Source organism: Streptomyces sp. NPDC005374 (assembly GCF_042872225.1).
Taxonomy (GTDB): domain Bacteria; phylum Actinomycetota; class Actinomycetes; order Streptomycetales; family Streptomycetaceae; genus Streptomyces.
The window spans coordinates 1-54444 of the sequence record NZ_JBIAKA010000031.1; the positions used below are offsets into that span (position 1 = coordinate 1).

General features: G+C 70.3%; 57 protein-coding genes (1 of these 57 only partly in view). 25 read left to right on the forward strand and 32 right to left on the reverse strand.

All coding sequences use genetic code 11. The features are described from left to right. Window positions 1-357 precede the first annotated feature (357 nt). On the reverse strand, window positions 358-999 hold the full coding sequence (locus ACFYRX_RS45160; RefSeq protein WP_389113064.1) for a DNA-3-methyladenine glycosylase: 642 nt from the start codon (window positions 997-999) through the stop codon (window positions 358-360). A 139-nt stretch (window positions 1000-1138) separates the two neighbouring features. Between ACFYRX_RS45160 and ACFYRX_RS45165 the strand changes: the two genes are divergently transcribed. From ACFYRX_RS45165 to ACFYRX_RS45175, 3 genes are all read left to right on the forward strand, one after another. Continuing rightward, window positions 1139-1921, forward strand: coding sequence for a sporulation protein (locus ACFYRX_RS45165; protein ID WP_389113065.1), 783 nt, complete (start codon window positions 1139-1141; stop codon window positions 1919-1921). Window positions 1922-1965: 44 nt separating this feature from the next. Continuing rightward, the gene (locus ACFYRX_RS45170) at window positions 1966-2505 is read left to right on the forward strand and encodes a YbhB/YbcL family Raf kinase inhibitor-like protein (protein WP_389113067.1); all 540 of its coding nucleotides are present in this window, start codon (window positions 1966-1968) and stop codon (window positions 2503-2505) included. A 151-nt stretch (window positions 2506-2656) separates the two neighbouring features. Beyond that, window positions 2657-3163, forward strand: coding sequence for an HNH endonuclease (locus ACFYRX_RS45175; RefSeq protein WP_389113069.1), 507 nt, complete (start codon window positions 2657-2659; stop codon window positions 3161-3163). A gap of 133 nt (window positions 3164-3296) precedes the next feature. Here ACFYRX_RS45175 and ACFYRX_RS45180 read toward each other — a convergent pair whose 3' ends face one another. From ACFYRX_RS45180 to ACFYRX_RS45190, 3 genes are all read right to left on the reverse strand, one after another. Continuing rightward, entirely contained in the window at window positions 3297-4235 is a 939-nt protein-coding gene (locus ACFYRX_RS45180; RefSeq protein ID WP_031060384.1) for an SPFH domain-containing protein, read from the reverse strand. A 131-nt stretch (window positions 4236-4366) separates the two neighbouring features. After that, window positions 4367-4798 (reverse strand): NfeD family protein, encoded by a 432-nt coding sequence (locus ACFYRX_RS45185; RefSeq protein ID WP_389113071.1) that lies wholly within the window; start codon window positions 4796-4798, stop codon window positions 4367-4369. 94 nt (window positions 4799-4892) lie between these two features. Beyond that, the gene (locus ACFYRX_RS45190; RefSeq protein ID WP_328746041.1) at window positions 4893-5690 is read right to left on the reverse strand and encodes an ABC transporter ATP-binding protein; all 798 of its coding nucleotides are present in this window, start codon (window positions 5688-5690) and stop codon (window positions 4893-4895) included. A gap of 139 nt (window positions 5691-5829) precedes the next feature. On the opposite strand from ACFYRX_RS45190, the gene ACFYRX_RS45195 reads away from it, so the two are divergent. After that, the gene (locus tag ACFYRX_RS45195) at window positions 5830-6618 is read left to right on the forward strand and encodes a hypothetical protein (RefSeq protein WP_389113073.1); all 789 of its coding nucleotides are present in this window, start codon (window positions 5830-5832) and stop codon (window positions 6616-6618) included. A 132-nt stretch (window positions 6619-6750) separates the two neighbouring features. Here the strand turns inward: ACFYRX_RS45195 and ACFYRX_RS45200 are convergent, their stop codons facing one another. The 4 genes from ACFYRX_RS45200 to ACFYRX_RS45215 form a co-directional block, all read right to left on the reverse strand. Then, on the reverse strand, window positions 6751-6990 hold the full coding sequence (locus ACFYRX_RS45200; RefSeq protein WP_389113075.1) for a chaplin family protein: 240 nt from the start codon (window positions 6988-6990) through the stop codon (window positions 6751-6753). Window positions 6991-7184: 194 nt separating this feature from the next. Continuing rightward, on the reverse strand, window positions 7185-7430 hold the full coding sequence (gene chpE / locus ACFYRX_RS45205; RefSeq protein WP_389113077.1) for a chaplin ChpE: 246 nt from the start codon (window positions 7428-7430) through the stop codon (window positions 7185-7187). Window positions 7431-7586: 156 nt separating this feature from the next. Continuing rightward, window positions 7587-8228: a response regulator gene (locus ACFYRX_RS45210; protein ID WP_389113079.1), complete on the reverse strand. Its 642-nt coding sequence runs from the start codon at window positions 8226-8228 to the stop codon at window positions 7587-7589. Next, the gene (locus ACFYRX_RS45215) at window positions 8221-9366 is read right to left on the reverse strand and encodes a GAF domain-containing sensor histidine kinase (protein WP_389113080.1); all 1146 of its coding nucleotides are present in this window, start codon (window positions 9364-9366) and stop codon (window positions 8221-8223) included. Before ACFYRX_RS45215 ends, ACFYRX_RS45210 begins: the two co-directional genes overlap by 8 nt. 335 nt (window positions 9367-9701) lie before the next feature. Between ACFYRX_RS45215 and ACFYRX_RS45220 the strand changes: the two genes are divergently transcribed. The 3 genes from ACFYRX_RS45220 to ACFYRX_RS45230 all read left to right on the forward strand — a co-directional run bounded on the left by ACFYRX_RS45220 (window position 9702) and on the right by ACFYRX_RS45230 (window position 12545). After that, window positions 9702-10400, forward strand: coding sequence for an SDR family NAD(P)-dependent oxidoreductase (locus ACFYRX_RS45220; protein ID WP_389113082.1), 699 nt, complete (start codon window positions 9702-9704; stop codon window positions 10398-10400). Beyond that, complete coding sequence (locus ACFYRX_RS45225) at window positions 10397-11500, forward strand: S-adenosylmethionine:tRNA ribosyltransferase-isomerase (protein WP_389113083.1); 1104 nt, start codon at window positions 10397-10399, stop codon at window positions 11498-11500. Before ACFYRX_RS45220 ends, ACFYRX_RS45225 begins: the two co-directional genes overlap by 4 nt. A 304-nt stretch (window positions 11501-11804) precedes the next feature. Beyond that, window positions 11805-12545 (forward strand): transglycosylase SLT domain-containing protein, encoded by a 741-nt coding sequence (locus tag ACFYRX_RS45230; protein ID WP_389113085.1) that lies wholly within the window; start codon window positions 11805-11807, stop codon window positions 12543-12545. An 88-nt stretch (window positions 12546-12633) separates the two neighbouring features. On the opposite strand, the gene ACFYRX_RS45235 is transcribed toward ACFYRX_RS45230, so the two are convergent. After that, window positions 12634-15246, reverse strand: a complete 2613-nt coding sequence (locus ACFYRX_RS45235) for an FHA domain-containing protein (protein WP_389113087.1) — start codon at window positions 15244-15246, stop codon at window positions 12634-12636. A 239-nt stretch (window positions 15247-15485) separates the two neighbouring features. On the opposite strand from ACFYRX_RS45235, the gene ACFYRX_RS45240 reads away from it, so the two are divergent. Both ACFYRX_RS45240 and serB read left to right on the forward strand, forming a co-directional pair. After that, a complete protein-coding gene (locus ACFYRX_RS45240) occupies window positions 15486-18101 on the forward strand; it encodes a streptophobe family protein (RefSeq protein ID WP_389113089.1) in 2616 nt (871 codons plus the stop codon). A 131-nt stretch (window positions 18102-18232) separates the two neighbouring features. After that, a complete protein-coding gene (gene serB, locus ACFYRX_RS45245) occupies window positions 18233-19447 on the forward strand; it encodes a phosphoserine phosphatase SerB (RefSeq protein ID WP_389113091.1) in 1215 nt (404 codons plus the stop codon). A gap of 74 nt (window positions 19448-19521) precedes the next feature. On the opposite strand, the gene ACFYRX_RS45250 is transcribed toward serB, so the two are convergent. The 4 genes from ACFYRX_RS45250 to ACFYRX_RS45265 all read right to left on the reverse strand — a co-directional run bounded on the left by ACFYRX_RS45250 (window position 19522) and on the right by ACFYRX_RS45265 (window position 22035). After that, complete coding sequence (locus ACFYRX_RS45250; RefSeq protein ID WP_389113092.1) at window positions 19522-20040, reverse strand: SixA phosphatase family protein; 519 nt, start codon at window positions 20038-20040, stop codon at window positions 19522-19524. Between the two features lie 65 nt (window positions 20041-20105). After that, on the reverse strand, window positions 20106-20312 hold the full coding sequence (locus ACFYRX_RS45255) for a hypothetical protein (RefSeq protein ID WP_389113093.1): 207 nt from the start codon (window positions 20310-20312) through the stop codon (window positions 20106-20108). 182 nt (window positions 20313-20494) lie between these two features. Beyond that, window positions 20495-20611 (reverse strand): SGM_5486 family transporter-associated protein, encoded by a 117-nt coding sequence (locus ACFYRX_RS45260; RefSeq protein WP_123759839.1) that lies wholly within the window; start codon window positions 20609-20611, stop codon window positions 20495-20497. A 71-nt stretch (window positions 20612-20682) separates the two neighbouring features. After that, window positions 20683-22035, reverse strand: coding sequence for a CynX/NimT family MFS transporter (locus ACFYRX_RS45265; protein WP_389113095.1), 1353 nt, complete (start codon window positions 22033-22035; stop codon window positions 20683-20685). Between the two features lie 82 nt (window positions 22036-22117). Between ACFYRX_RS45265 and ACFYRX_RS45270 the strand changes: the two genes are divergently transcribed. After that, window positions 22118-22813: a FadR/GntR family transcriptional regulator gene (locus tag ACFYRX_RS45270; protein ID WP_389113097.1), complete on the forward strand. Its 696-nt coding sequence runs from the start codon at window positions 22118-22120 to the stop codon at window positions 22811-22813. Here ACFYRX_RS45270 and ACFYRX_RS45275 read toward each other — a convergent pair. The 3 genes from ACFYRX_RS45275 to fabG form a co-directional block, all read right to left on the reverse strand. Next, the gene (locus ACFYRX_RS45275; RefSeq protein WP_389113156.1) at window positions 22788-23084 is read right to left on the reverse strand and encodes a hypothetical protein; all 297 of its coding nucleotides are present in this window, start codon (window positions 23082-23084) and stop codon (window positions 22788-22790) included. The two genes, ACFYRX_RS45270 and ACFYRX_RS45275, sit on opposite strands and share 26 nt — an antisense overlap. A gap of 223 nt (window positions 23085-23307) precedes the next feature. Further along, window positions 23308-24075 carry an enoyl-ACP reductase FabI gene (gene fabI / locus ACFYRX_RS45280; protein WP_057618187.1) on the reverse strand — a complete coding sequence of 256 codons (768 nt, stop codon included), beginning with the start codon at window positions 24073-24075 and terminating at the stop codon, window positions 23308-23310. 5 nt (window positions 24076-24080) lie between these two features. Continuing rightward, entirely contained in the window at window positions 24081-24785 is a 705-nt protein-coding gene (fabG, locus tag ACFYRX_RS45285) for a 3-oxoacyl-[acyl-carrier-protein] reductase (protein WP_389113099.1), read from the reverse strand. 251 nt (window positions 24786-25036) lie between these two features. Here fabG and ACFYRX_RS45290 point away from each other — a divergent pair, with 251 nt between their 5' ends. From ACFYRX_RS45290 to tyrS, 3 genes are read left to right on the forward strand one after another with little or no spacing between them, the layout of a single operon-like run. After that, window positions 25037-26560: a TldD/PmbA family protein gene (locus ACFYRX_RS45290; RefSeq protein ID WP_389113101.1), complete on the forward strand. Its 1524-nt coding sequence runs from the start codon at window positions 25037-25039 to the stop codon at window positions 26558-26560. Continuing rightward, window positions 26557-27951: a metallopeptidase TldD-related protein gene (locus ACFYRX_RS45295; protein WP_389113103.1), complete on the forward strand. Its 1395-nt coding sequence runs from the start codon at window positions 26557-26559 to the stop codon at window positions 27949-27951. Before ACFYRX_RS45290 ends, ACFYRX_RS45295 begins: the two co-directional genes overlap by 4 nt. A gap of 57 nt (window positions 27952-28008) precedes the next feature. Further along, the gene (gene tyrS / locus ACFYRX_RS45300) at window positions 28009-29277 is read left to right on the forward strand and encodes a tyrosine--tRNA ligase (protein WP_389113105.1); all 1269 of its coding nucleotides are present in this window, start codon (window positions 28009-28011) and stop codon (window positions 29275-29277) included. A gap of 63 nt (window positions 29278-29340) precedes the next feature. Here tyrS and ACFYRX_RS45305 read toward each other — a convergent pair whose 3' ends face one another. Further along, a complete protein-coding gene (locus ACFYRX_RS45305; protein ID WP_389113107.1) occupies window positions 29341-29619 on the reverse strand; it encodes a GlsB/YeaQ/YmgE family stress response membrane protein in 279 nt (92 codons plus the stop codon). 242 nt (window positions 29620-29861) lie between these two features. Here ACFYRX_RS45305 and ACFYRX_RS45310 point away from each other — a divergent pair, with 242 nt between their 5' ends. Continuing rightward, window positions 29862-30263: a DUF3099 domain-containing protein gene (locus tag ACFYRX_RS45310; RefSeq protein WP_389113109.1), complete on the forward strand. Its 402-nt coding sequence runs from the start codon at window positions 29862-29864 to the stop codon at window positions 30261-30263. 188 nt (window positions 30264-30451) lie between these two features. Beyond that, a complete protein-coding gene (locus ACFYRX_RS45315) occupies window positions 30452-30670 on the forward strand; it encodes a hypothetical protein (protein WP_389113111.1) in 219 nt (72 codons plus the stop codon). Window positions 30671-30692: 22 nt separating this feature from the next. Here the strand turns inward: ACFYRX_RS45315 and moaA are convergent, their stop codons facing one another. The 3 genes from moaA to ACFYRX_RS45330 form a co-directional block, all read right to left on the reverse strand. After that, the gene (gene moaA, locus ACFYRX_RS45320) at window positions 30693-31682 is read right to left on the reverse strand and encodes a GTP 3',8-cyclase MoaA (RefSeq protein WP_389113113.1); all 990 of its coding nucleotides are present in this window, start codon (window positions 31680-31682) and stop codon (window positions 30693-30695) included. 156 nt (window positions 31683-31838) lie between these two features. Further along, a complete protein-coding gene (locus tag ACFYRX_RS45325; protein ID WP_389113115.1) occupies window positions 31839-33458 on the reverse strand; it encodes a cation acetate symporter in 1620 nt (539 codons plus the stop codon). After that, window positions 33455-33811 carry a DUF485 domain-containing protein gene (locus tag ACFYRX_RS45330; protein WP_389113116.1) on the reverse strand — a complete coding sequence of 119 codons (357 nt, stop codon included), beginning with the start codon at window positions 33809-33811 and terminating at the stop codon, window positions 33455-33457. The genes ACFYRX_RS45325 and ACFYRX_RS45330 overlap by 4 nt, the downstream gene beginning before the upstream one ends. Window positions 33812-34063: 252 nt before the next feature. Between ACFYRX_RS45330 and ACFYRX_RS45335 the strand changes: the two genes are divergently transcribed. From ACFYRX_RS45335 to ACFYRX_RS45350, 4 genes are all read left to right on the forward strand, one after another. Continuing rightward, window positions 34064-35611: a S8 family serine peptidase gene (locus ACFYRX_RS45335; RefSeq protein WP_389113118.1), complete on the forward strand. Its 1548-nt coding sequence runs from the start codon at window positions 34064-34066 to the stop codon at window positions 35609-35611. Between the two features lie 73 nt (window positions 35612-35684). Then, the gene (locus tag ACFYRX_RS45340; RefSeq protein WP_389113119.1) at window positions 35685-37250 is read left to right on the forward strand and encodes a S8 family serine peptidase; all 1566 of its coding nucleotides are present in this window, start codon (window positions 35685-35687) and stop codon (window positions 37248-37250) included. Between the two features lie 73 nt (window positions 37251-37323). Continuing rightward, window positions 37324-38664 carry a CoA transferase gene (locus ACFYRX_RS45345; RefSeq protein ID WP_389113120.1) on the forward strand — a complete coding sequence of 447 codons (1341 nt, stop codon included), beginning with the start codon at window positions 37324-37326 and terminating at the stop codon, window positions 38662-38664. A 110-nt stretch (window positions 38665-38774) separates the two neighbouring features. Then, a complete protein-coding gene (locus ACFYRX_RS45350; protein ID WP_389113122.1) occupies window positions 38775-39860 on the forward strand; it encodes a CopD family protein in 1086 nt (361 codons plus the stop codon). 240 nt (window positions 39861-40100) lie between these two features. Here the strand turns inward: ACFYRX_RS45350 and ACFYRX_RS45355 are convergent, their stop codons facing one another. The 3 genes from ACFYRX_RS45355 to ACFYRX_RS45365 form a co-directional block, all read right to left on the reverse strand. Beyond that, on the reverse strand, window positions 40101-40793 hold the full coding sequence (locus tag ACFYRX_RS45355; protein ID WP_389113124.1) for a lysoplasmalogenase: 693 nt from the start codon (window positions 40791-40793) through the stop codon (window positions 40101-40103). Next, complete coding sequence (locus ACFYRX_RS45360) at window positions 40790-41662, reverse strand: sterol desaturase family protein (protein ID WP_389113126.1); 873 nt, start codon at window positions 41660-41662, stop codon at window positions 40790-40792. Before ACFYRX_RS45360 ends, ACFYRX_RS45355 begins: the two co-directional genes overlap by 4 nt. 102 nt (window positions 41663-41764) lie before the next feature. Continuing rightward, complete coding sequence (locus ACFYRX_RS45365; protein ID WP_389113157.1) at window positions 41765-42478, reverse strand: VIT family protein; 714 nt, start codon at window positions 42476-42478, stop codon at window positions 41765-41767. Between the two features lie 103 nt (window positions 42479-42581). On the opposite strand from ACFYRX_RS45365, the gene ACFYRX_RS45370 reads away from it, so the two are divergent. Continuing rightward, on the forward strand, window positions 42582-43565 hold the full coding sequence (locus ACFYRX_RS45370) for a DEDDh family exonuclease (RefSeq protein ID WP_389113128.1): 984 nt from the start codon (window positions 42582-42584) through the stop codon (window positions 43563-43565). Window positions 43566-43709: 144 nt separating this feature from the next. Here the strand turns inward: ACFYRX_RS45370 and ACFYRX_RS45375 are convergent, their stop codons facing one another. Continuing rightward, entirely contained in the window at window positions 43710-43958 is a 249-nt protein-coding gene (locus ACFYRX_RS45375; protein ID WP_031046215.1) for a hypothetical protein, read from the reverse strand. 111 nt (window positions 43959-44069) lie between these two features. Between ACFYRX_RS45375 and ACFYRX_RS45380 the strand changes: the two genes are divergently transcribed. The 3 genes from ACFYRX_RS45380 (at window position 44070) to ACFYRX_RS45390 (ending at window position 47632) form a co-directional block, all read left to right on the forward strand. Next, complete coding sequence (locus ACFYRX_RS45380; protein ID WP_389113130.1) at window positions 44070-44867, forward strand: SURF1 family protein; 798 nt, start codon at window positions 44070-44072, stop codon at window positions 44865-44867. 219 nt (window positions 44868-45086) lie between these two features. Further along, window positions 45087-46871, forward strand: coding sequence for a glycoside hydrolase family 15 protein (locus ACFYRX_RS45385; protein WP_389113132.1), 1785 nt, complete (start codon window positions 45087-45089; stop codon window positions 46869-46871). Between the two features lie 5 nt (window positions 46872-46876). Further along, window positions 46877-47632: an SDR family oxidoreductase gene (locus ACFYRX_RS45390; RefSeq protein WP_389113134.1), complete on the forward strand. Its 756-nt coding sequence runs from the start codon at window positions 46877-46879 to the stop codon at window positions 47630-47632. 33 nt (window positions 47633-47665) lie between these two features. Here ACFYRX_RS45390 and amaP read toward each other — a convergent pair whose 3' ends face one another. The 5 genes from amaP to ACFYRX_RS45415 are packed head-to-tail and all read right to left on the reverse strand — an operon-like array spanning window position 47666 to window position 50019. Further along, entirely contained in the window at window positions 47666-48244 is a 579-nt protein-coding gene (gene amaP / locus ACFYRX_RS45395; RefSeq protein ID WP_389113135.1) for an alkaline shock response membrane anchor protein AmaP, read from the reverse strand. Between the two features lie 5 nt (window positions 48245-48249). Next, window positions 48250-48930 (reverse strand): DUF6286 domain-containing protein, encoded by a 681-nt coding sequence (locus ACFYRX_RS45400; RefSeq protein WP_389113137.1) that lies wholly within the window; start codon window positions 48928-48930, stop codon window positions 48250-48252. Further along, the gene (locus ACFYRX_RS45405) at window positions 48927-49325 is read right to left on the reverse strand and encodes a hypothetical protein (protein ID WP_389113139.1); all 399 of its coding nucleotides are present in this window, start codon (window positions 49323-49325) and stop codon (window positions 48927-48929) included. Before ACFYRX_RS45405 ends, ACFYRX_RS45400 begins: the two co-directional genes overlap by 4 nt. After that, window positions 49322-49516, reverse strand: coding sequence for a hypothetical protein (locus ACFYRX_RS45410; RefSeq protein ID WP_389113141.1), 195 nt, complete (start codon window positions 49514-49516; stop codon window positions 49322-49324). Before ACFYRX_RS45410 ends, ACFYRX_RS45405 begins: the two co-directional genes overlap by 4 nt. A gap of 38 nt (window positions 49517-49554) precedes the next feature. Then, window positions 49555-50019: an Asp23/Gls24 family envelope stress response protein gene (locus ACFYRX_RS45415; protein WP_389113143.1), complete on the reverse strand. Its 465-nt coding sequence runs from the start codon at window positions 50017-50019 to the stop codon at window positions 49555-49557. A gap of 87 nt (window positions 50020-50106) precedes the next feature. Here ACFYRX_RS45415 and ACFYRX_RS45420 point away from each other — a divergent pair, with 87 nt between their 5' ends. Further along, the gene (locus tag ACFYRX_RS45420) at window positions 50107-50823 is read left to right on the forward strand and encodes a nucleopolyhedrovirus P10 family protein (RefSeq protein WP_389113144.1); all 717 of its coding nucleotides are present in this window, start codon (window positions 50107-50109) and stop codon (window positions 50821-50823) included. Window positions 50824-50827: 4 nt separating this feature from the next. On the opposite strand, the gene ACFYRX_RS45425 is transcribed toward ACFYRX_RS45420, so the two are convergent. From ACFYRX_RS45425 to ACFYRX_RS45435, 3 genes are all read right to left on the reverse strand, one after another. Next, window positions 50828-51640 carry an enoyl-CoA hydratase/isomerase family protein gene (locus tag ACFYRX_RS45425; protein ID WP_389113146.1) on the reverse strand — a complete coding sequence of 271 codons (813 nt, stop codon included), beginning with the start codon at window positions 51638-51640 and terminating at the stop codon, window positions 50828-50830. Window positions 51641-51756: 116 nt separating this feature from the next. Beyond that, window positions 51757-51978 (reverse strand): helix-turn-helix domain-containing protein, encoded by a 222-nt coding sequence (locus tag ACFYRX_RS45430; protein ID WP_004002281.1) that lies wholly within the window; start codon window positions 51976-51978, stop codon window positions 51757-51759. Between the two features lie 382 nt (window positions 51979-52360). Further along, window positions 52361-53959 (reverse strand): ABC-F family ATP-binding cassette domain-containing protein, encoded by a 1599-nt coding sequence (locus tag ACFYRX_RS45435; protein WP_389113148.1) that lies wholly within the window; start codon window positions 53957-53959, stop codon window positions 52361-52363. Window positions 53960-54225: 266 nt separating this feature from the next. Between ACFYRX_RS45435 and ACFYRX_RS45440 the strand changes: the two genes are divergently transcribed. After that, on the forward strand, window positions 54226-54444 hold the beginning of the coding sequence (locus ACFYRX_RS45440) for a neutral zinc metallopeptidase (RefSeq protein WP_389113150.1). The gene runs 672 nt beyond the window's last position; 219 of the gene's 891 nt are visible here — the first part of the coding sequence; it begins with the start codon at window positions 54226-54228; its stop codon lies beyond the right edge, outside the window.

The window sequence follows — 54444 nt, forward strand, 5'->3', positions numbered from 1 at the left end:
TGAGTTCTCAAGGAACGGACGCTTCCTTTGTACTCACCCTCTCGGGCTTTCCTCCGGGCTTTTCCCTTCGGTCTTGCGTTTCCGACTCTATCAGATCCTTTCGGGCCTGATTCCCTCAGATCCTTTCGGAACTGATTCCCCGTCGGCGGGGGCGCCTTTCGACATTCACTACGTTAGCCGATCCCCTCTGCAACTCATAATCGAGTTCCGCGAGTTCGAATTCAGACATGCAGGCACGCCGAAATCGCCCCCGCTGAGGGGAAGTCGTAGGTAGTGGTTTGGCCGCTTCCGGCTGCAGGCGATTGCCGTACCCGGGTCAAGCGGCTCGGGCCACGTTACGCATCTTCCAAGAGCGAGTCAACTTGAGCGACGCCTCGGGACATGGGCCCGATAGGGGCTCACCGTCGGGTCGTTGGCGGCCCAGAACCGCCAGGGGTGCACGCCCCCGTCGCCGGCCACTCCGGTCCGTGGACCGTTGAGTACCTGGTCGGAGGGAACCGGGGTGCCGGCGAGCACCCTCAGCGGGGTCTCCCCCGCCCCACACGCGTCCGTGCCGTTCAAGGCCCGGTCCACACCCAGGGCCGTAGCGAGCCGAGCCGGTCCTTTGGCCAGTTCTTTGTCATTTCGGGCTGAGAGTCGACGTTTGCGCGCCAGATCCGCGCCTTCGAGGACCTCGCCGGCGCGGAGCAGGACCGCACTCGCCCGGCCCTCCGGTCCACACACCAGGTTCATGCAGAACCACATGCCGTAGGTGAAGTAGACGTACACGTACCCGGGCGGACCGAACATCACGCTGTTGCGGGGCGTCTGGCCGCGATAGGCGTGGGAGCCCGGGTCGTTCGGGCCGTCGTACGCCTCGACCTCCGTGAGGCGCACCGCGATCGGGCCGTCCGGAGTCGTACGGACGAGGGTGCGGCCTACGAGGTCGGGGGCCACTTCCAGTACAGGGCGGTCAAAGAAGTCCCGTGAGAGAGGGGTACGGTCCGGGGGCGTGATCATGGCGTCCGAGCGTAGTCCAGACGGGTGTGTGCCAAGGGGTGGTCAAGGGTTCGTCCGCTTGCCAGGGTGAGGGCGCGGAACCGACCACGGCCGGATCGCGTTTGTAGGGATCAGGAATCCGCGCGTTGTAAGGAGAGACATGGCGTTCAAGAAGCTGCTCGCGAGCCTGGGTGCCGGTGGGGCTTCGGTGGAGACGGTGCTGACCGAGGTCAACGTCGTCCCGGGTGGTGTCGTCCAGGGTGAGGTGCGGATCCAGGGCGGGTCCGTCGACCAGCGGATCGAGGGGTTGTCGGTCGGGCTGCAGGCCAAGGTCGAGGTCGAGAGCGGTGACCAGGAGTACAAGCAGGACATCGAGTTCACGAAGGTGTCGCTCGGCGGGGCCTTCGAGCTGCAGCCGAACGCGGTGCACTCGGTACCGTTCGGCCTGGAGATCCCGTGGGAGACGCCGATCACGATGATCGACGGGCAGGCGCTGCGCGGCATGAACATCGGTGTGACGACCGAGCTGGCGATCGCGCGTGCCGTGGACTCCGGAGACCTCGACCCGGTCAACGTGCACCCGCTGCCGGCGCAGAAGGCGATCCTGGACGCGTTCATGCACCTGGGCTTCCGCTTCAAGAACGCGGACCTGGAGCGCGGTCACATCCGCGGGACGCGGCAGCAGCTGCCGTTCTACCAGGAGATCGAGTTCTTCCCGCCGCAGCAGTACCGCGGTCTCAACCAGGTCGAGTTGAGCTTCGTCGCGGACGGGAACGCGATGGACGTCATCCTGGAGATGGACAAGAAGCCGGGGCTGTTCAGCGAGGGCAGCGACACCTTCCGGTCCTTCCAGGTGGGTCTGCACGACTTCCATGGCACCGACTGGGCCGGGTACCTCAACCAGTGGCTGTCCGAGGTCGGCAGCAAGCGCAACTGGTTCTAGGCTCGGGAACCGCTGATTCCGGCGATTGATCAGGAGGTACCGAGGTGACCGAGTTCAAGCGGCGGCCGCTCCCCCATGACTTCCATCCGCCCGTGCCGTCGTTCACGGTGACGAGCGAGGACGTGGCGGAGGGTGCATTCCTCAAGGACGCTCAGGTCTACGCGGCCGGCAACACCTCTCCGCAGCTGCGCTGGGAGGGCTTCCCGGCCGGGACCAAGAGCTTCGCCGTGACCTGCTACGACCCCGACGCCCCTACGGGCAGCGGGTTCTGGCACTGGGTGGTGTTCGACATCCCGGCCTCGGTGACCGAGTTGCCGGCGGGTGCGGGGAGCGGGAAGTTCGAGGGGCTGCCGGAGGGCGCCGTACAGGCGCGGAACGACTACGGGTCGAAGGACTTCGGTGGGGCCGCTCCGCCGGCCGGGGACGGGCCGCATCGGTACGTCTTCACGGTGTACGCCGTGGACCAGGAGAAGCTCGGGCCGGATTCCGCTGCCTCTCCCGCTTTTGTGGGCTTCAACCTGCGGTTCCACGCGATCGCGCGTGCCCAGTTGATCGGTGAGTACGAGGTGCCTGCCGAAGCCTGACGTTCATGGGACGTTTGCCCGCCTCTGGTCTTGGAATTGATCAGGGGCGGGCATTTTTATTGCGTTGTCCATCTCGGCGTGCCCGGCCAGAGTTGATCCAAGCCCAAGCCCGCCAGGGGGTGGGCCGGTGCGCACGGGAGGTGGGCTGGTCATGCGGGACACGCTGGTACTGAACGCGAGCTTCGAGCCGCTGTCGACGGTGACGTTGAACCGCGCCGTCGTTCTGGTGCTTCAGGACAAGGCCGTCGTCGAGCAGTCCCATCCCGAACTGCGCATGCGCGGAGCCGCGGTCGACATACCGGCGCCCCGGGTGATCAGACTGTGCAGGTATGTGCGGGTGCCGTTCCGAAGACAAGCCCCGTGGTCTCGGCGGGGTGTTCTGGTGCGTGACCGGCACAGGTGCGCGTACTGCGGGCGGCGGGCGACGACGGTGGACCACGTGGTGCCGCGGTCCAAGGGTGGTCAGGACAGTTGGCTGAACACGGTGGCCTCCTGCGCGGAGGACAACCACCGTAAGGCGAACCGGACTCCGGCCGAGGCGGGGATGCCGTTGCTGCGGCAGCCGTTCGAGCCGACGCCGGCCGACGCGATGCTACTGTCCCTGGGCCATGAGGACTTCTCCGCGCTGCCGGATTGGCTGGCTGGAGAGGCCGCCTAGTCAGCTGCCGGATCGGTTGGGTTGCGGCTGCGGGTTCGTCGTGGCTTGTCGCGCAGTTCCCCGCGCCCCTGGGTACGTCGAGGCCCGCCTTCGCTGAGAAGGCGGGCCTCGTTGTCGTACGGAAATGCCCGCGTCAGTCGATCTTCGGGGTCTCCCGGCGTTCCGAGCCGCCGTTGCCTCCGCCCGAACCGCCGCCGAAGTTGCCGAAGTTGCCCATCGCTCCGGACAGGCCCTTGAGGGCGTCGCCGATTTCGCTGGGGACGATCCAGAGCTTGTTGGCGTCGCCCTCGGCGATCTTGGGGAGCATCTGGAGGTACTGGTAGGAGAGGAGCTTCTGGTCCGGGTCGCCTGCGTGGATGGCCTCGAAGACCGTGCGGACCGCCTGGGCCTCACCTTCCGCGCGCAGGGCCGCTGCCTTCGCCTCACCCTCGGCGCGCAGGATCTGGGACTGCTTCTCGCCCTCGGCGGTGAGGATGGCGGCCTGGCGGGTACCTTCGGCCGTCAGGATCGCGGCGCGCTTGTCACGGTCGGCGCGCATCTGCTTCTCCATCGAGTCCTGGATGGAGGTCGGGGGCTCGATCGCCTTCAGCTCGACGCGGTTGACGCGGATGCCCCACTTGCCGGTGGCCTCGTCGAGGACGCCGCGCAGGGCCGCGTTGATCTCCTCACGGGAGGTCAGGGTCCGCTCCAGGTCCATGCCGCCGATGATGTTGCGGAGCGTGGTGACGGTGAGCTGCTCGATCGCCTGGATGTAGCTGGCGACCTCGTAGGTGGCGGCTCGCGCGTCGGTCACCTGGTAGTAGATGACGGTGTCGATGTTGACGACCAGGTTGTCCTGGGTGATCACCGGCTGCGGCGGGAACGGCACGACCTGTTCACGCAGGTCGATGCGGTTGCGGATGGTGTCTATGAACGGGACGACGATGTTCAGTCCCGCGTTGAGTGTCCGCGTGTAGCGGCCGAAGCGCTCCACAATGGCCGCACTGGCCTGTGGGATGACTTGGATCGTCTTGATCAGGGCGATGAAGACCAACACCACCAGGATGATCAAGACGATGATGACCGGTTCCATCGTGCTCCCCGTGCCCTTCTCCGCCTCGGTGTTCTTCGGAAGATCTTATGGTTGTTGAAGATCTTGCTGGTCGAGTCTGACAGACCGTCGTGTGACGCGTGGTGCGTTCGGTTCAGTTGCATCGTGCGAGGTCACATGATGATCGCCGTGGCTCCCTCGATGTCCACGACATCCACTTCCTGGCCTACGTCGTAGGCCCGGCCGGTGTCGAGAGCGCGTGCCGACCAGACCTCTCCGGCGAGCTTGATCCGGCCACCCGCGCTGTCGACGCGCTCCAGGACGACGGCCTGCTTGCCCTTCAACGCGTCGATTCCCGTGACGAGTTGGGGTCGCTGCGAGCGATGCCGGTTGGCGATGGGCCGTACGACGGCTATGAGGGCCACCGAGACGACGACGAAGACGAGCACCTGGACGACGGCGTCACCGCCGAGTCCGGCCGAGACCGCCGCGGCGACGGCGCCCACCGCGAACATGCCGAACTCCGGCATCGCGGTCACTACGAGCGGGATTCCGAGGGCTGCCGCTGCGACGAGCCACCACACCCATGCGTCGATGTCGTTCACGTGGTCATGGTAGGTCCGGGGGTGCCCCCTCGGACAGGGCGCGATTCAGCGGGGACAGGCTTCTTACCCGTGTTTTTGCGGGTACTTCACTTGATCACGACAGAGGCAGGCCGTGCGCGGTCCAGCGGTCGCCGACCTGTTCGACGACGAGGGGGAGGCCGAAGCAGAGGGACAGGTTGCGCGAGGTGAGTTCGAGTTCCAGCGGACCTGCGGCGAGGACCTTGCCCTGGCGGATCATGAGGACGTGGGTGAAACCGGGGGCGATCTCCTCGACATGGTGGGTGACCATGAGCATCGAGGGGGCGATCGGGTCGCGGGCGAGCCGGCCGAGGCGGCGGACCAGGTCCTCGCGGCCGCCGAGGTCGAGGCCCGCGGCCGGCTCGTCGAGGAGGAGGAGCTCGGGGTCGGTCATCAGGGCGCGGGCGATGAGGGTGCGCTTGCGCTCGCCCTCGGAGAGGGTGCCGAACTTGCGGTCCAGGTAGTCGCTCATCCCGAGGCGGTCGAGGAAGGCGCGGGCGCGCTGTTCGTCGATGTCCTCGTACTCCTCCTGCCAGCCGGCGGTCATGCCGTACGCGGCTGTCAGCACGGTCTCCAGGACGGTCTGGCGCTTGGGGAGCTTGTCGGCCATGGCGATGCCCGCCATGCCGATGCGGGGGCGCAGTTCGAAGACGTCGGTGCCGGGCCTGCCGAGGGTCTCGCCGAGGATGGTGGCGGTGCCCTTGCTGGGGTAGAGGTAGCTGGAGGCGAGGTTCAGGAGCGTGGTCTTGCCGGCGCCGTTGGGGCCGAGGATGACCCAGCGTTCGCCCTCCTTGACCGACCAGGAGACCTGGTCCACCAGAGCCCGGTCCTCACGGACCACGGATACGTCCTGAAGCTCCAGAACATCGCTCATGAGCGCGTTGTCTCCCCTTGCTGTGTGACCGGTGTCGGCGTCTCGGCTGTCGCGTGCGCGCAATCGGCGCAGCCCTCGATGAAATCTACGCCACTGGTCGGCCGCTCCCTTCCATCGGTCCGGTCCTTAGGGTGGGGGCATGCTCTCGGAACCACGCTCTGGACGCCTTGCCGCTTGGGGAAACGGTCTTTTGGCCGGACTTGTCTCACCGGACGACGCCGTACTGGCGATCGTCGGTGACGATGCCGTGCACCGGGTCGAAGGGCTGCCGGGTGAGACGGCGGCCGTCGGTCTGACGCTGGCGCTCGGGCGACTGCGGTCGCTCGGGGTCACCGGCCTGCGGGTCGCCCTGCCCGCTCCCGGGCATCCGCTCGGACTGAGCGGGCCGCCGGAGTTCAACGCGCGGGCGCTGGAGGCGGAGGAGGCGGTGATCTGTCGCGGCCTCGCGCTGGGTCTGGTGCCGGAGGTGTACGAGGCCGGACCCTCGGGTGACGTGCATGTCGAGGTGGTGTGGCATGTGCTGCCGGTGCGGGAGGCACCGCCCGCCGATGTGCCGTCGCTGGGCGAGGCCGAGCGGGAGCTGGCGGAGGCCCTGCGGGAGGCGACCGAAGTGCTGTCGCGGCTGGATGTGGCCGGGTCGGGGCCGGTGGCGGAGGCGGCGCTGAATGCGTACCGGGCTCGGGCCGAGCGGGGGCGGGAGGTGCTGGCTCCGGGGTATCCGCCTCGGGCGGTACGGGTGCTGGAACTCGCCCAGCGGGTGGGGTTGTTGGTGTCGCTCGCTCAGGAGAACGGGCACGGGGCGGCCGTGACTGCCGGGGAGATGGGAGCGCGGTCCGAGGCGCTGAGGCCGGTGGAGCGGACGGCCCGTAGGGCCCTGGTGGCTGCGTACAACGCGTATGTGGAGGAGCTGGAGCGAGGGGTGCGGTGAGTTGTGCGGGTGCGGGTGCGTCGTGGCTGGTCGCGCAGTTCCCCGCGCCCCTGAAAGCAGGTGGGTGCGGGGAACACCAAGGGCCCCACAAGTCTCCGTCGACTTGTGGGGCCCGGCGGCTCGGATCCGACGTCAGTCGTTCACGCCCGTGTTGCCGAAGGCCGGGTTCAGCAGGGCGATGACGTTGGCGGTGTTGCCGACCACGTTCACCGGGACGTGCACCGGGACCTGGACGAGGTTGCCCGAGCCGACACCCGGCGACTTCACGGCCGCGCCGTCGGCACCCGCGTCGGCGACAGCGGCACCGGCAGCGGCACCCGTGGCGATACCGGCGACGGTGAGGGCCACGGCGGCCTTCTTGGCGATGTTCATGAGAAGCGTTCCTCCTGCGTTTGCGTGTCCGACCCGGCCGGGGGTCGTGGCTGGTCAACGCGGGAGAGATACCGGACGGTACGGAGATTCGAGCAGGACTGACCGTTCGGATCATTCGCACGACAAACGGACCGGCCTCCCGGGTGCGCGGGGCGCCCGGGAGGCCGAAGTCACTGCTCGCTCGGCGAGGGGAGTCAGTGGTTGATGCCGAGGTTGCCGAAGGCGGGGTTCAGCACGCCGATGACGTTGACGCTGTTGCCGACCGCGTTCACCGGGACGTCCACCGGGGCCTGGACGAGGTTGCCCGAGACGACGCCGGGCGAGCCCACGGCGTTGCCGTCGGCGTGCGCCCCGTCGGTGGCGGAGGCCATACCGGCACCGGCGGCGATCAGCCCGCCGGCCACCATCGTCACGGCCGCTGCCTTCTTCAGGTTCTTCACTTCTGAGCCCTCCTAGCGATTGCCGCGGCAGTCGCCGCAGCACGCACTGGAGAACGGCGGAGATCCACGAAGGATGCGCCATCCGGGGGACATTCCCACGACGGTATGAATCTCACTCCGGAGCGGAACCCTCCGTATTGCCGAACACCCGTCGGATCAACCCGCCATTCCGTGGCGAACCGCCCAGAGTGCCGCCTGTGTCCGGTCCGCCAGGTCGAGCTTCATGAGGATGTTCGAGACATGGGTCTTGACGGTCTTCTCGGAGAGGACCAGCGCGCGGGCGATCTCCCGGTTGGAGCGACCGTCGGCGATCAGCATGAGCACCTCGCGCTCCCGCTCGGTGAGTGAACCGCCTCGGCCCTGGCCGGAGTTGTTCCCCTCCTGGGACAACAGGACGCCCGCGACCTCGGGTTGGAGCAGGATGTGGCCCGCGTGGACGGACCGGATGGCGCCGGCCAGGGCGTCGGGGTCGACGTCCTTGTAGACGTATCCGGCGGCGCCTGCGCGCAGGGCCGGGACCACGGTGCGCTGTTCGGTGAAGCTGGTGACGACCAGCACGCGCGCGGGGTTGTTCAGTTCGCGGAGTCTGCGCAGCGCGTCGATGCCGTCCACGCCCGGCATCTTGACGTCCATGAGGATGACGTCGGGCTTCAGCTCCTCCGCGCGGTCCACGCCCTCGGCACCGTCGGCGGCCTCGCCCACGACCTCTATGTCGTCCTGCACTTCCAGGAAGGTGCGCAGGCCCCGGCGGACGACCTGGTGGTCGTCGACGAGCAGGACCCTGATCGCGTCAGCCACCGGGTACCTCCATCTCGATCGTGGTGCCCTTGCCGGGCGCCGACTCAATGGTCAGCGTGCCGCCTACTCCGCTCGTCCGGTCCCGCATGGAGACCAGGCCGAGGTGACGTCCCGCACGGCGGATCGCCTTCGGTTCGAAGCCGCTGCCGTCGTCCGTGACACGCAGGACGGCTCCGCCGCCGCAGCGGTCCACCGTCACATCGACATGTGCGGCCCCCGAGTGCCGCAGCGCGTTGTGCAGGGCCTCCTGGGCGACGCGGAGCATGGCCTCCTCCTGCGCGGCGGGCAGCGCGCGGAAGCTGCGGGCCGCGAAGGTCACCCGCGCGGTGTGGGCACGGTCCAGGACCTGGATGTGGGTGCGCAGGGTGGCGGTCAGACCGTCCTCGTCCAGGGCCGCGGGGCGCAACTCGACCACGGCGGCGCGCAGTTCGTCGGCGGCCTCGGCGGCGAGCACGGCCACCTGCTGCAGCTCGCCCTTGGCGCGGGACGGGTCGCGGTCCACGAGGGCGGCGGCGGCCTGGGCGGTCAGGCGCAGGGAGAAGAGCTTCTGGCTGACCGCGTCGTGCAGTTCGTGAGCCAGGCGGGAGCGCTCCTCGGTGATCGTGAGTTCGCGGCTGCGTTCGTAGAGGCGGGCGTTGGTGAGGGCGATCGCGGCGTGCTGGGCGAGGATCGAGAGAAGTTCCTCGTCGTCCTCGGTGAAGCCGCAACCGCCTTGCGGCTTGGGGCAGTTCTTGTTGGCGAGGAAGAGGGCGCCGATGACCTCGTCGCCGTCCCGGATCGGCAGACCCAGGAAGTCGACCAGGTCCGGGTGGGCGGACGGCCAGCCCCCGAAGCGGGGGTCCTCGCGGACGTCGGCGAGGCGCTCGGGGGTGGCCTCGTGGAGCATCGCGGCGAGGATGCCGTGCTGACGCGGGAGCGGGCCGATGGCCTTCCACTGCTCGTCGCTGACGCCGTCGACCACGAACTGGGCGAAGCCGCCGTGGTCGTCCGGGACGCCGAGGGCGGCGTACTGGGCGTCGAGCAGCTCTCGGGCGGAGGCGACGATCGTCTTGAGGACGTCGCGCACCTCCAGGTGCCTGCTCATGGCCAGCAGCGCGGAGCTCACCGCGGCGAGGCCGGTCCGGGGGCCTTGACTCATGACCTCACGGTACCGGCGGGGTGTGACAGCGGGATCGGACCGGTGACGGCCTCCGGCTAGGGCGCGGGACCTAGGACCTGTCCGGTGGACATGCCGGCGCCGCAGGTCGTGGCCCGCGCATCTGCGGCGTTTTCGTCGGTTGCCTGCCTTCGGCTCGGTCGGGCCGCACTGTTTGGTGCAGCCGGACGGTCCTCTGGGCCCGCGGTCGGTGGGCCGGCGGCGTAGGACGAAGGGCCCCGCTGTGTCGGGACCCGCGTCCGAGGCGGGACTGGGGGCCGTCTTCCTACGGTGAGGTCACCGCCCGGTGGTGGCGGTGGGAGACGAGAGGGCGTGCCATGCCGGTTGCGATCATCACGGGGGCCTCGAAGGGGCTGGGGCGGGCGCTCGCCGAGGCCCTGGCCGCGCGGGGCTGGGATCTGGTGCTCGACGCCAGGAGCGAGGAGGTGCTGCGGGAGACCGCGGCCGTGCTGAGCGGGCGGGGAGTCCGGGTGACGGCTCTGCCCGGCGATGTCACGGACCCGGCGCACCGCTCCGAGCTGGTGGCCGCGGCCTGGAGGCTCGGCGGGGTCGATCTGCTGGTGAACAACGCGAGCGCGCTGGGCGCCGAACCGCTGGCGCGTCTGGAGGGGCTGGCTCTGGACGGGCTGCGCCGCGCGTTGGAGGTGAATGTCGTGGCGGCACTGGGCCTGGTTCAGGAGGCGCTGCCGCTGCTGCGGGCCGCGGAGGGCGGGGCGGTGATCTCCGTCAGCTCGGACGCGGCTGCCGAGGCCTACGAGACGTGGGGTGGTTACGGGGCCTCGAAGGCCGCCCTGGACCATCTCATGGCGGTGCTGGGCGAGGAGGAGCCTCGGCTGCGGATGTGGGCCGTCGACCCCGGGGACATGGCTACGGACCTGTACGCGGCGGCCGTACCGGAGGACCGGGATCCGCGGCCCGCGCCGGCCAGTGTGGTGCCCGCCTTTCTGCGGCTGCTGGACGAGCGGCCGGTGAGTGGGCGCTACGGGGCGCCGGCGCTGCTGGAGGGCCGGCGATGACGCTGACGGTGCGGGTGCCGGAGGAGCTGTCGGCGCGCATGCCGGCCGAGCAGCGTGGTCCCGGGCTCGACCGGGATGCCGTACGGCTGCTGGTGTCGCGTGGGACAGAGGTGTCGCACCACGGGTTCGGGGAGTTGCCGGGTCTGCTGCGGGCCGGGGACCTGCTCGTCGTGAACACCTCGCCCACGCGGGCCGCCGCCGTGGACGCGTGGACCGGGCACACACGCGTGGTGGTGCACTTCTCGGTGCTCGGGGACGACGGGCGGTGGGCCGTCGAGCTGCGGGAGCCGGACGGAACGGGCACCACGCGTGCGCGTGCGGGCGGTCCCGCGGGAACGGAGGTGCGGCTGCCCGGGGGTGTCCGGCTGGTCCTGGAGGAGACGCTGAGCGGGGCCAGCGGTCGGCTGTGGTGGGCTCGGGTGACGGGGGCGTCGGGCATCGGGGCCGCCGGCCTGGCGGTGCATCGCCTGCTCCGTGAGTACGGGCGGCCCATTCGCTATTCCTACACGGAGCGGGACCAGCCGCTGTCCGTCTACCAGACGGTCTTCGCGCTTCCCTCCCCGGACGGCTCCGGAAGCGCCGAGATGCCCAGTGCCGCCCGGCCCTTCACCGCACGGCTGGTGGCGGAGCTGGTGAGCCGGGGTGTGCAGTTCGCGCCGGTCTCTCTGCACACGGGGGTGGCCTCGGCGGAGGCGCACGAGCCGCCGTATCCGGAGCGGTACTCGGTGCCGGGGGCCTCCGCGCGGCTGATCAACGCGGTGAAGGCCGGGGACGGCAGGGTCGTCGCCGTCGGGACGACCGCCGTGCGGGCCGTGGAGTCGGCGTCCGGGGCCGACGGGGTCGTACGCGCGCGTGACGGATGGACGGACCTCGTGGTGAACCCGGAGCGCGGGGTGCGGGTGGTGGACGGGCTGCTGACCGGGCTGCACGAGCCGGAGGCCTCTCATCTGCTGATGCTGGAGGCGGTCGCGGGGCGGGCGGCGGTCGACCGTGGCTACGAGGAGGCACTGCGCGGGCTCTACCTGTGGCACGAGTTCGGGGACGTGCATCTCCTCCTTCCGGAGGAGGGTCCTCACACAGAGCATTGCTGCAGCAACTAGCGGTGAGACGGGCTCCCGCTCGGTGTGAGCCCGCGCATAGGGCGCACATCACGTACGAAGGCAGATAGGAGACACAAGCTTCCGTCGTGAACGGGACAGACGTTCCAGTCTGTCCCGTTTTGCCATCCCCCGGTCCACTACCCGGGATCGTACGTCACACCTTTGCCCTGGCATTTTGCGGCCGCTAAGAATGGCTCTCGTCGCTCAGCGCCGTGGGTTCAGCCCGCGGCGTTTGTGCCGAAAGCACCCGTGTCCACCGCCGGACAGCGAGCGACCTCCGCGCTATTCGAAGAGGTCCATCCGCATGCCCAAGAACACCTTCACCCGTGGTCATAGTCGTGCGCTGACGAAGCGCCACAAGATCGCCGCAGCCGGTGTCGCCACGCTCGGCGCCGCCGCCATCGCGTTCAGCGCGGTGCCTGGCAACGCGGAGACCACCACGTCCGAGGCGGCCACCTCCTCGGTCCCGGTGACGTACACCTCCGAGCAGCTCAAGGGCCTCCACGCGGACGTAAGCGAGCAGCTCGCCGCCAAGAGCCTCCCGGGCAAGGCCGCCGAGGCGAAGGCCAAGGCGGAGGCGAAGGCCAAGGCCGCTGCCGCCGCGAAGAAGAAGGCCGCCGCCGCTGCCGCCGCCAAGAAGGCCGCGAAGGCACGCAAGGCCAAGGAGGCCGCGAGCCGGTCCGCGCAGCGTGCCAAGCTGAAGGCCGCGGCGACCAAGAGCTACGCCAACAACCTGGACGGCTGGATCAAGCAGTCCCTGGACATCATGAAGTCCAAGGGCATCCCGGGCAGCTACAACGGGCTGTACCGCAACATCATGCGGGAGTCCTCGGGCAACCCGAGCGCCATCAACGGCTGGGACATCAACGCGATCAACGGCACGCCGTCGATCGGTCTGCTGCAGATCATCAAGCCGACCTTCGACGCCTACCACGTGCCCGGCACGTCCTGGAGCCAGTACAACCCGGTCGCCAACATCACCGCTTCCGCGAACTACGCGTTCCACCGGTACGGCTCGATCGACAACGTGAACAGCGCTTACTGAGGCCGCGCGGACCTCTCGTACGCGAAAAGGCGGAAGAAGGGCGGCACCCCTACCGGGGTGCCGCCCTTCGCCGTTGTGGGAGTCCGGGCTACTTGCGCATGACCTCGGGCTCGTGGCGGCGCAGGAAGCGGGCCACGAAGAAGCCGCAGACCACGCCGATGGCGACGAGGGCGATCATGTCGAGGCCCCAGGCGCTGATCGTGTGGTCCCACAGCGGGTCGGTCGAGTCGCCCGGTTTGACGGGCGGGTTGACCTTGTTGAAGTCCAGGGTGGCGCCCGCGGCGGCGACAGCCCAGCGGGACGGCATGAGGTACGAGAGCTCGTTGACGCCGATCTTGCCGTTCAGGGTGAACAGACAGCCGGTGAAGACGACCTGGACGATCGCGAACATGACCAGCAGCGGCATGGTCTTCTCGGACGTCTTCACCAGCGAGGAGATGATCAGGCCGAACATCATCGAGGTGAACCCGAGGCCCATGATCGGCAGGCACAGCTCGGCGAGCGTGAAGTTGCCGAGGACCAGGCCCTCCTTCGGGAGTCCGCGGCTGGCAAAGCCGATGACGCCGACCAGCAGCCCCTGCAGCACGGTGATCACGCCGAGCACGAACACCTTGGACATCAGGTACGCCGAACGGGACAGGCCGGTGGCCCGCTCCCGCTCGTAGATGACCCGCTCCTTGATCAGTTCGCGGACGGAGTTGGCGGCGCCGGCGAAGCAGGCGCCGACCGCGAGGATGAGCAGGACGGTGGTGGCCGTGCTGTTGGGCTCGGGGAGTTTGGTCCTCGGGTCGATCGGCTTGGGCAGCAGGGGGTCGCCGAAGTCGATGAGCAGGCTCACGGCGCCGAGGACCAGCGGCAGGATCACCGTCAGGGCCAGGAAGCCCTTGTCGGACGCGATGACCGAGACATAGCGGCGCACCAGTGTCCCGAACTGGCCCATCCAGCCCTGTGGCTTCGGCGGCTTCATGCCGTGCATCGGAGGCGTCTGTACGGATTGCGGCGCAACGGCGTCGATGTCCGCGGCGTACATCTGGTAGTGCTGCGAGCCCTTCCAGCGTCCGGCCCAGTCGTAGTCGCGGTAGTTCTCGAAGGCGGAGAAGACGTCGGCCCAGGTGTCGTAGCCGAAGAAGTTCAGTGCCTCCTCGGGCGGCCCGAAGTAGGCGACCGCGCCGCCCGGGGCCATCACCAGGAGCTTGTCGCACAGCGCCAGTTCGGCCACCGAGTGGGTGACGACGAGGACCGTTCGCCCGTCGTCGGCGAGGCCGCGCAGCAGCTGCATGACATCGCGGTCCATGCCCGGGTCGAGGCCCGAGGTCGGCTCGTCCAGGAAGATCAGGGACGGCTTGGTGAGCAGTTCCAGGGCCACGGAGACGCGCTTGCGCTGGCCGCCGGAGAGGGCGGTGACCTTCTTCTCCTTGTGGACGTCCAGCTTCAGTTCGCGGAGCACCTCGCCTATGCGGTGGTCGCGCTCCTCGCCCGTGGTGTCGGCGGGGAAGCGGAGCTTGGCCGCGTACTTGAGGGCCTTCTTGACGGTCAGCTCCTTGTGCAGGATGTCGTCCTGCGGGACCAGACCGATGCGCTGACGCAGCTCGGCGAACTGCTTGTAGAGGTTGCGGTTGTCGTAGAGGACGTCGCCCTGGTTGGCGGGCCGGTAGCCGGTGAGCGCCTTGAGCAGCGTCGACTTGCCGGAACCGGACGGTCCGATCACCGCGATGACGGACTTCTCCGGAACGCCGAAGGACACGTCCTTGAGGATCTGCTTGCCGCCGTCGACGGTGACGGTGAGATGACGGGCGGAGAAGGAGACCTCACCGGTGTCGACGAACTCCTCGAGGCGGTCGCCGACGATCCGGAACGTGGAGTGGCCGACGCCGACGATGTCGCTCGGGCCGAGCATCGTCGAGCCGCCCTTGGTGATCGGCTGGCCGTTGACGTACGTGCCGTTGTGCGAGCCCAGGTCGCGGATCTCCATGCGGCCGTTGGGCATCGAGTGGAACTCGGCGTGGTTGCGGGAGACCTGCAGGTCGGAGACGACCAGGTCGTTCTCCAAGGCACGGCCGATACGCATGATGCGGCCGATGGTGAACTGGTGGAACGTGGTCGGGCTGCGGTCGCCGTAGACCGGCGGCGCGCCCGCGCCCGAGTCGGGGCCCTGCTGCTGAGGGAAGCTCTGCGGCGGCTGGTGAGCCTGCTGCGGCTGGTGTCCTTGCTGCGGCGACTGCGGCCGCGGCTGCGAGGGCCGCTGTGGCTGCGGCCAGCCGGACTGCGGGGACTGTTGCGGGACCTGCTGGGGGGACTGTTGCGGAGCCGACTGCTGCGGTGTCTGCTGGGCCCAGCCGGGGCTCGCGCCCTGGACTCCCTGCGCCGCGTACGGCTCCTGCCGGGGCTGGGGCTGTGCGACCGGGGCCGCGGTGCCGGTGAGGCTCAGCAACGGGCCGTCGTTCGCGTTGCCGAGGTGGACGGCGGTGCCGGGACCGATCTCCGTCTGGTGGATCCGCTGCCCGTGCACGAACGTGCCGTTGGTGCTGCTGTGATCCTCGACGACCCAACCGCGCCCGCTCCAGCTGATCGTGGCGTGCCGCCAGGACACTCTGGCGTCGTCGAACACGATGTCGCCCTGCGGATCGCGCCCAAGGCTGTATGGCCTGGACGGATCGAGCGTCCAGGTGCGTCCGTTCGCTTCCAGTACGAGTTCCGGCACTCCAAGCCCCACTGAGTTTCCCCCCGAATCGCCCCTGTCACAGGGAGTGTAGGGATGTCGAACATCGTCAGGAACCATTTCAGGATCTGCCTCCTGACCGAAAGCCGAGCCCTGAGAAGACCACGTTCGCGTGCTTCGGCCGGTTCCGTTGACGGGGTTGAAACCGACCCGGAGAGTGGGTAATCCACGCGAGGGGGACAAGCGCGGTATCGGCCGCGCCGCGGATCGGGGGGTCTGCCATGAGTGCGTCCATGAGCGTCGAGACCGCGAAGCACGGCGGGAAGCTGCCGTGGGGGGACATCGTGCTGTCCGCGATCGCCTCCGTGAGCTGGGCGTTGATCGGGATGGCGGGAACGGCCGCACTCGGTCTGCACCTGCTGGAGGCTGATTCCGCCGCCTCCCTGGGGCCGATGACCGCGGCTGTGGTGGCTCTTGCGTCGGGTGGTTCCGTGACTCCTTCCGGTGACGTGTCCGCGTTCGGGTTGACGGGTGCGGAGGCGGCCACCGCCATCGAGATCACGCCACTGGGCGTCAGCCTGGTCGGCGCGGTGCTTTTGTCATGGTTCTTCCTACGGTCCCTGCGGGGTGCCGGAGCGGTGATCGCACCGTCCGAACTCCTCGCGCGCGCGGGCTCGGTCGTCGCACTGTTCGTGGCGATGCTGGGCGGGCTGGCCTGGGCGGGGCACGACGTCATCACGATCGACGGGGGCGCCCTGGGCCTCGACAAGCTGCCCGGCGCGGGCGGGGGCGGTCTCGACATCCCCGGGCTGGGCGATGTCGGCGACATCGGCGGGCTGCTTCCCGACCAGATCGGCAACCTCATCGACGCGAAGGCCGCGGTCGGCTTCACCGTGGACACCGTGCCGACGCTGCTGGGCGGGTTCGGCTGGGCGGCCGGAATCCTGCTGGTCGCGCTGCTCGCGTCCCGTCGTACGCCGCTGCCGCGCGGCTGGGAGGCCGTGCACCGGGTCGTACGTCCTGCGGTGTCCGCCCTCGTCACGGTGCTCCTGGTCGCGGTGGCCGCGGGGCTCTCGGCGGCGGTGTACGCGGCGATCGGCGACGACCACCCCAAGCGGATCGCGGGAGCGGCGCTGCTCGGGGCGCCGAACGGGGTGTGGCTGGGCATCCCCATCGGCCTGTTCGTGCCCTTCGACGGCAGGGCGACGGGCGTCCTGACGAACTTCCTGCCGGACCCGCTGGACCGGCTGCTCAACTCGGACTCCGAGCAGTCGGCGACGCTGGGGAGGCTGGCGGATCTGGATGGACGGGTGTGGCTGCTGGGGGTCGCGGCGGCGCTGATGATGCTGTTGGCGGGAGTGCTCACCGCTGCGCGAACGCCGGTGGGGGTTCGGGCGGGCGGGGCGGTTGCGGGCGGGAGCGCTGGGCGGGGGGTGGCTGGTGGTCCGGGTGGGGGGCCGGGGGGCATGGGCGGGGCGGAGGCTGGTCACAGGGTCGCCGGTGCCGGGCAGGGGTGGGACTCGGGTTCTGCGGGTGGGGCCGGGGCGGGTACTGGAGGGGTGCGGGATCCTGGGGCCCTTGGTTTCGCGGGGCGATGTGCGGTGCGGTTGGGGGTCGCGACGGCGTTGGCGTTGCCGTTGCTCGCCTGGCTGACGGAGGTGTCGGTGGACGCCTCGCTGTCGGTACTGGGGTTCGACGCGTTCGGCGCCGGGGTCGAGTTGCGGGGACAGCTCGGCATGGCGGTGCTGCTCGGGGCGCTGTGGGGCGCGGGGGCGGGGGCCGCGGGGGCGCTGCTGGCCCGGGCGACGGGAGCGGCGGGGTCGCGGGCGGCGGGGCTGGCACTGCGTGACTTGGTGGAGGCGGGGGCCGCAGCGGGAGCGGGTCCGAGTACAGGGGCGTCGGGGGGCCGGGAGGCCGGGCCGGCTGGTGGGCCGCGGTATGCGGGTGGGGGGTACGCGAGCGGGGCCGGGTCGTCCTCGGGTGGGTCCAGGGCGTATGACGGCGGACGGTCCGGGTCGTACGACGGCGCGTCGAACTCGTACGAAGGGGAGGAGGCGACGCCGTACGGGGGCGGGGCACGGTCGTACGACGTGGGCGGGGCCGGAGCGTATGGCGGGGGCGGGACCGGAGCGTATGACGGTGGGGCGATGCCCTACAGCGGTGGGTCGGGGCCGTATGGCGGCCGGGCGGAGCCGAACAGCGGTTCGGCGCAGCAGTACCGGGCCGAGCCGGACCCGAACAGCGGCCCGCCGGTGCCGAACAGCAATGAGACGCAGCAGCCGTACCGGGGTGAGGCGGGGGCTCACCGCGGTGAAGCGGGGCCCTATGTGCCCGGTACGCCCTATCGGCCTCCGAACCCGGTGACGAACCCGTACCTGCGGGTGCCGGAGGCGGTGCGTGGGCCGGAGGATGCTCGGCCCTGGGACGGGCGGGCGCCGGGGTCCGAGGACCGTCGGCGCGAACCGGACCCGGAGAACGGCGGGCAGGGGTCGCGCCGTGAGGATCGTCGGGGAGAACCCGGACCGGAGGGTTCGCGAGCATCGGGCGAGGGGTCAGGAGCGTCCGCTGGGTACGGGCAGGGCGAGAGGACGGAGGGGTCCGGGGGCAGCGGCCGGCCGCGGGATGCGGTGCGGCCTCCTGAGGAGAACTCCCGGCCGGCGGACGAAAGGCGGCGACCCGACGGTCCGCCACCGCCCGACAACGTCTACGGCGCCCCGACCGTGGCCCGGCCGATCGACCAGCCCTCCCGTTCACCGCAACGCTCCCCCGGGCAGCGGCCCGGCGGCCGACGGCCCTCCTCCGGGGACGAGGGCCGACAGTCACCACCGCCTCCGCCCCCTCCCCCACCACCCCCGCCACCCCCGCCACCCCCGGGAAAGCCGAAGGGACGGCGCTGACCCGAGGGGCCAAAGCGAAGTCGTGTCCGGTATGTAAGGATCACGCCATCCTTTCGACACCGAGTGTTCCTTGTCCGTCAGACGGACCGCAGGAGCAGAAGGCACTGGGTGCCGGATACGGTGGGAACACCATGAGCGCTTCACAGACCTCGCCCTCCGACGCCCCCACCCTTCTCGTCAAGATCTTCGGGAAGGACAGGCCGGGTATCACGGCCGGCCTGTTCGACACCCTCGCCGCCTACTCGGTCGACGTGGTCGACATCGAGCAGGTCGTCACCCGTGGCCGAATGGTGCTGTGCGCGCTCGTGACCGCGCCGCCCCGCGCGCTCGAGGGTGATCTGCGGGCGACCGTCCACAGCTGGGCGGAGTCGATCAAGATGCAGGCGGAGATCATCTCCGGTCTCGGCGACAACCGGCCGCGAGGGCTGGGACGTTCACTGGTCACCGTGCTCGGTCACCCCCTCACCGCGGAGGCGACCGCGGCGATCGCCGCCAAGATCGCCAAAGCCGGCGGCAACATCGACCGTATCTTCCGGCTGGCCAAGTACCCGGTCACGGCGGTCGAGTTCGCGGTGTCCGGCGTGGAGACCGAGCCGCTGCGCACCGCCCTGGTGACGGACGCCGGCAAGCTCGGTGTCGACGTGGCCGTGGTCGCCGCCGGTCTGCACCGCAGGGCCCAGCGGCTCGTGGTCATGGACGTGGACTCCACACTCATCCAGGACGAGGTGATCGAGCTCTTCGCCGCGCACGCCGGCTGCGAGGACGAGGTCGCCGAGGTGACGGCCGCCGCGATGCGGGGTGAGCTGGACTTCGAGCAGTCGTTGCACGCGCGCGTGGCGCTCCTGGAGGGGCTGGACGCCTCCGTCGTGGACAAGGTGCGCAGCGAGGTACGGCTGACGCCGGGCGCGCGCACCCTCATCCGTACGCTGAAGCGGCTCGGCTTCCAGGTCGGTGTCGTCTCCGGCGGGTTCACCCAGGTCACCGACGATCTGAAGGAACGTCTCGGGCTGGACTTCGCCCAGGCCAACACGCTGGAGATCGTCGACGGAAAGCTCACCGGCAAGGTCACCGGGGAGATCGTGGACCGGGCGGGCAAGGCGCGGCTGCTGCGCCGGTTCGCCGCCGAGGTGGGGGTGCCGCTGTCCCAGACGGTGGCGATCGGGGACGGTGCCAACGACCTGGACATGCTGAACGCGGCCGGACTCGGTGTCGCCTTCAACGCCAAGCCGGTGGTGCGGGAGGCCGCGCACACCGCGGTGAACGTGCCCTTCCTGGACACGGTGCTCTACCTGCTGGGCGTCACTCGCGAAGAGGTGGAGGCGGCGGACGCGCACGAGGAGGACTGACCGACGGAACGACAGGGCCCGGCACCCTCGGGGTGCCGGGCCCTGTCACGTCTCGTCTCGCGCGGTCGGGTCCGTCAGTCGGACGGCGCCCAGTAGTCGACAAGGGTGGCCACGCCCGGTTCCAGGGTCTTCCAGGGGCCGCTGAACGACAGGACGGCGAAGGCGGCGGCCGGGAAGCCGCGGCCGTTCATCCGTCGGCGGGCATCGTCCTCGGCGGCGCCGGCAAGGACGTCCGCGAGGCCCTGCACACCCGGGTTGTGGCCGACCAGGAGGGCGTTGTGCACGTCGTCCGGGGTTTCGTTGAGCACGGCGATCAGCTCGCCGGGAGAGGCCTCGTAGATCCGCTCCTCGTAGACGGTTTTCGGCCGGTGCGGAAACTCCTGCACGGCGAGCTTCCAGGTCTCACGGGTCCGGGTCGCGGTGGAGCAGAGGGCCAGGTCGAAGGGGATGCCCGAGTCGACCAGTCGCCGTCCGGCTTCAGCTGCATCCTTTCGGCCCCGGTCGGCGAGCGGCCGCTCGTGGTCGGTCACCTCGGGCCAGTCGGCTTTCGCATGCCGGAAAAGGACGATCCTGCGGGGTTCTGCGACGCTCATGGGATCCAGCTTCGCATGAAACAGGCCACGGGGCGCAGGGAGTTGACGGGCGGCTTCGTGCGTGCTCAGCGCGCTATCAGCTGCTGTACGCGCTCCAGGAACTGGGTGACGGCGGGGCTGTCGGAGGCCGCGTGCGCGTCGGAGGGGTTGAGGATGAGCGCCAGGAGCACGACGAAGGCGAGTGTCGGGAGGACCAGGGCCCACCAGGGCAGCCGGATGTCGACGCCGCCCCTGGACGCCGGGAGGGGCGGGGTGTGCGTAGGGGCCGACATGAGTGCCTCCGCTGTCTTCGAGTGGCCGGTGGGCGGTGACCCACGGATCGCGGTCACAACTCGAAGGTACGGAACCGGGGGCGCTCAACCCATCCGGTGATCCACCCAGTTGACCCTGACACTCGCCCCCTAGGGGACAGGGGGGTTATCCCCACCGCCGGGCCCGGGAGCGGATGGTCGGATCAGGGCGAGGCGATCGTCGCGATGATGGCGATGACCACGAAGATGGCGAGGAACGAGCCGAAGACCAGCAGCATCTTCTTCTGGCCGTTCTGGGGGTTCGGGTCGAGCACTGGCATGGGCCCAGTCTCGCACCCCGGTCTCTTACCAAGGCTGCCGGGGTGGGCCTCTACCAAGGCCGGGGTGGGCCTCAGCGGGCCGCCTCGTCCTCCACCGTGCGGTCACGGCCCGCGAGCACCCCGACCGCCATCTGCGGGACCATCAGGCCGGTCATGAGCGCGATAGGCAGGCCCCAGCCCCCGCTGTGCTGGTAGAGCACGCCGACCAGGAGCGGTCCGGGGATGGAGATCAGATAGCCGGTGCTCTGCGCGAAGGCGGACAACTGGGCGACGCCCGCGCCGGTCCTGGCCCGCATCCCGACCATGGTGAGGGCCAGCGGGAAGGCACAGTTGGAGATGCCGAGCAGCACGGCCCAGGCCCAGGCGCCGCCGGCGGGAGCGAAGTACAGGCCCGCGTATCCGGCGAGACCGCAGACGCCGAGTGCGATCACGATCGGCCCCTGGTGCGGCAGCCGGGTGGCCACGCGCGGGATGACGAAGGCCAGCGGGACGCCCATCGCCATCGTGACGGCCAGCAGCAGCCCGGCGGTGCCCGCGGGCACGCCCGCGTCCCGGAAGATCTGCGCCATCCAGCCCATGGTGATGTAGGCGGCGGTGGCCTGCAGCCCGAAGAAGACGGCGAGCGCCCAGGCGGTCCGGCTCCGGGTGATCCGCAGGACGGGCGGCTCCACGCGTGTGTGCACGTGCCGGACCGCCCCCGCGCCCTCCACGCGCGCGGACACATGCCGGGACACGTCCTTTCCGGCAGGCGCCGGTTCCCGGTCCCGTACGAGCGGAATCCACGGCAGTACGGCCGCCCCGGCCAGAGCCGCCCACACCGCGAGCCCCGACTGCCAGTTCCCGCCCAGCGCCTCGGTCACCGGCACCGTCACGGCGGCCGCCGCCGAGGTGCCGAGGGCGAGGGCCATCGAGTAGAGACCGGTCATGGAACCGACCCGGTCCGGGAACCAGCGCTTGACGATGACCGGCATCAGGACGTTGCTCACGGCGATCCCCATGAGCGCGAGGGCGCTGGCGGCCAGGAAGCCCAGCGCGGAGCCGGTGTACGGGCGTATGAGCAGCCCTGCCGTGATGGCGACCATGCCCGCGCACACGACAGCGCCGGCACCGAAGCGGCGGGCCAGACGGGGGGCCATGACGCCGAAGACGGCGAAGCACAGCGGAGGCACCGAGGTGAGGAGGCCCGCGAGGCTGCCGCTCATGCCGAGTCCGTCGCGCACCTCCGCGAGGAGGGCGCCGAAACTGGTGATGGCGGGGCGCAGGTTGAGGGCGGACAGCACGATGCCGACGACGACCAGGCGCACCGCCCACGCGCGCGTGGCGGGCATCGCGGCTCCCTCGTCCTGCGCGGTCGCGGAGCTGCGAGCGGTCGCGAAAGGGGGCGTGGTCGTGGACTTCACCGTCCGGGTTTCCTCACGTGCCATGACACCCATCATAGAATCATGGGATGATTGGTTGTCCATCCCCGGGGCGCCCTCTTCCGTCCCGCCCGTGCGAAGGTGTGCCATGCCCCTGAGCCATCCGCGCCGCTCGGCACTGTCCGAGCAGGTCATCGCCGCGCTGCGCAACCAGATCACCTCGGGCGAGTGGCCGGTCGGCTCCCGGATCCCGACGGAGCCCGAACTGGTCGAGCAGCTGGGGGTCGCCCGCAACACCGTCCGCGAGGCCGTCCGCGCGCTCGCGCACAACGGCCTGCTGGACATCCGCCAGGGCTCGGGGACATACGTCCTGGCGACGAGTGAACTGGCCGGCGTGATGCACCGCCGGTTCGCCGACGCGGAACCGCGGCACGTCGCCGAACTGCGTTCCACGCTGGAGTCGTCAGCGGCACGGCTGGCCGCCGAGCGGCGCACCGAGAAGGACCTCAAGCAGCTCGACGCGCTTCTGGTGCGGCGCGAGGAGGCCTGGGAGTCGGGCGACAAGGAGGCTTTCGTGACCGCGGACGCCACCTTCCACCTGGCCGTGGTGGCCGCCTCCCACAACGACGTGATGACCGAGATGTACGCGGACCTCGGCGAGGTGCTGCGGGACTGGCTGCGAGAGGACGTCGGCGAGGAACTGACCCCGGAGACGTACATGGACCATGCCGGGCTTGTCGACGCGATCCGCGCGGGCGACGCGACGGCCGCCGCCGAGGAGGCGGCCGGCTATCCGTTCCTGTGCCGTCCGGGCCGGTTCAGCGCGCCAGCTTCCGGTGGCTGACCCACACCGAGCGGATCTCCTTCCAGCACCGGCCGGTCAGCCGTACGGTCTGCGCGGGTCCGGCCTCGACCTCGGCGCCGTCGCTGTCGAGGTCCCACCAGCGGTCGCACTCGATGTGCAGGCTGACGGCGTCGGTGCGCGGATAGGGGTTGTGGCAGTAGGCGGTCACACGGGAGCCGGTGACCTTGCTGCGGCACGAGGCGCCGAACAGCTCCGGTTCGGCGGCTCCACGCGCCTCCACGCGTGCGTGCGGCATCACGTCGTACGGCATCGCGTCATACGGCAGGGACAGCACGAGGCAGACGGCTGCGGTCGCTGAGGCCAGGCTGCTGAAGGGCAGGCGCACAAGGGGACCTCCTCGGCCGGGCTGGGGAGGGGAGCGCGGGTGAACGCGTAATCCAGAGTGCCCAGTTGTGGCCGGTCGGCGCCCGGCCTGGTGGGCCGAACGGGTGAGGGCCCGCACCCGTGACGGGTACGGGCCCTCAGCGGCAGCGTCACGCGCCGATGGCGTGCAGCCCGCCGTCGACGTGGATGATCTCGCCCGTGGTCTTCGGGAACCAGTCGCTCAGCAGGGCGACGATGCCCTTGCCGGCCGGCTCCGGGTCCTTGAGGTCCCACTCCAGCGGGGAGCGGTTGTCCCATACCGCGGCCAGGTCGCTGAAGCCCGGGATGGACTTGGCGGCCATCGAGGCGAGCGGACCCGCCGAGATGAGGTTGCAGCGGATGTTCTGCTTGCCCAGGTCACGGGCCACGTAACGGCTGGTGGCCTCCAGGGCGGCCTTGGCCGGACCCATCCAGTCGTACTGCGGCCAGGCGTACTGCGCGTCGAAGGTGAGGCCGACGACCGAGCCGCCGTTCTGCATCAGCGGCAGGCAGGCCATGGTGAGCGACTTCAGGGAGTACGCCGAGACGTGCATGGCGGTGGCCACGGACTCGAACGGCGTGTTCAGGAAGTTGCCGCCGAGCGCGTCCTGCGGCGCGAAGCCGATGGAGTGCACGACGCCGTCGAGGCCGCCGAGCTCCTCGCCGACGATGTCGGCCAGGCGCCCGAGGTGCTCGTCGTTGGTCACGTCGAGCTCGATGACCTTGGTCGGCTTGGGGAGCTTCCTGGCGATGCGCTCGGTCAGCGTGGGCCGCGGGAACGCGGTCAGGATGATCTCGGCACCCTGCTCCTGGGCCAGCTTCGCGGCGTGGAAGGCGATGGAGGACTCCATCAGCACACCGGTGATCAGGACGCGCTTGCCCTCGAGAATTCCGCTCATGGTGATCAGTGACCCATTCCCAGTCCGCCGTCAACGGGGATGACGGCTCCAGTGATGTACGAGGCGTCGTCCGAGGCGAGGAACCGCACCGTCGCGGCGATCTCCTCCGGCTGCGCGTACCGGCCGAGCGGCACCTGCTTGACGATGGCTTCACGCTGCTCGTCGGTGAGGGCCTTGGTCATGTCGGTGTCGACGAAGCCGGGCGCGACGACGTTGAAGGTGAGGTTGCGCGAGCCGAGCTCACGGGCGAGGGACCGCGCGAAGCCGACCAGGGCGGCCTTGGAGGCCGCGTAGTTCGCCTGGCCGGGGCCACCGTAGAGGCCGACGACGGAGGAGATCAGGACGACGCGGCCCTTCTTGGCGCGCAGCATGCCGCGGTTGGCGCGCTTGACCACACGGAAGGTGCCGGTGAGGTTGGTGTCGATGACCGAGGTGAAGTCCTCCTCGGACATGCGCATCAGGAGCTGGTCCTTGGTGATGCCGGCGTTGGCGATCAGGACCTCGACCGGACCGTGCTCGGCCTCGATCTCCTTGTAGGCCTGCTCCACCTGCTCGGAGTCGGTGATGTCGCACTTGACGGCCAGGAAGCCCGCCGGCGGCTCACCCGAGCGGTACGTGATGGCGACCTTGTCGCCGGCGTCGGCGAATGCGCGGGCGATGGCGAGGCCGATGCCTCGGTTGCCTCCGGTGACGAGAACCGAGCGGCTCAACGGATCACCCTTTCCATAGGGGTCTGACACACCCGCCCGAACACCCTGGACGGCAGGCGGCTTCTCCGAAAACCTATCGGGCCGCTCCCCGCCGAGGACATCCGGGCACCGACAGTGGCTCACGGCACTCGCTGTCGGGTCCCTACAGAAAGTTGCCGACGGCGGTCGGAAACGTGTGGTCCGCGCACCGTCCACCGCGACATGATCGGAGCAGCCGTCGCCCACCCTCATGCCGACAGGAAGAGACCCAGGTGCCTCATACCATCGACGAAGCCTTCACTGCGCTTCCCCTACGTGCCCTCGCCGACGCGGCGCTGGCACGCGCGCGTGCGCTCGGCGCGGCGCACGCGGACTTCCGGTTCGAGCGGGTGCGCAGTGCGTCCTGGCGGCTGCGGGACGCCAAGCCGTCCGGGTCCTCGGACACCACCGACCTCGGGTACGCGGTGCGGGTCGTGCACGGCGGGACCTGGGGCTTCGCGTCCGGCGTGGATCTGACACTGGATGCCGCCGCCAAGGTCGCCTCGCAGGCCGTGGCCATGGCGAAGCTCTCCGCCCAGGTGATCCGCGCGGCCGGGTCCGACGAGCGGGTGGAGCTCGCCGACGAGCCCGTGCACGCCGACCGGACGTGGATCTCGTCGTACGAGATCGATCCCTTCTCCGTGCCCGACGAGGAGAAGGCGGCGCTGCTCGCGGACTGGAGCGCGCGGCTGCTGGCGGCGGACGGGGTCAACCATGTCGACGCCTCGCTGCTCACCGTGCACGAGAACAAGTTCTACGCCGACACCGCGGGCACGGTGACCACGCAGCAGCGGGTCCGGCTGCACCCGCAGCTGACGGCCGTGTCGGTCGACGAATCGAGCGGCGAGTTCGACTCCATGCGGACCATCGCACCGCCCGTCGGCCGCGGCTGGGAGTACCTCACGGGCACCGGCTGGGACTGGGAGAGCGAGCTCGAACAGATTCCGGAACTGCTCGCCGAGAAGATGCGTGCGCCGAGCGTCGAGTCGGGCCTGTACGACCTCGTCGTCGACCCGTCCAACCTGTGGCTGACCATCCACGAGTCGATCGGCCACGCCACCGAGCTGGATCGCGCTCTCGGCTACGAGGCCGCCTACGCCGGCACCTCCTTCGCCACCTTCGACCAGCTCGGCAAGCTCAGGTACGGCTCCGAGCTGATGAACGTCACCGGTGACCGCACCGCCGAGCACGGCCTCGCCACCATCGGCTACGACGACGAGGGCGTCGCGGGCCAGTCCTGGGACCTGGTGAAGGACGGCACGCTCGTCGGGTACCAGCTGGACCGGCGGATCGCGAAGCTGACCGGGTTCGAGCGGTCCAACGGGTGCGCCTACGCCGACTCCCCCGAGCATGTGCCCGTGCAGCGCATGGCCAACGTGTCGTTGCAGCCGGATCCGGCCGGGATGTCGACGGAGGACCTCATCGGGAGCGTGGACCGCGGGATCTACGTCGTCGGCGACCGGTCCTGGTCGATCGACATGCAGCGCTACAACTTCCAGTTCACCGGCCAGCGGTTCTTCAGGATCGAGAACGGGCGGATCACCGGCCAGCTGCGGGACGTCGCCTACCAGGCGACCACGACCGACTTCTGGGGCTCGATGGCTGCGGTGGGCGGCCCGGGGACCTACGTCCTCGGCGGCGCGTTCAACTGCGGCAAGGCGCAGCCGGGACAGGTCGCGGCCGTGTCGCACGGCTGCCCGTCGGCCCTCTTCAAGGGCGTCAACATTCTGAACACCACGCAGGAGGCCGGTCGATGAGCCCGCGTACCAACAAGCCGCACGAGATCGTCGAGCAGGCGCTCGCGCTGTCGCGGGCGGACGGCTGTGTCGTGATCGCCGACGAGCAGTCGACCGCCAACCTGCGCTGGGCGGGCAACGCGCTCACCACGAACGGCGTCACGCGCGGGCGCACGCTCACGGTCGTCGCGACCGTCGACGGCAAGGAGGGCACCGCCTCCGGGGTCGTCTCGCGGTCGGCCGTGACCGCCGACGAGCTGGAGCCGCTGGTGCGGGCCGCCGAGGCCGCCGCCCGCGGTGCCGCGCCCGCCGAGGACGCCCAGCCGCTGGTCTCGGGCGTACCGGAGTCCCCCGACTTCACCGACGCGCCCGTCGAGACGTCCTCGGCCGTCTTCGCCGACTTCGCGCCGGCACTCGGTGAGTCCTTCGCACGCGCGCGTGCGGGCGGCCGCGAGCTGTACGGCTTCGCCAACCACGAGCTCGTGTCGACGTACGTGGGCACGTCCACGGGGCTGCGGCTGCGCCACGACCAGCCCAACGGCACGCTGGAACTCAACGCCAAGTCGCCCGACCGGACCCGCTCGGCCTGGGCCGGGCGCTCCACGCGGGACTTCAAGGACGTCGACCCGGCGGCGCTGGACGCCGAACTCGCCGTACGCCTCGGATGGGCCGAGCGTCGTGTCCCGTTGCCCGCAGGGCGGTACGAGACGCTGCTGCCGCCGACCGCGGTCGCGGACCTGCTGATCTACCAGCTGTGGTCGGCGTCGGGGCGGGACGCGGCCGAGGGGCGGACGGTGTTCTCCAAGCCCGGCGGCGGCACCCGGGTCGGCGAGAGGCTGACCGAGCTGCCGCTGACCCTGCGCAGCGACCCCAACGAGCCCGGTCTGGAGTCCGCTCCCTTCGTGGTCGCGCACTCCTCCGGGGGCGACCAGTCGGTGTTCGACAACGGTCTGCCGGTCGCGGCCACCGACTGGGTCCGCGAGGGCGAGCTGGCGCACCTGATGACCACCCGCCACAGCGCGGGGCTGACCGGGCTGCCCGTGGCCCCGGCGGCCGGGAACCTCGTTCTCGACGGGGGCTCGGACCTCTCCCTGGAGGACATGGTCGCGAACACCACGCGCGGGCTGCTGCTGACCTGCCTCTGGTACATCCGCGAGGTCGACCCGGCCACGCTGCTGCTCACCGGGCTGACCCGGGACGGCGTGTACCTCGTCGAGAACGGCGAGGTGACCGGCGAGGTCAACAACTTCCGGTTCAACGAGTCGCCGGTCGGCCTGCTGGGGCGGGCGACGGAGGCGGGGCGGACGGAGAAGACGCTGCCGAGGGAGTGGAGCGACTACTTCACCAGGGCCGCGATGCCGGCGCTGCGGGTACCGGATTTCAATATGAGTTCTGTCAGTCAGGGCGTATAACCTCGTAACCGGCAGTCACTCGACTGCCCGAGGATCTTTCGAGGAGATGCGAGAACCGTGACGGACATCGTCGACGAGCTCAAGTGGCGAGGCCTGTGGGCCCTGTCCACTGACGAGGACGCATTGCGCAAGGCGCTCGCGGACGGTCCCGTCACGTTCTATTGCGGTTTCGACCCCACGGCGGCCAGCCTGCACGTCGGTCACCTGGTGCAGGTCCTCACCATGCGCCGGCTCCAGCAGGCCGGTCTGCGCCCGCTGGCCCTGGTGGGCGGGGCGACCGGCCAGATCGGCGACCCGCGCCCCACGGCGGAGCGCACGCTGAACGACCCGGAGACCATCGCTGCCTGGGTGAACCGGCTGCGCGCGCAGATCGAGCCGTTCCTGTCCTTCGAGGGCGAGAACGCCGCGACGATGGTGAACAACCTGGACTGGACGGCCGGGATGTCGGCCATCGAGTTCCTGCGGGACATCGGCAAGCACTTCCGCGTCAACAAGATGCTCACCAAGGACTCGGTCGCGCGTCGGCTGGAGTCCCAGGAGGGCATCAGCTACACGGAGTTCAGTTACCAGCTCCTCCAGGGCATGGACTTCCTGGAGCTGTACCGGCGGTACGGCTGCACGCTCCAGCAGGGCGGCAGCGACCAGTGGGGCAACCTCACCGCGGGTCTCGACCTGATCCACAAGCTGGAGCCCGGGGCCGAGGCGCACTGTCTGGCGACGCCGCTGATGGTCAAGGCGGACGGTACGAAGTTCGGCAAGAGCGAGAGCGGTGCCATCTGGCTCGACGCCGAGATGACGACGCCGTACGCGTTCTACCAGTTCTGGCTGAACGTGGACGACCGGGACATCTCGACGTACATGCGCATCCTGTCCTTCAGGTCCCGTGAGGAGCTGGAGGAGCTGGAGCGGCAGACCGAGGAGCGTCCGCAGGCCCGCGCCGCTCAGCGCGCGCTGGCCGAGGAGCTGACGACGCTGGTGCACGGCGCCGACCAGACGGCTGCCGTGATCGCCGCTTCGAAGGCGCTGTTCGGACAGGGCGAGCTGGCGGAGCTGGACGAGAAGACGCTGACCGCGGCGCTCTCGGAGGTACCGCACATCCAGGTCACCGAGCTCGGTGCCGTCGTGGACCTGTTCGCCGAGGTCGGTCTGGTGGCCAGCAAGTCGGCGGCCCGGCGGACGGTGAAGGAGGGCGGGGCCTACGTGAACAACGTCAAGGTCACCGCGGAGGACGCCGTCCCCGTCCAGGACGACCTGCTGCACGGGCGCTGGCTGGTGCTGCGCCGCGGCAAGAAGAACCTGGCGGCGGTCGAGGTCACCTCCGCGTAGTTCCTGGTACGACGAAGGGGGCGCCGCTCCGGGTGGAGGGCGCCCCCTTCGTCGTACCGGCTCTCAGGTCCGCTGTTTGCGCTTGCCCAGCGTCGCCATGTAGAGCATGTCGCCGACGCCGACGATGATGACCGCGGCGATCAGCTGGAACGCGTGGCGGCTCCAGTCGATGCCGGAGGTCTCGTCGACGCCCGCCCAACGCGCGATCGCGTTGCCGGCGATGGCTCCCAGCATGCCGAAGATGGTGGTCAGCCAGAGGGGACTGTGCTGTTTCCCGGGGATGATCGCCTTCGCGATCAGGCCCAGCACGAATCCCACGATGATCGCCCACAACCAGCCCATGGCTGCCTCCTCGTACGGCTCGACGTGAGCATTACGGCCAGTGTCGGCCCGTTCGCGGTACGGCGCATGTCGGGTACCGCCGTACGTGCCGCGGGTGAGGTCGTCCGCCCAGGCGGGAGGTGCCCCGGTCTCCCAGGCGGCGCAGGCGCGGCGTAACGTGGAAGCTGTCCGGGCCCGGTATCTCCTGCGGGTACGGAGCGGATGCGGGGCGGGGAGAGTCCGATGCGGGCGGATGGTGGAATGTGAATCGGAAGCAGCACGGCGGCGGCAGCGCCCAGGTGTTCCGGATCACCGGAGCCCGGACGAGTCTCCAGGACGATGTGCGCGGACGTCAGCGCCGGTACGTCATCTCGATGACGGTCCGTACGATTTCCGTGGTGCTCGCGGCCACGCTCTGGAACGTGGAACGGCATGTCGCGATCGTCGCGCTGGTGCTCGGGGCGGTTCTGCCCTATATCTCCGTCGTCATCGCCAACGCGGGGCGGGAGAACGCGCCCTCTCTGCCGTCGACGTTCGTGACCGTCCCGATCCGGCCGATGATCACTCCGCCGCGGGCGGAGGGCGACTTCGCGGAACCCGCTACGGAAGGCGGCGCGGGCGGGTCGGCGTCGGCGGCGGGGGGCGAACCGCACGAGCGGACGTGAGTGGTTTTCCCCGTACCAAGCTCAAGAAAAGCTCAGATCAATCATGTTGTTCCAGTGCCGGGCCAAGGGTTACCCGTGACATACTTCGTACGCGCTCCGCATCCCCCGTCGGAGCGACAGACCGACGCCGGGCAGCTCCCCCCGTGGCTGCTCGGCGTCGCCTTTTTCCCCGCTTGTGAGACGAATCCGTGAGTGACGAGATCCCGATCTGTTCCGCCAAGGGCTGTCGTGCCGACGCGGTCTGGGTGCTCGCGTGGAACAACCCGAAGATTCACACGCCGGAGCGGCGCAAGACGTGGCTCGCCTGCGAGGAGCACCGGGAGCATCTCTCGCAGTTCCTCGGGGTGCGGGGGTTCCTCAAGGACGTCGTGAAGTTCGGGGAGTGGCAGGCCCCCGAAGGGGCCTAGCCTCGAAGGGGCCCGGCCTCGGCTAGCCGCCGATCGCCGACATGGGGCGGTCCGGCTGGACGAACGTCGGGTCGTCCAGGCCCGCTCCCGCCTTCTTGCCCCACATCGCCTCGCGCCAGATGCGGGCGATCTCCTCGTCGCCGGCGTCGGAGCGCAGCGCCGCGCGGAGGTCTGTCTCCTCGCGGGCGAACAGGCAGGTGCGTATCTGTCCGTCGGCCGTGAGGCGGGTGCGGTCGCAGGCCGCGCAGAACGGGCGGGTGACCGAGGCGATGACGCCCACGCGGTGCGGGCCGCCGTCGACCAGCCAGCGCTCCGCGGGCGCCGAGCCGCGCGCCTGCGAGCCCTCTTCCGTGAGGTCGAAGCGGGTGCGCAGGGAGGCCAGGATGTCCCCTGCGGTGATCATGCCGTCCCGCTTCCAGCCGTGCTGGGCGTCCAGGGGCATCTGCTCGATGAAGCGCAGTTCGTAGTCGTGCTCCACGGCCCATGCCAGGAGGTCCGGGGCCTCGTCCTCGTTGAGCCCCGGCATCAGGACCGAGTTCACCTTGACGGGGGTCAGGCCCGCATCACGGGCCGCGTCGAGGCCTTCCAGGACGTCCTGGTGGCGGTCGCGGCGGGTGAGGGTCTTGAAGACGTCCGGGCGGAGGGTGTCGAGGGAGACGTTGACCCGGTCCAGGCCCGCGGCCTTCAGGGCGGTCGCGGTGCGCTTGAGGCCGATGCCGTTCGTCGTCAGGGACATCTGGGGGCGCGGGTCCAGGGCCGCGACCCGCTCGACGATGCCGACCAGACCCGGGCGCAGCAGGGGCTCACCGCCGGTGAAGCGGACCTCCTCGATACCGAGGGAGGTGACGGCGATGTCGATCAGGCGGACGATCTCGTCGTCGGTGAGCAGATCGGGCTTGGCCAGCCACTGCAGGCCCTCTTCGGGCATGCAGTAGGTGCACCGCAGATTGCACCGGTCGGTCAGTGAGACGCGCAGGTCGGTGGCCGTCCGGCCAAAGGTGTCGATGAGCACGTGGGCCCCCTCCCTCGTCGCGGATCAGTGCGGGATCCATCGTTTTCCGTCACTCACGAGCCTACGTGACGCCACTGACACCGACAGGGTCCGATCCCACGACGTACGAGACGGCCGCGTCGTAGAGACCTACGACGCGGCCGCTCAGGGGGCGTGTCAGTGGGCGCCGGTGCCGGTCAGGGACCGGACCTCCAGCTCCGCGTACTTGCCCTTGTCGGGCTCCTCCTTGGACAGGTAGGTGCCGATGATGCCGAGCAGGAAGCCGACCGGGATCGAGATGATCCCCGGGTTCTCCAGCGGGAACCAGTGGAAGTCGACGTCCGGGAACATCGAGCTGGGCTTGCCGGAGACGACCGGCGAGAACAGCACCAGGCCGACCGCCGTGACGAGGCCGCCGTAGATCGACCACAGGGCTCCGGAGGTGGTGAACCGCTTCCAGAAGAGGCTGTAGATGATCGTCGGCAGGTTCGCGGACGCGGCGACCGCGAAGGCGAGGGCGACGAGGCCGGCGACGTTCAGGTCGCGGGCCAGGGCGCCCAGCAGGATGGAGACCGCGCCGATACCGACGGTCGCCCAGCGGGCCGCGCTCATCTCCTGCTTCTCGGTGGCCTGCCCCCGCTTGATGACGTTCGCGTAGATGTCGTGCGCGAACGACGACGAGGAGGCCAGGGTGAGACCGGCGACGACCGCGAGGATGGTCGCGAAGGCGACCGCCGAGATGGTGGCCAGCAGGATCGCGCCCCAGTTGGAGTCGACGCCGCCCAGATGCAGGGCAAGGAGTGGCGCCGCCGTGTTGCCCGCCTTGTTGGAGGCGATGATCTCGTCCGGCTTGATGAGGGCGGCGGCGCCGAAGCCGAGGGCGAGGGTCATCAGGTAGAAGGCGCCGATGAGGCCGATGGCCCAGATGACCGACTTACGGGCGGCCTTGGCTGTGGGCACCGTGTAGAAGCGGATCAGGATGTGCGGCAGTCCTGCGGTGCCGAGGACCAGGGCGATGCCGAGCGAGATGAAGTCCAGCTTGGTGGTGCCCGTGGCGCCGTACTTCAGGCCCGGCTCCAGGAAGGCCGCGCCCTTGCCGCTGTTGTCGGCGGCGGAGCCCAGCAGGTCGGAGACGTTGAAGTCGAACTTCAGCAGCACCAGGAAGGTCAGCAGGAGGGCGCCCGCGATCAGCAGGACGGCCTTGACCATCTGGACCCAGGTGGTGCCCTTCATGCCGCCGATGGTGACGTAAACAATCATGAGGACGCCGACGAGGGCGACGACGCCGATCTTGCCGGCGTCGCTGGTGATGCCGAGGAGCAGGGAGACCAGGACGCCCGCGCCCGCCATCTGGGCCAGCAGGTAGAAGATCGAGACCACGATGGTGGAGGTGCCGGCCGCCGTACGGACCGGGCGCTGGCGCATCCGGTAGGCGAGGACGTCGCCCATCGTGTAGCGGCCGGAGTTGCGCAGCGGTTCGGCGACCAGGAGCAGGGCGACGAGCCAGGCGACCAGGAAGCCGACGGAGTACAGGAAGCCGTCGTAGCCGAAGAGGGCGATGGCGCCCGCGATGCCGAGGAAGGAAGCGGCGGACATGTAGTCGCCGGAGACGGCGAGGCCGTTCTGGAAGCCGGTGAACTGGCGTCCGCCCGCGTAGAAGTCGGCCGCGTCCTTGGTCTGGCGGCCGGCCCAGACGGTGATGACGAGGGTCGCGAGGACGAACACCGCGAACAGGCTGATGATCAGCGGCCGGTGCTCGCTGGCCTCTCCGGCCGCCAGGGTGATCGCGGGGCTCATGCGCCGCCCTCCATCCGGGACTTGATCGCGTCGGCCTTGGGGTCGAACTTGGCGGCGGCGACGCGTGAGTACCACCAGGCGATGAGGAAGGTGGTGAGGAACTGTGCGAGGCCCAGGACCAGGGCCACGTTGATGTTGCCGACGACCTTGGTGCCCATGAAGTCGCCCGCGTAGTTGGACAGCAGGACGTACAGCAGGTACCAGGCGATGAAGCCGACGGTCAGCGGAAAGGCGAAGGAGCGGTAGGAGCGGCGCAGTTCACCGAACTCCGCGCTCTCCTGAACCTCGGTGAACTCCGCGGTGGTGGGGAGTTTGTGCTGCTCTTTCGAGGGTGGCGGTGCGTCGGTGGACACGGACTCTCCTCGCGTTGCGGGTGCGGTGGTGACGGGGATCGGGGCGAGTGTCCTCGCGTTCCCTGTTCAAGGTCACGGCGCCGCGCTGGGCCCGGTTCAACTCGCTTTGCTTCTTTCCTGACTCTCCTTGGGGAAGTCATTGCTGGCCAGCGACTTCGGGAGATAGCTTCAGCCTGAACCGCCCGTCATGTACCTGCCCGAACGCCACCTGTGTCTCGGGCCGGTTTCGTTTCCGGATGATGTGGAGACCCCATGTCCCAGCCGCGTTCCAGACGTCCGAGACGTTCAGGAACCCGCCTCGCGCTCGCCGTGCCCGTCGTGCTGTCCCTCACGGCCTCGCTCGGCTTCCTGCCCTCGGCGGCCTCTGCCGCCCCCGCGAGGGAGACCACGGCGCAGGCCTCGGACGCGACGAACCTGTCGTACGTCGTCAACACCAAGGTGGACCACCGCACGGTCGCGTCGGTGAAGCGGGCGATCCCGGCGGCCGGCGGCACCGTGGTGATCGCGTACGAGAAGATCGGCGTGATCGTCGCGCGTTCCTCCGCCCCGGACTTCGCCCAGGAGATCCGCAAGGTGCGCGGGGTGCAGTCGGCCGGTGCCACCCGCACCTCGCCGCTGACCCCTGAGAGCACGACGGACGAGGGCGCGGTCCAGGTCCTGTCGGACGCGCAGGCCGCGAAGGTCGCGAAGGCCTCGGCCGCCACGCCGGACAGCGAGCCTCTCGAGGCCGACCAGTGGGACCTGCGCGCGATAGGCGCCGACAAGGCGGCCAGGATCGACCCGGGCAGCCGCAAGGTGACCGTCGCCGTGATCGACACCGGCGTCGACGACACCCACCCGGACATCGCTCCGAACTTCTCGGCCTCCCAGTCGGCCAACTGCGACGGCGGGGTCCCGGACACCACCGAGGGTGCCTGGCGGCCGTACACCGCGGACGACTACCACGGCACGCACGTGGCCGGTGAGATCGCAGCGGCCCGCAACGGCATCGGTGTGGCCGGGGTCGCCCCCGGCGTGAAGGTGTCGGCCATCAACGTGACCGACCGCGGCAACGGCCTCTTCTACCCCGAGAGCGTCGTGTGCGCGTTCGTGTTCGCCGCCGACCACGGCGTCGAGATCACCAACAACAGCTACTACGTTGATCCGTGGCTGTACAACTGCATGGACGATCCAGATCAGCGGGCCATCGTCGATGCGGTCAACAGGGCGCAGCTGTACGCCCAGAAGAAGGGCACGCTCAGCCTGGCTGCGGCCGGAAACTCCAACCACGACCTCGACTCCGGCGCACTCGTCGACGCGTCGAGCCCCGACGACTCGACTCCGGTGGAGCGGCCCGTCGACCCGCACGAGTGCTTCGACGTGCCGACGCAGTTGCCGGGTGTCGTCACGGTCAGCGCGACGGGCGTCAAGAACCTCAAGTCCTACTACTCCTCGTACGGCAAGGGCGTCGTCGACATCGCGGCGCCCGGTGGCGACCGGCTCTACCAGATACCGGACACGCCGTCGCAGAACGGCCGCATCCTGTCCACCCTGCCGAACGGCGGGTACGGCTTCCTTCAGGGCACCTCGATGGCCTCGCCGCACGCCGCGGGCGTCGCCGCACTGCTGAAGTCGACTCACCCGAAGGCGAGCCCGGCCCAGCTGCAGGCGCTGCTCAAGGCGCAGGCGAACGCCACGAGCTGCCCGGCGTCGTACGACCAGAACGGTGACGGGACACAGGACGCGGTGTGCGAGGGCGGCACCCGGGTCAACGGTTTCTACGGCTTCGGCATCGTCAACGCGCTGCGCGCGGTCAAGTGACACGCCGGTCGGAAACCACGGCACCACCCGCACGGACCGCTTGTACCGAGAACGAACTGGAGACACTTTCATCATGACAGGGCCCCACCCGCGCTTTCGGCGCGCGATCGCGATCCCGCTGGGCATGACCATGGCGGGCGCCATGGCCTTCCTGCCGGGCGCCACGGCGTCCGCGGCCGACCTTCCCGGCACCGTGGCCGGTGTCACCGGCGCCGTCAACGACATCCTCGGCTCCGCCGACGCGGACGGGACGGCGCTCAGCTATGTCGTCAACGTCCGTGCCGGGCATGCTCCTTCGGCTCAGGTGAAGAAGGCCATCGCCCAGGCCGGCGGCACCATCGTGACGTCGTACGACCGGATCGGCGTGATCGTCGTCCACTCGTCGAACCCCGACTTCGCCAAGACGATCCGCAAGGTCCGCGGCGTCGAGTCCGCGGGCAACACGCGCAATGCGCCGCTGCCCGCGCAGTCGACGGACGACCTGGGGACGCCGAAGACGCTCAGCGCGACGGAGATCTCCGCGGCGAAGACCGCTGCGGCGGCCGGTCAGGACCCGCTGGAGTCCCTGCAGTGGGACCTGCCTGCCATCAAGGCGGACAAGGCGCACGAGAAGACGCTCGGCAGCAGCAAGGTCACCGTCGCCGTGATCGACACCGGTGTGGACGACACCCACCCGGACCTCGCGCCCAACTTCGACCGGGCCGCCTCGGTGAACTGCGTGACGGGCAAGCCGGACACCACCGACGGGGCATGGCGGCCGAGCGCCGGGGAGAGCCCGCACGGCACCCACGTGGCCGGTGAGATCGCGGCCGCCAAGAACGGCGTCGGCATGACGGGCGTGGCGCCCGGCGTGAAGGTGGCGGGCATCAAGGTCGCGACCACCGCCGGCTACTTCTACACGGAGGCCGTGGTCTGCGGCTTCATGTGGGCGGCCACCCATGGTGTCGACGTCACCAACAACAGCTATTACACGGACCCCTGGTACTTCAACTGCACCGACGACCCGGACCAGAAGGCGCTCGTGGACGCCATCACCCGGGCCTCGCGGTACGCGGAGAAGGAGGGCGTGGTCAACGTGGCCGCGGCCGGCAACGAGAACTACGACCTCGCGGCCGACGAGATCACCGACCCGGTCTCGCCGAACGACGGCACTCCCTCGGACCGGGTGATCGACCCGTCGAAGTGCTTCGACATACCGACCCAGCTGCCGGGTGTCGTGACGGTCGCGGCGACCGGCGCGAAGGGCATCAAGTCGTCCTTCTCCAACTACGGCCTGGGCGTCATCGACGTCGCCGCGCCCGGCGGTGACTCGACGGCCTACCAGACGCCCCAGCCGCCCGCGACCAGCGGTCTGATCCTGGGCACCCTGCCCGGCGGCAAGTGGGGTTACATGGCCGGTACGTCGATGGCCTCGCCGCATGTCGCGGCCGTGGCCGCCCTGATCAAGTCGACGCACCCGTACGCCCCGCCGGCCCTGGTGAAGGCGCTGCTGTACGCGGAGGCGGACGCCACGCCGTGCACGGACCCGTACGACATCAACGGCGACGGCAAGGTCGACGCGGTGTGCGAGGGGTCGAAGAACCGCAACGGTTTCTACGGCTGGGGCACGGTGGACGCGCTGGATGCGGTGACGAAGTAGCCGTACGGGTCGATCAAGACCCGTCCATATATTGATTCAGTCAATACTGTGATCAATACTGCATAGTACAGTCATGACTGACATCAAGTTCGTGAAGCGGGAGGGCGCCCTTGAGGGGCGCCTTCCCGTGCGAAAGCTCGCGCGAGCCTGTGTGGCCCAGTGCGCGCTGGCCGCCGCCGAGTTGGGGGCGCTGCGGGCCGGGCTCGCCGAGGTGCCGACGGTCCGGGTGGACGACGGGGCGGTCGCCACCGCTTTCCTGAGCGAGCGCCATCTGTTGATCAATGGTCGCGCGCCGGTCACCTTCGCACCGCTCTCACGGTTCTGGCGGACGACGGACGGATGGGTGCGCACGCACGCCAACTATCCGCACCACCGCACGCGGCTCCTGGACGTGCTCGGGGTACCGGACGACGTGGCGGCCGTCGAGGCGGCGCTCGCCGAGCGGTCCGCCCTGGACGTCGAGGAAGCCGTGTACGCGGCCGGGGGCCTCGCCGTGGCGCTGCGTTCTCCCGAGGAGTGGGCCGCGCACGCGCAGGCGACCGAGGTGGCGAAACGGCCCCTGGTCGAGCACGGACGGCTGGACGCGGCACACGTGCGTGCACTGCCCCGGGTCGACCAGGTCGGCGCCTCTCCCCTGGCGCCCGCCGCCGGACTGCGGGTACTGGATCTGACGCGGGTCCTCGCGGGCCCGGTCGCCACCCGCACACTCGCACTGCTCGGCGCGGACGTCCTGCGTCTGGACGCGCCCCAGCTCCCCGAACTGCCCGACCAGCATGCCGACACGGGCTTCGGGAAGCGCTCGACGACGCTCGACCTGGCCGCGGACCGCCAGACCTTCGAGGAACTCCTCGCGGCGGCGGACGTGGTCGTCACCGGGTACCGGCCGGGCGCCCTGGACCGGTTCGGCCTGTCGCCCGAGGCACTGGCGGAGCGGCGGCCCGGGGTGGTCGTAGGGCAGTTGTCGGCCTGGGGCGGGTACGGGCCGTGGCGTGGGCGGCGGGGCTTCGACAGCCTGGTGCAGGTGGCCACCGGGATCGCCGCGCTGGAGGGTTCGCCGGAGCGGCCGGGCGCGCTGCCCGCGCAGGCCCTGGACCACGGGACGGGCTATCTGCTGGCGGCGGCCGTACTGCGGGCGTTGGCCGAGCAGTCGCGGGAGGGCGGGAGCCGGTTCTTACGGCTGGCTCTGGCACGGACGGCCCAATGGCTGACGGACGGCGTGCCCGGCGGGTCCGGCACGGCGGCGGATGACGCCGAGAACGCCCCGTACGGCGGTCCTGAACCGTGGTTGTCGGAGGCGGACAGTGCGCTCGGGCGGCTGCGGTACGCACTGTCCCCGGTCTCGTTCGAAGGCGGCCCGGCGGACTGGGCCGGACCGCCGGTGCCGTGCGGCACCAGCGCCGCCCGCTGGGCGTGAGCGGCGGCCGGGACGGGAGCGCACTCATGGGCGGAATGCCGTAAGTCCACTTGATTCCGTTTGATTCCGTGCGGTTGCCCGGTTCTGCCCATACTGGTCAATATCGTGAGATGACCTTGATAAGACCCAGTGCCGAGGTGGCCGACGCGGGCGAACCCGCGCGGCGCCCCGGCCCCGGCCGGGCGATAGCCGTCCTCGTCCTGGTGGTCCTGGCCGTACTGATACCCCTGTTCGGCCCATCCGCCGCGCTGCATGGCACCGGGGAGGCCGCAGCGCCAGGTGCGGGTGGCGTGGCCCTGTTGCGGACGGTGCTGTTCGCGGCGTTGTGCGTGCCGCTCGGCGAGCTGTTCGTGGCCCGGCTGGCTCGTTCGGTGCCCGGTGCTCCCCGCGACGCACCGCGCTCCTGGGCTCCTTTTGCGGCTGTCGCCGGTCTCGTCGCCGCGCTGGGTCTCGCGTCGGTCGTGGCGACCGGCAATCTGATGCCGCACAGCCTTTCCGAGATCGACGTCGGCGGCCTGTACCAGTCGAGGGACGGCAAGTTGGCCCTGTTGGAGGTCAACGCGTTCCTGGTGGCCGCTCTGTGCGCCGGCTCGGGCCGACCGGCCGTTCAGGTGTGGCCCCTGGCCGCCGTGGTCGTGGCGGAGGCCCTGCGCGCCCACCCCGCGACGGAGCACAGTCCGCTGGTCGGTTCCGGGCTGACCCTGGCCCATCTGACGTGTGCGGCGCTGTGGACGGGCGGGCTGCTGCATGTGCTGCGGACGCTGCGCCGCTGGGGAGGCACGGGGGCGGGGCCCGTGGATCCGGGCGCAGCCGAGCCGGCCCCTGCCGAGTCCGGCGGCCGTGCGGAGTCGCGCTCCGCCGCGTCGGGCACGGCACTGATCGGGCTCTACGCGCGTGTGGCGGCCGTGCTGCTCGCCACCGTCACCGCGACCGGCGTGTGGAGCTCGCTGCGTCGGATGCCGCCGGGAACCGTTCTCGAGCAGTTGACGGACACGGCCTACGGACGTGTCCTGCTCGCCAAGGTGCTCCTCGTGGCGGTGGTCGCCGCGCTCGCCCTGTGGGCCCGGACCCGGCTGCGCCGCGCCGCCGACCCGCTGGCCGCCTGTGTCCCCGCGCGGGTGGAGGTCGTGGCCCTGGGGCTGGTGGTCGTGGTGTCGGGGTTGCTGACGGCGCTGCCGCACCCGATCCGCTGGTGATGTCGCGGTGGCTTCAGCCGGTCCCGAGCACCTTGAGGGCGATGCGTTCGTCCGTCGCCGGGCAGCCGACGAGGATACCCTCCGGGTCGCACGGTCGCATCGGAACGGGGCCGGCGTCCATGCCTTGGACAGTGCCGCAGGCCGAGTTCCGGACGCCGGGTTGTCCGACGCCGACGGCCTCGACGACGGCCTGGTGGGGTGCGTGCGAGGGTTCGCCTTCCTGCCGGGTCGTGACGGCGCTCAGGGGGTGGTCGAGCGCACCTCCCCGTATGTCGCCATCGGCCCCGGGCCGGCTTCCAGGGTTCGCAGTACGCCGTCGACCAGCAGGAACTGCGCGGCGATGTACGTGAGCATGATCCAGAGCTCAGGCCGCGGCAGTTGGGGCCAGTCGGCGACGCCGGTCGCGATGAGGGTGTCCGAGAGCAGGAAGAGCGCGCCCCCGAGCCCGGCGACGGATCCGAACCGCACGGCCGACGCGCACGCCATCGCCGTCAGCAGCACGCTGTAACCCGCGACGGGCACGCGCAGTTCGGCGGGCAGGTCCGGCCACAGCGCCACGACGGTGACGGCAAGCCCGGTGGCGTAGACGGGCGCGATGAGGGCCACGCGCGCGCGTGGGCCGCCGTACGCCTGGAAGAGCGCGAGGTAGCAGACGTGGCCGGCCGCGAAGCAGGCCATGCCCGCGAGGAAGGCGGGGTCGGCGTCGGACAACAGCAGGACGTCACCGCCCCAGCCGCACAGGAGCGCGCCGACGAGGAGCCGGGGTGCGCCGGACACGAGGGCGTATGCGGCCAGGAACGGCATCAGCAGGGGCTTGGCGACGGTGTGCCCGGGGTCGGGGCCGACGGCCAGGGAGACGAGGTCGACGGCGGCGGCGAGGGCGAAGGCCGCGAGGAGCGCGTGGCGGGTGCGGTGGGTGCTCGCCGGGTTCACGCGGACACGGTCTCCTCGGCTGTCTCCGACACCGGTGCCGGTGCCCAGCCCGGCCCTCCGAAGATCCGTCCGGCCCGCTCGCGCCAACTGTGCGCCTTCTTGACGTCCTTGATGATCGCGACGTACTCGTGGGTGGCCACCTTGATCGGGTTGAACGTGTTGATGTTCTTGGTCAACCCATAGACGGGCCGTTCGGTCTCGGCGACGAACGAGCCGAAGAGCCGGTCCCAGACGATGAGGATCCCGCCGAAGTTGCGGTCCAGGTAGCCGCCCTGGGAGGCGTGGTGGACGCGGTGGTGGGACGGGGTGTTGCAGACGAACTCGAACCAGCGGGGCATCTTGTCGATGCGTTCGGTGTGGATCCAGAACTGGTAGACGAGGTTCGCGGAGGAGCAGAAGGCGAGCGCGGCCGGGTGGACGCCGAGGGCGACGAGAGGGACGTAGAACGGCCAGACGGTCAGGGTCGTCCAGGGCTGGCGCAGCGCGGTGGTGAGGTTGAACTTCCGGCTGGAGTGGTGGACGACGTGACAGGCCCACAGGATGCGGACGACATGGTGGCCGCGATGGGACCAGTAGTAGAAGAAGTCCTGCGCGAGCAGCATCAGGGGGACCGTCCACCACAGGACGGGGACGCGGAGCGGCGTGAGCTCGTAGAGGGCCGTGTAGATCGCGACGATCGGGATCTTCCAAAGGAAGTCGAAGACGAGGCTGCCGAGTCCCATGCCGATGCTGGTGGCGGCGTCCTTCGTCTCGTAACCGGCCGCGGCACCCTCGGCGTCGGGGTGGAGTCGGACGCTGATCATCTCGATCACGGTGAGCAGTACGAAGGCCGGTATGGACCAGACCACGACGTCGGGAAGGTTCGGCATGCGTGCACCGTAGAACCGCCGGTCGGGCACGGCTAGACGTTGTTACTTACAAGTATTAACGGTGGCACGCGCTTGCTTCTTGGTGATCTCCACCAAGGGATGTCAACCGACCCCCGCCGCCCCCAACAACGCCCCCACCCCGTAGGTGACCCCCATCGCCAACGCCCCGCCCCCGACGTTCCGCAGCACCGCCCGCCCCGGAGCCGCCGCCCCCGATCGTGCGCTGCTCCACCCGGTGAGCACCAACGCCCCCAGTACCGACACCACAGTCACCGGCACCCGCCACCCCGCCCCCGGCAGCACGATCGCCAGCAGCGGCAGTACCGCTCCCGCCGTGAACGCCAGGAAGCTCGCCCATGCCGCATGCCAGGGATTCGTCAGGTCGTCCGGGTCGATACCGAGTTCCACGCGCGCGTGGGCGCGCAAGGCGTCCCGTTCCGTCAGCTGCCGAGCCGCCTCAAGGGCCACCTCACGCGACAGTCCCCGTTCCTCCAGAAGCTCCGTCAGCTCCTCCAGTTCCGCCTCCGGCTGTTCCCTCAACTCCCGCTTCTCCACGGCCAACGCGGCCTGCTCGGAGTCGCGCTGGGTCGACACGGACACGTACTCCCCCGCCGCCATGGACAGGGACCCGGCCAGCAAGCCGGCCAGACCCGCCGTCAGCAACGCCTCGCGGTCGCTCGTCGCGCCCGCCACGCCCACCACCAGTCCGGCCGTGGAGACGATGCCGTCGTTCGCCCCCAGGACGGCCGCCCGCAGCCAGTTGAGACGGGCGCCGAGCGCTCCGCCGTGCGCCTCGCCGTGCGCCGGTTCACCCACACCCTCGTCGGTCACCTCCGGAGGATCGCATCCTCACCGCATCGGTCCCGGTACCGACGCCACCGTGAGGGACTGTCAGTCGCGGCCCGTATCCTCAGGGACCATGCTCGAAGACCACACGACCGCAGCGCCCTCCCCCACGGCGTGGCCGACCGCATATCCCCAGGGGTACGCGGTCGTTGACGTGGAGACCACCGGCCTGGCCCGGGACGACCGGATAATCTCCGCGGCCGTGTACCGGCTTGACGCCCGCGGTGAGGTCGAGGACCACTGGTACACGCTGGTCAATCCGCAGCGCGACCCGGGGCCCGTGTGGATCCACGGTCTGACGAGCGACACCCTGCGCGACGCGCCCCTCTTCCAGGACATCGCCGAGGAGTTCTCGACCCGCCTGGAGAACCGGGTACTGGTCGCGCACAACGCCGTCTTCGACTGGCAGATGATCGCCCGGGAGTACGCGCGCGCCAAGCGTGAGGCGCCGGTACGTCAACGGCTGTGCACCATCGTGCTGTCCAAGGAGCTCGGGCTTCCGTTGCCCAACCACAAACTGGAGTCGCTCGCGGCCCACTTCGGTGTCGTCCAGCAGCGGGCGCACCACGCCCTCGACGACGCGCGGGTGCTCGCGGAGGCGTTCCGGCCGAGCCTGCACGCCGCGGCCGCCCGCAGCGTGCGGCTGCCGCTGCACGAGTGCCGGCCGCTGACCGAGTGGACCGACCATGCGGTGCCCCGGCAGCAGGCGGGGTACGGCAGCTACCGGCCGACCAGTTGGCGCCCCGCCCGCAAGCGGCCCGCCTGCCCGTACCCGAACCCGGGGCGGTACGAGGACAGCAAGCCTCTCAAGCAGGGCATGCGGATCGCGTTCTCCGGGGACACCTCGACCGAGCGCGAGCTGCTGGAGGACCGGGCGGTCGAGGCGGGGCTGCACGTCGCGGGCAGCATCTCGCGGCTGACCAGCCTCCTCGTCACCAACGACCCGGACTCGGGGACCTCCAAGGTCGTCAAGGCCCGGCAGTTCGGGACCCCGATCGTCGACGAGGCGGCCTTCGGGCAGCTCCTCAGGGACGTGGAGCCGGCGTCGGAGGGATGACCGTACGGGAGGGGTGACCGGACGCGTCGTGTGACCGTCCGCCGAGGAGTGACTGCCGACGGGCTGCCGGTTACCGTACGGCGCACCGGGCGCCCCTCGTCCGCCCTTACCCACCCGGGCCCGTGCGCCAAGAGCCCCATCGGCCTACACGGCGGAGCCGACCTTGTCCACGATCCCGGCCTTGCCCTCCGCACGGGCACAGTGCGCGCCGCAGAACCAGTGGCCGTCCACCTCGACGCCCTGGCCGATGATCTGGACCCGGCAGTGCTCGCAGATGGGGGCCATGCGATGGATCGCGCACGCGAACGAGTCGAAGACGTGGCGTGCCCCGTCCCGGGTCTCGACGGTGAACGCCAGCTCGTAGTCATTGCCGCACACTTCGCAACGTGTCATAAACCGCATCGTCAAGGGCGTATCGGGCACTCGCAAGTCGACGACGCCGGCCGCCGCGTCCTTCCACACCCCTGTGCGAGCGCCGCAAGGTCCGAGTTGTACGGTCGTGGGGTGTACCGCTTCCTGTTGTCCCGGCAGTGGGTGATCCTCACACTGGTCGCCCTCCTTCTCATCCCCACGATGATCAGGCTGGGTATCTGGCAGATGCACCGCTACGAGGAGCGCACCGCCCGCAACCAGCTGGTCTCCAGGGCGCTGTCCGCGAAGGCGGTGCCCGTGGAGCGGATGACCTCACCCGGACACACCGTCACCACCCACGACCGGTACCACCGCGTGACCGCGAAGGGGCACTTCGACACCGAGGACGAGGTCGTCGTCCGGCGCCGCACCAACTCCGACGACGAGGTCGGCTACCACGTACTGACCCCGTTCGTCCTCGACGACGGCAAGGTGCTGCTCGTCAACCGGGGCTGGATCCCTTCGGACGGCCCGAGCCAGACCGCGTTCCCGAAGATCCCGGCGCCGCCGACGGGGGAGATCATCGTCACCGGGCGGCTGATGCCCGACGAGACGACCGCGGCGAGCGGCATCAAGAACCTCAAGGGGCTGCCGGACCGGCAGGTCATGCTGATCAACAGCGAGCAGGAGGCGAAGCGGCTGGGCGCCACGGTGCTCGGCGGCTACATCGCCCAGACCGCGCCCGAGCCGAAGGGCGACAGCCCGGAGCTGATGGGCAGCGACCCCGGCATGGAGGACGCCGCGCTGAACTACGCCTACGCCATCCAGTGGTGGCTGTTCTCCGTGGGCGTGCCGATCGGCTGGGTGATCCTCGTGCGGCGCGAGCTTCGCGAGCGCCGGGAGAAGGCCGAGCAGGACAGCGCTACGGCGGCGGAACCGGCCGCGGTGTGAACCTCGCTTTCGCGGCCCGTCCCCTCGGCGGCGCTCACTTTCCCGGACGGTCCCGCCGGTAGACGAACGTGCGCTCCGGCTCGGGCAGCAGCTCCCATCGGCCTGTGGGTGCTGAACCGGACTCCGGCGCACCCGGGGGTGATCTTCTCCGGCAGCACGGCGTCACTCCCCCGGCCGCACCCCTGATTGCCCCCGCGACCAGCCGGGAACCCGCACTGCGTGCACCCCCGTATCGAGGACTACGCCCTCATCGGCGACGAGCAGACCGCGGCCCTGGTCGGCATGGACGGTTCCGTGGACTGGCTGTGCCTGCCCCGCTTCGACTCGGCGGCCTGCTTCGCCAGGCTGCTCGGCGACGAGGAGAACGGCCACTGGCGGATCGCGCCCGAGAACGCCGACCGGTGCACGAGGCGCGGCTACCGCCCCGGCACCCTCGTCCTTGACACCGAGTGGGAGACCGACGAGGGAGCCGTGCGGGTCACCGACCTGATGCCGCAGCGCGACGTCGCCCCCGACCTCGTACGCGTCGTGGAAGGGCTCCGCGGCCGGGTCACCGTGCGCAGCACGCTCCGGCTGCGCTTCGAGTACGGCTCGATCGTGCCGTGGGTGCGCAGGTCGGACGGGCAGCGGGTGGCCGTCGCGGGTCCCGACTCGACATGGCTGCGCAGCGAGCCCCAGGTGCGCACCTGGGGGGAACACCTCGCGACGCACTCGGAGTTCACCGTCGAGGAGGGCGAGAAGGTCGCGTTCGTCCTCACCTGGCACCCCTCGCACGAGCCGCGCCCGCCGCTGACCGACCCTTTCGAGGCGCTGGAGAGCAGCGTGGCCGACTGGCAGGCGTGGTCGGCGCGCTGCCGCTACGACGGTCCGTACCGGGACGCCGTGGTCCGTTCCCTGATCACCCTCAAGGCGCTCACCTACCGGCCCACCGGCGGCATCGTCGCCGCGGCCACCACCTCGCTGCCGGAGGAGATGGGTGGGGTGCGCAACTGGGACTACCGCTACTGCTGGCTGCGCGACTCCACCCTCACTCTGGCCGCTCTGGTGCAGTGCGGCTATCTGGAGGAGGCCGAGGCCTGGCGGAACTGGCTGCTGCGCGCGGTCGCCGGCGATCCGGCGGACCTCCAGATCATGTACGGCGTCGCGGGCGAGCGACGGCTGCCCGAGTTCGAGCTGCCGTGGCTGTCGGGCTTCGGCGGCTCCAGGCCGGTGCGCATCGGCAACGAGGCCGTGAAACAGATCCAGTTGGACGTGTACGGCGAGGTCATGGACTCGCTGTCGCTGGCCCGGCGGGCGGGCCTGCCCGCCATCCCGCACATGTGGTCCCTGCAGAGCGTCCTGCTGGACTTCCTCCGCTCCTCCTGGCGGCAGCCGGACGAGGGGATCTGGGAGGTGCGCGGCGGCCGTCGCCACTTCGTCCACTCCAAGGTCATGGTGTGGGTCGCCGCCGACCGCGCCGTACGCGCCCTGGAGACCTTCCCGGATCTGACCGGCGACCCGGACGGCTGGCGCGCGCTGCGGGACGAGGTGCACCGCGAGGTCTGCGAGAAGGGCTACGACCCCGAACGCAACACCTTCACCCAGTACTACGGCTCGCGCGAACTCGACGCGTCCCTGCTGCTGATCCCCCGCGTCGGCTTCCTGCCGCCCGACGACCCGCGGGTGGTCGGCACCATCGACGCGGTCCGCGCGGAGCTGGACCACGGCGGGTTCGTACGGCGGTACAGCGCCGAGGAGACGCCCGTGGACGGGCTGCCGGGGGGTGAGGGCACGTTCCTGGTGTGCTCGTTCTGGCTCGCCGACGCCCTGCACATGACGGGCCGCACGAAGGAGGCGCGGGACCTGTTCGAACGGCTGCTGGGCCTGGCCAACGACGTGGGCCTGCTGTCCGAGGAGTACGACCCGGCGGCCGGCGTCCAGCTCGGGAACTTCCCGCAGGCGTTCAGCCATATCGGCCTGGTGAACACCGCCCTCACCCTGTACGGGGGCGAGGAGGCAGGATAGGGGCCATGGATCTTGGACTGAAGGACCGTGTGTACGTCGTCACCGGAGCGACCCGTGGGCTCGGCAACGCGGCCGCGCGCGAGCTGGTCGCCGACGGGGCGAAGGTCGTGCTGACCGGCCGGGAGGAGAAGCGGGCGGTCGCCGCGGCGGCCGAGCTGGGGCCGAACGCCGTCGGGGTGGCCGTCGACAACGCCGATCCGTCGGCGCCGGAACAGCTGATCGCCGCGGCGCGGGAGCACTTCGGGCGGTTCGACGGGGTGCTGATCAGCGTCGGCGGGCCCGCGCCCGGGTTCGTCGCGGACAACTCCGACGAGCAGTGGCAGGCCGCGTTCGAGTCCGTGTTCCTGGGAGCGGTCCGACTGGCCCGGGCGGCCGCGGCGGAGCTCGACGCCGGGGGCGTCATCGGGTTCGTCCTGTCGGCGTCGGTGCACGAGCCGATTCCCGGGCTGACCATCTCGAACGGGCTGCGGCCCGGTCTCGCCGGGTTCGCCAAGTCCCTCTCCGACGAGCTGGGCCCGCGGGGCATCCGGGTGGTGGGGCTGCTGCCGTCCCGCATCGACACGGACCGCGTGCGCGAGCTGGACGGGCTGTCCGCGGACCCCGAGGCCACCCGGGCCGCGAACGAGTCCCGGATCCCGCTGCGGCGGTACGGGACGCCGGAGGAGTTCGGGCGGGTGTCGGCGTTCCTGCTGTCTCCGGCGGCTTCCTATCTGACGGGCGTCATGCTGCCGGTCGACGGGGGCATGCGGCACGGGTTCTGAGCCGTGGGCCGGCGTCCCCGACAGCGGAAACCCTCAACTGACCCGTTCCGCCTTGTGCTTGACGCCGGTCATGCGGACCTCCGCCGGAAGTGACTCCAGCCCCGCCGAATCACGGGCGTGGGTCAGGGCCTGTGTCGTCAGGTGGTGCAGGGCCTCCCCCGGGTCCACATGCGGCTCCAGCAGGAGGCGTACGTGGGTCTCCGGGGCGTCCGGGCGGCCGGTCAGACCCACCTGCGCCCGCTGGACGCCGTCCAACTGCCCTGCGTCGCCCGCCAGTACGGCTTCCAGGGCGCGGCCCCTCAGGAGCGCCCCCTCGCCGTCGCCGGTGTTGACGCGTACCTCGGTGAGCCGGCGCCTGCGGAGCACCGCGGTGAGCCACCACAGGGTCAGGAGCACCAGGAGAGCCAGTGCGGCGATGACCGTCGGCCACCACCAGCCGTCGCCGTTCCAGCGGGTGCGCTGCTCGTCGCTCAGCAGTACGTCGTGCTTGTTGTCGTGGATCCACCAGGACGGCGGGTTCAGGCCGAGGCCGACGGCGAGCACCGAGCCGCCCGCGACGAGCAGCACCAGGCCCACCAGGCCGGTCAGTACGCGGTTGACGGTCCTGAGCATCGGCCTCAGCCCTTCCTCGTCGTCCGTGCCACATGCACCGACAGCGCCGGGGGCCGGGCCAGGCCCAGTGCCCTGATCGCCTCGGTGAGCGCCACGTCCAGGTCGGCGCGTACGTCGTCCAGTTCGCGGAAGTGGGAGACCGCTCGGACGTCGGCCTTCGTCCGGCCCATCCGTACCTGGGCGGACTGGACTCCGGCGACCTCCATGGCGCGGTCGCGCAGCACCATGGCGGCGGCGTCCCGGTGGAGGCCTGCGCGGACGTCGGAGTGGGTGCGGTGCATCGGGAGGACGGCGCGCAGACCGGGTGTGACGGCCAGCAGGACCAGCCACAGGCCCAGAACGGCGGCGACGCCCGCGCCGACCAGCACCCAGGCGTCGTCGAGGGAGCGCTCGGCGAGCTGCCGGGAGAGTTCGCGGCGCCAGTGCATCGCGGGACGGTCGGCCCGGACGGCCGCGATGTCGTACAGGAAGAGACCCACGACGAGCAGGAGCAGCAGGGCGACGATGCCCGCCGGAACCCTGCGCGCCGACCAGAAGCGGCGTTCTCCGCCCGCGCCGCCCTCCAGGAGGGGTGGTGGTCCGTACGCTGCGGCCGACGCGGACTGGCCGCGCCCGTCCGGTTCCGCCGCCCGCTCGATGACCGGCAGTCGTTGTGTGGTGCCCTCGGAGCCCTGGGGCTCGCTCATCGAGTCCTCCCCTGTGCCGCGCCGTACGCCTGTGCCGGATGCAGCCGCTCCACCTGGACGGCGACCTCCGACACCTCCATGTCCACCAACGCGACTACCCGCTCGACCACTCGCTGACGCACCGCGCGGCAACTCGCGCCGATGTCGCAGGGATAGGCCAGTTCGAGGTGCATGCGGATACGGGCGGTGCCGTGGTGGACCATGACGGTGGCGTAAGGGGGCGCGGCCTCGGCCGGGAGCTCTCCGAGCGCCTCGCGGGCCGCCTGTCCCGCCACCTTGGCGATCACCCGGTCGGCGATCCTCGTCGCGCCGCGTTCGCCGGACGGGACGGTGGCGGCGGTCCGGGGTCTGCGGAGCTCACCCGTCTCGTCGGCCGCGCTGCTCACGGACGTCATCGCCGCCGGTCGCGTCGGTCTTCACGGCTGCGGAAGAAGTCGCCGACCTCCAGGTCCCCCTCCAGGAACCGGCCGACGACGAAGCCGATGGCGCCCAGTGCCGCCACCAGCAGGAAGGCGCCGAACCCGCCGAAATACCCGGCGAATCCCAGCGCCATGCCGGCGATCATGCCGACCACGGCCATGCTCATCGTGCGCTCCCTAAAGATCCCTCGGGGTGTGGTCCTGGCTACTGGATGCGGGGCTCGGGTTCCTCGTCCTCCTCGTCCGGCAGCTTCACGTCGCTCACCGCGATGTTGACCTCGACGACCTCCAGGCCGGTCATCCGCTCCACCGCCGCGACCACGTTCTCCCGTACCGCACGGGCCACGTCGGCGATCGAGACGCCGTAGTCGACGACGATCTCCAGGTCGAGCGCGGTCTGCACCTCGCCGACCTCGGCCTTGACTCCGCGGGTCACGGACTTGGACCCGCCGGGCACCCGGTCCCGGACGGCCGAGAAGGTGCGGCTCAGCCCGCTGCCCATCGCGTGCACGCCGAGGACGTCGCGGGCCGCCAGCCCGGCGATCTTCTCCACGACACCGTCGGCGATGGTGGTCCGCCCACGTGTCGCCGGGTCGCCGCCGCCGCGTTTGATGGCCTTGCGGGGCTGCGCAGACGTCTCCACCTCGGGGCTTTGCGTCATGTCGGTCATCGCCGTCCATCCCTTCCGGTCGTCGTCCTTCGACCACCGTAAGTGCGGTTCCGCGATCGCGCGCCGGAGATGCGGCAGGCTGGAGCAATGACGGCGGATCAGTGGACGCGGGCTGTACGGCATCACCTCGGGCCTGGGCGGCTGCTGCCCCTGGGCGGGCCGCGCGAGGGTGCGTGGATCTCGGAGGAGGCGGCTCACGCGGTGGTGCGGGTAGCCGTGGAAGGCCTGCGGGACGTACGGCTGGGTGCGCTGAGGACCGGTCTCGCCGATCCGGAGGACACGTACGAGCCCGTCGTACTGCCGCCGCCCGGCGCACTGCCGCCCGGCCCGCTACGGCTGACCGCGGAGTTCGAGGCGACGCCCGCCGAGCCGCTGCCGGTGACGTCGGAGCTGCTGCGCACGGCACTCGCGCGGGCGGCGGCCGACCTGCTGGGGCTGGAGCTCGCCGTGGTGGACCTGCGGGTGACGGCCCTGCTGGACGCGGACGCCGAGCCGTCTCCCGTACGACGGCCCGAGCCGCCGCGCCCCGCGGAGGCGGACCCGGGTGAGGAAGCCCTCGCGGCCGCGGCAGCGCTGGCAGTCCCCGGCGTGGTCCGGCTGACCGGGCTGCTGGGGCGCCCGGTGCACATCGGGGAGCTGGAGACCGGGGACGGCTCCCTCGCGCGTCGCCATGTCCGCGTGGAAGTGGCGGTGGGCGCGGACCGCCGGGCCCTGGATGTGGCCCGGGACGTCCGCGCCGCCGTGGGTGAGGCGCTGTCCGACCGTCCGACGGTGGCGGTGCTGGTGACGGCGGTGACGGACTGAGGAGCTACTCGCCGACGCCGGCCAGGTCCCGCAGCCGGCGTGTCTGAGCCGCCCGCTCGGCGCCGCGCTGCTCGTCGTAGGTGCGGTCCTGGGCGCCCCGCAGCAGCGCCTTGGTCTCGATGACCGCGTCGCGGGGGGCGGACAGGAGCGCGGCGGCCAGATCCCGTACGGCGCCGTCGAGCTGGTCCAGGGGGACGGCGACGTTGGCGAGGCCGGTGCTCACCGCCTCCTCGGCCGTGACGAAGCGCCCGGTGGCACAGATCTCCAGCGCCCGGGCATACCCGACGAGGCCCACCAGGGGGTGGGTGCCGGTGAGGTCGGGAACCAGGCCCAGGCTGGTCTCGCGCATGGCGAACTGCACGTCGTCGGCGACGACGCGCAGATCACAGGCGAGAGCGAGCTGGAAGCCCGCCCCGATGGCATGCCCCTGTACGGCGGCGATGGACACGACGTCACTGCGCCGCCACCAGGTGAAGCCCTCCTGGAACTCCGCGATGGCGGCGTCGATCTCGGCGTCACCACTGCGGGCCAGTTCGATGAACGACGGCTCGCCCTCGATCCCCTCGGGCGTGAACATCTGCCGGTCGAGCCCCGCGGAGAAGGACTTGCCCTCACCGCGCAGCACCACCACACGGACGGAGCCCGGCACGAGCCGGCCCGCCTCGGCGAGCGCTCGCCACAGAGCGGGGCTCTGCGCGTTGCGTTTGGCCGGGTTGGTCAGCGTCACCGTGGCGAGGGAGTCCTCGACGGTGAGCCGTACGCCGTCCTTGTCGAGCAGGGGAACGAGTTCCTGGCCATCCTGAGTGGACGTAGCCATGGGGCGCCTCCGATGCGTGCGGCCAGCAGAGCATTGCTAAGTGACTGCACAGTAACCACCCGGCCGGTCGGTCGACCGACCGGGTGGTCACCATCGAAGCCGATGGGCCGCCCGGTTCAGGAAGATGCGGCCTTCTTGCCCCGCGTCGCTCCGCCACGCCCACGAAGCGTGACGCCCGATTCGCTGAGCATCCGGTGCACGAAGCCATACGAGCGGCCGGTTTCTTCGGCCAGCGCCCGAATGCTCGCACCGGAGTCGTACTTCTTCTTCAGGTCTGCCGCGAGCTTGTCGCGCGCTGCGCCGGTTACCCGGCTGCCCTTCTTCAGAGTCTCGGCCACCCGTGCCTCCTCATGCGAAGTGCGCTCTGGTCCCCTCATGATCACCCCTCCAGGCGTTCATGGCCACCCATTCGGCAAGGTCCGTAAGACATGGTTTTGACGACAGGAGCGAGTCCCCACATGCGGAATATGTGATTCCGCACAGACGTGTTCGTACCTCCGAACGGGTTCTCTTGTGAAGCACCAGGTCAGGGACGTGCGACGGCCGGGCCCTTGTCAATGAAGGACCCGGCCGCGAAATGGATGTAGGACACACCTCGGTACGAGGAGATCTCACACAGATGATGGATCACGGATCGGCCGAATGATCCATACGCCGTGGATCACGACATGGATCACGTCGTGGATCACGTCCTGAGGCATGTCCGGGGCACGCTTTCGATCAGGCCAGGGCGACCAGATCCGCATAGTCGGCGCCCCACAGGTCCTCGACGCCGTCCGGGAGCAGGATGATCCGCTCCGGCTGGAGCGCCTCCACGGCGCCCTCGTCGTGGGTCACCAGGACGACCGCGCCCTTGTAGGTGCGCAGCGCGCCGAGGATCTCCTCGCGGCTGGCCGGGTCGAGGTTGTTGGTGGGCTCGTCGAGGAGCAGGACGTTCGCCGAGGAGACGACCAGGGTGGCGAGCGCCAGCCGGGTCTTCTCACCGCCGGAGAGGACTCCGGCGGGCTTGTCGACGTCGTCGCCGGAGAACAGGAACGAGCCGAGCGTCTTGCGCACCTCGACGAGGTCGAGGTCGGGGGCCGCCGACCGCATGTTCTCCAGGACCGTGCGCTCCGGGTCGAGGGTCTCGTGCTCCTGGGCGTAGTAGCCGAGCTTGAGGCCGTGGCCGGGCACGACCGCGCCGGTGTCCGGCTGCTCGGTCCCGGCCAGCAGACGCAGCAGGGTCGTCTTGCCCGCGCCGTTGAGACCCAGGATGACCACGCGTGAGCCCTTGTCGATGGCCAGGTCGACGTCGGTGAAGATCTCCAGCGAGCCGTACGACTTCGACAGGCCCTCCGCCATCAGCGGGGTCTTCCCGCAGGGCGCGGGCTCGGGGAAGCGCAGCTTGGCCACCTTGTCCTGCTGGCGCACCGCTTCGAGGCCGGAGAGGAGCTTGTCGGCGCGCCTGGCCATGTTCTGGGCGGCGACCGTCTTGGTGGCCTTGGCGCGCATCTTGTCTGCCTGCGAGTGCAGGGCGGCGGCCTTCTTCTCGGCGTTCTGACGCTCGCGCTTCCTGCGCTTCTCGTCGGCCTCGCGCTGCTGCTGGTAGAGCTTCCAGCCCATGTTGTAGACGTCGATCTGGGCCCGGTTGGCGTCCAGGTAGAAGACCTTGTTGACGACCGTCTCGACCAGGTCGACGTCGTGGGAGATCACGATGAAACCGCCGCGGTACGTCTTGAGGTAGTCGCGCAGCCAGATGATCGAGTCGGCGTCGAGGTGGTTGGTCGGCTCGTCGAGGAGCAGCGTGTCGGCGTCGGAGAAGAGGATCCGGGCCAGTTCGATACGGCGGCGCTGACCACCGGAGAGGGTGTGCAGGGGCTGGCCCAGCACCCGGTCGGGGAGGTTCAGCGCGGCGGCGATGGTGGCGGCCTCGGCCTCGGCGGAGTACCCGCCCTTGGTGAGGAACTCCGTCTCCTGGCGCTCGTACTGACGCAGGGCCTTCTCCCGGGTGGCACCGCTGCCGTTGGCGATGCGCTGTTCGTTGTCGCGCATCTTCTTCAGCAGTACGTCGAGTCCGCGCGCGGAGAGGATGCGGTCCTGGGCGAGTACGTCGAGGTCGCCGGTGCGGGGGTCCTGGGGGAGGTAGCCGACCTCGCCGGACCGGGAGATCTGGCCCGCGGCGGGGATGCCCTCGCCGGCGAGGCACTTGGTCAGGGTGGTCTTCCCCGCGCCGTTGCGGCCGACCAGGCCGATGCGGTCGCCCTTGGCGACCCGGAAGGTGGCGGACTCGATGAGGACTCGGGCGCCGGCGCGCAGCTCGATACCGGAGGCGGAGATCACGGGCAGACTCCAGGGCGGGTTGGTGGCGGGATGGGCGGCTGAGGACGTTCCCGCCGTCTAATGCGCGAGGAGAATGGCCATGGGCCCAAGTCTAACGGGGCCGTGCAAGCACTTCTTCTGGGTTCGGGTGTTCGGTTGGTCTCGCTCAGGGCATCCGATCTGTCCGGGTCGCCGTCCCTCGTCCGGGTGTATGCCCGAGGCCGGGGGCGGGCGGGCCGGGCGAAGATGCCCTGCAGGGGCCGGTGCGCGCAGAGAGCGGTGTCCGCATGCAGTTCGACGACGATGCCAGGCTGGACACCTCCGAGGTGCAGGACGTGCGGGGCAGCCGCATCCCGGGCGGCAGGGCGACCGTCGGCGGCGGTGTCGTCGGACTGATCGCGCTGGTGCTGGGGCTGTTCCTCGGGGTCGGGCCGGACCAGCTCGGCCTCACCGACGGCAGTTCACAGCCCGCGGCCACCGCGTCCGGCCTCGCCGAGGTCGAGCAG

Bases quoted from the DNA above. Each gene is read 5' to 3' on its own strand.
- ACFYRX_RS45160 (WP_389113064.1), bottom strand. From the start codon at position 999: ATGATCACGCCCCCGGACCGTACCCCTCTCTCACGGGACTTCTTTGAC.
- ACFYRX_RS45165 (WP_389113065.1), top strand. From the start codon at position 1,139: ATGGCGTTCAAGAAGCTGCTCGCGAGCCTGGGTGCCGGTGGGGCTTCG.
- ACFYRX_RS45175 (WP_389113069.1), top strand. From the start codon at position 2,657: ATGCGGGACACGCTGGTACTGAACGCGAGCTTCGAGCCGCTGTCGACG.
- ACFYRX_RS45180 (WP_031060384.1), bottom strand. From the start codon at position 4,235: ATGGAACCGGTCATCATCGTCTTGATCATCCTGGTGGTGTTGGTCTTC.
- ACFYRX_RS45190 (WP_328746041.1), bottom strand. From the start codon at position 5,690: ATGAGCGATGTTCTGGAGCTTCAGGACGTATCCGTGGTCCGTGAGGAC.
- ACFYRX_RS45195 (WP_389113073.1), top strand. From the start codon at position 5,830: ATGCTCTCGGAACCACGCTCTGGACGCCTTGCCGCTTGGGGAAACGGT.
- ACFYRX_RS45200 (WP_389113075.1), bottom strand. From the start codon at position 6,990: ATGAACATCGCCAAGAAGGCCGCCGTGGCCCTCACCGTCGCCGGTATC.
- ACFYRX_RS45215 (WP_389113080.1), bottom strand. From the start codon at position 9,366: ATGAGTCAAGGCCCCCGGACCGGCCTCGCCGCGGTGAGCTCCGCGCTG.
- ACFYRX_RS45220 (WP_389113082.1), top strand. From the start codon at position 9,702: ATGCCGGTTGCGATCATCACGGGGGCCTCGAAGGGGCTGGGGCGGGCG.
- ACFYRX_RS45225 (WP_389113083.1), top strand. From the start codon at position 10,397: ATGACGCTGACGGTGCGGGTGCCGGAGGAGCTGTCGGCGCGCATGCCG.
- ACFYRX_RS45230 (WP_389113085.1), top strand. From the start codon at position 11,805: ATGCCCAAGAACACCTTCACCCGTGGTCATAGTCGTGCGCTGACGAAG.
- ACFYRX_RS45240 (WP_389113089.1), top strand. From the start codon at position 15,486: ATGAGTGCGTCCATGAGCGTCGAGACCGCGAAGCACGGCGGGAAGCTG.
- serB (WP_389113091.1), top strand. From the start codon at position 18,233: ATGAGCGCTTCACAGACCTCGCCCTCCGACGCCCCCACCCTTCTCGTC.
- ACFYRX_RS45250 (WP_389113092.1), bottom strand. From the start codon at position 20,040: ATGAGCGTCGCAGAACCCCGCAGGATCGTCCTTTTCCGGCATGCGAAA.
- ACFYRX_RS45255 (WP_389113093.1), bottom strand. From the start codon at position 20,312: ATGTCGGCCCCTACGCACACCCCGCCCCTCCCGGCGTCCAGGGGCGGC.
- ACFYRX_RS45260 (WP_123759839.1), bottom strand. From the start codon at position 20,611: ATGCCAGTGCTCGACCCGAACCCCCAGAACGGCCAGAAGAAGATGCTG.
- ACFYRX_RS45265 (WP_389113095.1), bottom strand. From the start codon at position 22,035: ATGGCACGTGAGGAAACCCGGACGGTGAAGTCCACGACCACGCCCCCT.
- ACFYRX_RS45270 (WP_389113097.1), top strand. From the start codon at position 22,118: ATGCCCCTGAGCCATCCGCGCCGCTCGGCACTGTCCGAGCAGGTCATC.
- ACFYRX_RS45275 (WP_389113156.1), bottom strand. From the start codon at position 23,084: ATGCCGTACGACGTGATGCCGCACGCACGCGTGGAGGCGCGTGGAGCC.
- fabI (WP_057618187.1), bottom strand. From the start codon at position 24,075: ATGAGCGGAATTCTCGAGGGCAAGCGCGTCCTGATCACCGGTGTGCTG.
- ACFYRX_RS45295 (WP_389113103.1), top strand. From the start codon at position 26,557: ATGAGCCCGCGTACCAACAAGCCGCACGAGATCGTCGAGCAGGCGCTC.
- ACFYRX_RS45305 (WP_389113107.1), bottom strand. From the start codon at position 29,619: ATGGGCTGGTTGTGGGCGATCATCGTGGGATTCGTGCTGGGCCTGATC.
- ACFYRX_RS45325 (WP_389113115.1), bottom strand. From the start codon at position 33,458: ATGAGCCCCGCGATCACCCTGGCGGCCGGAGAGGCCAGCGAGCACCGG.
- ACFYRX_RS45335 (WP_389113118.1), top strand. From the start codon at position 34,064: ATGTCCCAGCCGCGTTCCAGACGTCCGAGACGTTCAGGAACCCGCCTC.
- ACFYRX_RS45340 (WP_389113119.1), top strand. From the start codon at position 35,685: ATGACAGGGCCCCACCCGCGCTTTCGGCGCGCGATCGCGATCCCGCTG.
- ACFYRX_RS45345 (WP_389113120.1), top strand. From the start codon at position 37,324: ATGACTGACATCAAGTTCGTGAAGCGGGAGGGCGCCCTTGAGGGGCGC.
- ACFYRX_RS45350 (WP_389113122.1), top strand. From the start codon at position 38,775: ATGACCTTGATAAGACCCAGTGCCGAGGTGGCCGACGCGGGCGAACCC.
- ACFYRX_RS45360 (WP_389113126.1), bottom strand. From the start codon at position 41,662: ATGCCGAACCTTCCCGACGTCGTGGTCTGGTCCATACCGGCCTTCGTA.
- ACFYRX_RS45370 (WP_389113128.1), top strand. From the start codon at position 42,582: ATGCTCGAAGACCACACGACCGCAGCGCCCTCCCCCACGGCGTGGCCG.
- ACFYRX_RS45375 (WP_031046215.1), bottom strand. From the start codon at position 43,958: ATGACACGTTGCGAAGTGTGCGGCAATGACTACGAGCTGGCGTTCACC.
- ACFYRX_RS45390 (WP_389113134.1), top strand. From the start codon at position 46,877: ATGGATCTTGGACTGAAGGACCGTGTGTACGTCGTCACCGGAGCGACC.
- amaP (WP_389113135.1), bottom strand. From the start codon at position 48,244: ATGCTCAGGACCGTCAACCGCGTACTGACCGGCCTGGTGGGCCTGGTG.
- ACFYRX_RS45400 (WP_389113137.1), bottom strand. From the start codon at position 48,930: ATGAGCGAGCCCCAGGGCTCCGAGGGCACCACACAACGACTGCCGGTC.
- ACFYRX_RS45405 (WP_389113139.1), bottom strand. From the start codon at position 49,325: ATGACGTCCGTGAGCAGCGCGGCCGACGAGACGGGTGAGCTCCGCAGA.
- ACFYRX_RS45410 (WP_389113141.1), bottom strand. From the start codon at position 49,516: ATGAGCATGGCCGTGGTCGGCATGATCGCCGGCATGGCGCTGGGATTC.
- ACFYRX_RS45415 (WP_389113143.1), bottom strand. From the start codon at position 50,019: ATGACCGACATGACGCAAAGCCCCGAGGTGGAGACGTCTGCGCAGCCC.
- ACFYRX_RS45420 (WP_389113144.1), top strand. From the start codon at position 50,107: ATGACGGCGGATCAGTGGACGCGGGCTGTACGGCATCACCTCGGGCCT.
- ACFYRX_RS45425 (WP_389113146.1), bottom strand. From the start codon at position 51,640: ATGGCTACGTCCACTCAGGATGGCCAGGAACTCGTTCCCCTGCTCGAC.